The sequence below is a fragment of the Acidiphilium sp. 20-67-58 genome, from assembly GCF_002255515.1.
Classification (GTDB): Bacteria; Pseudomonadota; Alphaproteobacteria; order Acetobacterales; family Acetobacteraceae; genus Acidiphilium.
The window spans coordinates 1-56341 of sequence record NZ_NCAS01000002.1 but is presented as its reverse complement, the minus strand read 5'-3'; the positions used below and the strand labels follow the sequence as shown (position 1 = coordinate 56341).

Below are 56341 nucleotides of genomic sequence, written 5' to 3'. Positions count from 1 at the left end.
ATCCCGCGCCAAGGAACGCATCTTCTCGGTTCGTACCGCCGGCCATGGCTGGGATCCGAAGGCGCAGCGGCCGGAAATCTGGAACCTGTTCAACACCCGCCTCGCCCCCGGCCAGACCATGCGCGTCTTTCCGCTCTCGAACTGGACCGAGGCGGATATCTGGAACTACATCGCCCGCGAGAATATTCCCGTCGTGCCGCTCTATTTCGCGAAGGAGCGCCCGGTGGTCGAACGCGGCGGCCAGCTCCTGATGGTCGATGACGACCGCCTGCCGCTCCGGCCCGGCGAGGTGCCGCAGCTGCGCAAGGTCCGCTTCCGCACACTCGGCTGCTATCCGCTGACCGCCGCGATCGAATCCGATGCCGAAACCCTCGATGCGGTACTCGCCGAAATGCGCGCCTCGCGGATGTCCGAGCGCCAGGGACGGCTGATCGACCACGACGATGCCGCGGCGATGGAAAAGAAGAAGCGCGAGGGATATTTCTGATGAACGCGATGAGCATGACCGCTTCCCGCTCGCTGCTGCGCCTGCTGACCTGCGGCTCGGTGGATGACGGCAAGTCGACCCTGATCGGCCGGCTGCTGTTCGACACCGACAACATCCCCGACGACCAGCGCGCTGCCCTCGAACGCGATTCACGGAAATACGGCACCGACGGCGCCAATATCGACTACGCCCTCCTCGTCGACGGGCTGGAAGCCGAGCGCGAGCAGGGCATCACGATCGACGTCGCCTACCGCTTCATGGCGACGAAACGGCGCAAGTTCATCATCGCCGACACGCCCGGCCACGAGCAGTATACCCGCAACATGGCCACAGGCGCCTCGACCGCGCAGCTCGCCATCCTGCTCGTCGATGCCAGCCAGGGCCTGCTGACCCAGACCCGCCGGCACGCCTTCATCGCCGACCTGCTCGGCATCCGCCACATCGTCCTTGCGGTGAACAAGATCGACCTGATCGGGTTTGACCAGGCGCGCTTCGACGCCATCGCCGAGGAGTTCCGCGCCCTTGCCGCGCGGTTCCATTTCGAGACGATCACCCCGATCCCGCTCTCCGCCCGCCATGGCGACAATGTCGTCCATCGCAGCGCGCGCATGACCTGGCATGACGGCCCGACCCTGCTCGAGCATCTGGAAACCATCGAGCCAGGCGGCACCGGCGCCGGGCCGTTCCGCTTCCCCGTGCAATGGGTCAACCGGCCAGACGCCGATTTCCGCGGCTATGCCGGCACGCTCGCCGGTGGCGAGATCAGGCCGGGCGACGAGGTGTTGGTTGCAGCCTCAGGCCAGCTCACCCGCATCGCCCGCATCGTCACCGCCGATGGCGACCGCCCCGCCGCCCGCGCCGGCGAGGCCGTCACCCTCACCCTCGCCGACGAGGTCGATCTCTCGCGTGGCGATATGCTCGCCAGCCCCGGCGCCCGGCCGGATGTTGCCGACCAGTTCGCCGCCGACCTTGTCTGGATGGGCGAGGCGCCGCTCTTCGCCGGCCGGCCCTACATCGTGAAGCTCGGCACCGCGACCGTCTCCGGCGTCGTCTCGCGCATCAAGCACAAGGTCAACGTCAACAATTTCGACGAACTCGCCGCCGAGTCCCTCATGCTTAACGAGGTCGGCTCGGTCAATGTCGCCCTCGCCACGCCGGTCGCCTTCGACCCCTACACGCTGAACCCGCGCACCGGCGCCTTCATCCTGATCGACCGGATGACCAACGCCACCGTCGCCGCCGGCATGATCCGCCATCCGCTGCGCCGCGCGAGCAACATCCACCGCCAGGCACTGACCATCGACCGCACCGCCCGCGAGGCGCTGAACGGCCACCGCCCGGCGATTCTCTGGTTCACCGGCCTGTCCGGCTCGGGCAAGTCGACCATCGCCAACGCGCTGGAAACAAAGCTGCACCTGCTCGGCGTGCATACTTACCTGCTCGATGGCGACAATGTGCGCCACGGGCTCAACCGCGATCTCGGCTTCACCGATACCGACCGGGTGGAGAACATCCGCCGCGTCGCCGAGGTGGCGAAGCTGTTCGCCGATGCCGGCATGATCGTGCTGGTCAGCTTCATCTCGCCCTTCCGCGCCGAGCGAAACATGGCGCGCGAACTCGTCGAGCCGGGGCTGTTCCACGAGGTTTTTGTCGACACGCCGATCGAGGTCTGCCGCGAGCGCGATCCGAAGGGGCTCTACCGCAAGGCGGATGCCGGCGAGATCCGCAACTTCACCGGCATCGACAGCCCCTACGAGCCGCCGGAAGCGCCGGAGTTCCACCTCCGCACCACAACGGCAGACCCCGACGCGCTGGCCGACTCGCTCCTCGCCGCCTTGCGTCCGCAACTCGGCCTCGGGCTTTGACCGACCCTTCGCCGGCCGCACCGGGCGGCCGGCGGAGACTGCAGCACGTTCCGATCCATCCGGATCGGATGCCCTGCCCTATCTGATTGGTTATCAAAGCATCCGTATCCGATCAGAGGCTTCCATCCGATCGGATACGGATGCTCTAGCGAAACACCGCCGCCAGCGCCTATAAACCGGCATGTCGTACAACAGTTTCGGCCATCTCTTCCGCGTCACCACCTGGGGCGAAAGCCACGGCCCAGCGATCGGCTGCGTCGTCGACGGCGTGCCGCCGCGCATCCAGCTCTCGGAAGCGGACATCCAGCCCTTTCTCGATCGCCGGCGGCCCGGCCAGTCCCGCTTCACCACCCAGCGCCGCGAGCCGGACATCGTCCGCATACTCTCGGGCGTACATGGCGGCATGACCACTGGCACACCAATCGCCCTGCAGATCGAGAACACCGACCAGCGCTCGCAGGACTACGCCAACATCGCCGATCGTTTCCGCCCCGGCCATGCCGACATCGCCTATCACTGGAAATACGGGATCCGTGATCCGCGCGGCGGCGGCCGCTCATCGGCCAGGGAAACCGCATCCCGCGTTGCCGCCGGCGCCATCGCGCGCAAGATCCTGGGCGCACGCGTGCAAATCAGGGGCGCGCTCGTGCAGATGGGCAAGCATGTGATCGACCGCGCCCGTTTCGACTGGGACGAGGTCGACCGCAACGCCTTCTTCTGCCCCGACCCGGTTGCCGCAAAGGAATGGGCCGACGAGCTCGATGCCGTGCGTAAGGCCGGCTCCTCGCTCGGTGCCGTGGTCGAGGTCGTTGCCGAGGGCGTGTCCCCCGGCCTCGGAGCGCCGGTCTATGCCAAGCTCGATGCCGATCTCGCGGCGGCGATGATGAGCATCAACGCGGTCAAGGGCGTGGAAATCGGCGACGGTTTCGCCGCCGCCGCCCTGCGTGGCGAGCAGAACGCGGACGAGATGCGCATGAACGAGGACGGCACGGTCCGCTTCCTCGCCAATCACGCCGGCGGCGTGCTCGGCGGCATCTCGACTGGCCAGCCCGTCATCGTCCGTTTCGCGGTGAAGCCGACCAGTTCGATTCTCACCCCGGTACACAGCGTCGATTCCGACGGCGACGAGGTCGACATCCAGACCAAGGGGCGGCACGATCCCTGCGTCGGCATCCGTGCTGTGCCGGTGGGCGAGGCGATGATGGCTTGCGTGCTGGCCGACCAGCTCCTGCTGCACCGCGCGCAGTGCGGCGATACCGGCTCAGGTCACCTGCCGCTAGAGCACTTTCCGATCCTTTCGGATCGGAAGTAGTGCTCTATCCTATTGATAAACAGAGCATCTTTATCCGATCAGATAACGCCATCTGATCGGATGATGCTCTGGAGCACTTTCCGATCCATCAGGATCGGATGGCGAGCGCTATCATATTGATGCTCTGGCAAAAAAGTGATGGCGGCCCGCCGGCGCGTGAGGTAGACACTTTGCTTATGAACAATTCACGCGCACCGGCCGCAACCCGAAAGCAGATTGTCGCCCTGATCGATCGCGCCGGGCGAAAATCCTGGTCTGCCAGGATCGGTCGTCTGCGTGACGAGGCTGCGGCAAGCCCGCGCTATGGGCGCCTTGTTGTGCTGCGCCATGCGGCCGAATTCGCCGCCGAGAAGGTTGTCCGGGATCTCCCGCTCTCGCCGGCCGATCAGGTGCTCGCCGGCCGCGTGGCGGCTCTTCAATTCCTCGCGGCAGGGCTCGGCAAATCCGGACAGGAGAGGTTTGACGCCGCCCTTGCCGCCGCCCTTGCGACGGATGGAACGCTGATCCCGTTGCTGCATCTCCATGACACCGCAGAGCGGCATCGCGCGATGGGGTTTGAGGTCGAATTCGCGGGGCTGGAGGACGCCACCACGTATGACCTCCTCGCAACGCGCGAAGATACAGCGGTTGAAATTGTTTGCGACACGCTCTCCGCAGAGGCCGGCCGCCTCGTCCATCGCGCCGCGTGGATGCAGTTGATGGATCGGATCGATCCGGATCTGCAGACATGGCTATCCGCCCATCCTGGTCGCTATCTTCTGAAAATGACACTGCCGCGCGGCCTGCGCGTCGTCGAGCCGGATGGTACCACCACCCTCGCCGAACTGCATCGCCGCATCAATGAAATGCTCACCGGCGCGAAGCGGTCGGATCAGGACGAAGCGGCGGTCCTGCGTCTCGATCCGCTCATGCTGGCCGCAGCGCAGGCCAACGAGAACGGGCTGATGAACCGGTTGCGGCACGAATTCGGCCCTGAGGCGAACCTTGCCGTGACCGGCGACGGCCAGGGCGTTTTTGTGCTCGCTGCCCGCGCCGGCAGCGAGAATGAGGTGGCGGTGGCGATGCGTCATCGTCTTGCCGCGCTTGCCCCCGCGCGGCTGACCGGCGCCCGTCCAGGCATTCTCGCAATGTTCATCGAGGATACCGATCGTCTGGAATGGCGCCTGCTGCGCGAACAACTCACCCTCGAAGGCGAGGCACGGCAGTTTCTCACCTTTCCGGAAGCAAGGCCGGTGGTCGCCGTCACCTGTACATCACGGATCGAACTCTGTGCCGAGGATAGGGCCCTTTCCGATCCGATTGGATCGGATGTAGTGCTCTATCATATTGATAAGTCGAGCATCTTTATCCGATCAGATGATTCCATCTGATCGGATGATGCTCTAAGCTAGGCTAGGCTACGCCAGCCGCTTGCCCCGGCAGGCATGAAGGGTTGCAAAGGGCTCATGTTTCGGCACAGTCTTCCCTGACCGGCGTCCAAGCCGGTCACCTGACAGGGGAGAGAAACATGAATTCTGGAACAGGGCGCCGGTTACGGCGCAAATCCGTGGGTATGCTCGCTGTCGCCGCACTGACAGGGCTCCCGTTGCTGGCCCAAGCCAACCCGAAGCCGATCGTGGTCGGGATCACCGCCTGGCTCGGCTCGATTCCCGGCCGCTCGATCGCCGACGGCGCGACCCTCGCCGCTGCGGAAATCAATGCCAAGGGCGGTGTGAACGGCCGGTCGATCAAGCTCGTCATCGAGGACAATCACAACTCCACGACCGACGCCATCCGCTCGTTCCAGCGCATGGTACGGCAGGATCATGCGGTGGCCGTCGTCGGCGATTTCACTAGTGAGGTCGGCCTGGCACTCGAGCCCTGGGCGGCGCGCATGCACGAGCCCTTCCTCATCACCGGTGCGGCCTCGAACAAGCTCACCGAATTCGTACATGCGAACTACGCTCAGCATAAATACATCTTCGAGCCGAACGAGAACTCCGCCGAACTGGCGCAGAACATCTGCGACGCCGCGAAATCCGTCCTCGTCGGCAAGCTGCACATGAAGACCGCCGTGGTGATGAGCGAGGACGCCGCCTGGACCCTGCCGCTCGATGCCGGCTTCAACAAGTGCCTGCCCAAGGTCGGTCTCAAGGTACTGAAGGATCTCCGCTTCGCGCCGGATACCACGGATTTCACCCCGATCTATCAGAAGATCGAGGCGATGCACCCGGACGTGATCATCACCGGATGGGCGCATGCCGGCGCCAAGCCGACAACGCAATGGGCCGAGCAGAACGTGCCGATCCCGCTGATGGGCATCAGCTCCCAAGCGACGTCGACGACGTTCTGGAAGGCGACAAGCGGGGCAACGCAGGGTGTCATCACGATCGCGCCAGCCGCCGCCGGCATCGCGATCACGCCGAAGACGCAACCTTTCATGAACGCGTATCAGGCGAAATTCCACACCTCGCCGGCCTATACCGGTTTCACCACCTATGACGCGATGTATGCCCTCGCCGATGCGATCGAGCGGGCGAAATCGACCAAGGCGGGACCGCTGGTTGCCGCCCTCGCCAAGACCGACCGGATCGGCACCGAGGGGCGGATGCAGTTCAACGGGCCGAAGGCGCGCTTTGCCAACGGGACGGTCTATGGCAAGGGTCACATGCGCTGGGTCGACCTGCAATGGCAGGATGGCGAGCAGAAGGTGATCTGGCCCGCCAAGCTGGCCAATGCGCAGCCGAAATTCCCGAGCTTCGTGAAGGTGCCGAATTCGAAATAAGCCCGACAAGAAGCCAGACTGACAGACCCGCGGCCGGAGAAGCCCCTCCGGCCGCGGTTTTTGTATCACCCGGTCTGGACTTCGCGGCCGGTCACCGCGAAAACCCCGGCGTAAACTCGTCCAACGGAGAAATCGCATGCCCCGTCTCACGCTTGAAGCCGCCAACCGCATCATCGAGGCCGCCCGCGCCAAAGGCCGCGACCTCGGCCTCGCCCCCCTGACCGTGGTCGTGCTTGATGCCGGGGGCCATATGGTCGCGCTCGCCCGCGAGGATGGCTCTGGCATCGCCCGCGTCGAGATCGCCACCGGCAAGGCCTGGGGCGGCCTCGGCGTCGGTGCTGGCTCGCGCATGCTGTTCGATCGCTGGAACGCTGGCGGCGCCGGCTTCATCACCGGCCTCGCTGCGGCAACCGGCGGGCGCATGGTGCCGGTGCCCGGTGGCGTTCTGGTTACCGCCGATGGCGCGGTGCTCGGCGCGGTCGGGATTTCGGGGGATACCTCGGACAATGACGAGGCCTGTGCCGTCGCCGGCATCGAGGCCGCGGGGTTCGCTCCCCGCGCGAACTAAGGGCCTCATCCGGCCAGACGTATGAATCGTCTGGCCGGACCGCGCTTTCAGCCGTGCGCCGTACCCACCGGCACAACGATCCAGCTCGCACCCTGCGGCCCATCGACCAGCAAGGGCACGGCATCGCCGCTGGCCTTCACGCCCTGCTGCAACGCCGCACTGGTCGTCACGAAATGCGGACCGACCGCCTCGATCAGCGTATCCGGCGCGAGCCCGGCCCGCGCCGCGGGGCCATCCTTTGCAACCGTCACAACGATCACCCCCGCCCCGCCGGGATGGGTCGCAACACCAATGCCGAGTGCTGGAATGTCGGTCGGCTTGAGCATCGGCATCGCGGTCTGAAAATGCGCCTTTCCGGCCTTGCCGCGATGCTGGGGGGGTGCCGCAATGGTGATCGCCGCATCTTCGGTCTTGCCACCGCGTACAAAGGTCATCCTCGCCTCATGCCCGACCGGGATCTCCGCCAGCGAGACCCTGAAATCATGTACGGTGGTGACTTTCCGGCCATTGACCGCCGTGACGACGTCACCCGGGCCGAGCTTGCCGGCGGCAGGCCCGCCAGCCACGACACCGCCGATCACCACGCCATCGGTCGAGGGCAGGCGCCACGCCGTTTTCATCTCCTCCGACACATGCTCGATCCGCAGCCCGGCCCAGCCGCGCTTCATCGCGCCCTTGGCAATGATCGCTGCTGCCACCGGCCTGACCATGCTGGACGGGATCGCGAACCCGATCCCGACCGAACCGCCAGAGGGCGAGTAAATCGCCGAATCGACACCCACCACGCGCCCTTTCGCATCCAGCAGCGGTCCGCCCGAATTACCCCGGTTGATGGCCGCGTCGGTCTGGATGAAATCGTCATACGGCCCCGAACCGATATCGCGGTGCAGCGCGCTCACCACCCCTGCCGACACGCTGAAGCCGAGGCCGAACGGATTGCCGATCGCCACCACCCAGTCACCGAGATCGAGGCGCGAGCTGTTGCCGAAATGCAGGAAGGGCACAGGACGATGCGCGTCGATCTTCAATACCGCGAGATCGGCCTTCTTGTCCGAACCGATCAGCTTCGCGGTGAAGATCGAGCCATCGTGCATCGTCACCTTGATTTCGCTCGCCCCTGCGATGACGTGGTGATTGGTCACGATGTAGCCATCCGGGCTGATGAAGAACCCCGTCCCAAGCGCCTGTTCCGCCTTTGGCGGAACGATGAGGGTGTTCGTATCCGCTTGCTGTGGCTCTGAATGCGCCGCGGCCCCCTGGTCGGGCGTCGGGATTGCCTCGGGCTTTTCACCCTTGGCCTTCGAGGGATCGATGCTTTCGACATCGACGACCGCGGGAAGCGCCGCACGGGCCACCTGCGCGATCGCGGGCGGCGTCGGCACGGCATGAGCCGGTGGCGTGGAAAGCAGCAGGCCAAGCGCGAGGGCCGTGCCGGCGGTCGGGACCAGAATCAGAAGACGCTTCATGATGTCTAGAGTGAGGCGAGATCACCGATCCGGCAAGAGACCATCTCGCGGATTTGCGCAGGCGTGGCGCCACTTTCCCTGAGATTGCGCAATGTCGTCGCCCGGTCGCGCTTGGCCAGCCGCCGCCCCGCCGCGTCGCGAATCAGCGGGTGATGGGCATAGGCCGGATGCGGCCAACCCAGCAGCGCCTGCAGCAGCACATGAATATCCGTCGCAGCCCGCAGATCCTCGCCCCGCGTCACATGCGTCACACCCTGCAACGCATCGTCATGACAGACGCAGAGATGATAGCTCGCCGGCACGTCCTTGCGCGCCAGCACCACATCGCCATGCGGCAGCGGATCGGCCTCCACCCAGCCTTCCGCCGCCTCGTGATAGCGCAGCCGCCCTGCGATCGTCGCGGCCCGGTCAACCCGCAGTCGCAGCGCATAGGGCTCGCCTTGCGCCGCCCGCGCGTCTGCCTCTGCCGGGTCGAGCCCGCGGCAAGTGCCGGGATAGGCCGCCTCCACGCCGTGCGGCGCGCCGAGGGCGGCGGCAATCGCCGCCCGCGTGCAGAAACACCGATATAGCAGCCCCATCGCCTCCAGCCGCGCCAGCACCGCCCGATACGCGTCGAAATGCGCCGATTGCACCCGTACCTCGCCATCCCAGCCCAGGCCGAGCCAGGTCAGATCCTCCAGGATCGCCTCGGCGAATCCGGGCCGGCAACGCCCGGCATCGATATCCTCGAGCCGCAGCAGGAACCGCCCGCCTGCCCCACGCGCCAGGTCGTATCCGGCAAAGGCCGAGGCCGCGTGGCCGAGATGCAGGTAGCCGGTCGGGCTCGGCGCGAAACGGGTGACGATGGACATCGGCCTCCACGATGATACGCTCCCCCGCAAATGCAAGGAGCAGGACTTCATGGCTGAACTGGACGGACCGCGCTGGGGCCCGGCAAACGGCGGCAAGGCGCGGCAATTGGTGGTGCTGTGCCATGGCGTCGGCGCCGATGGCAACGACCTGATCGACCTCGCGCCCTATTGGGCCCGCGCGATCCCCGATGCCGCCTTTGTCGCCCCGCACGCGCCCGACCCGTTCGACCTTGCCCCCTTCGGCCGCCAATGGTTCCCGATCGGCACGCTCGACCCGCACGCGCTCGGCGGCGGTGTGCGCCGGGCCCGTGCGGCGCTCGATCCGTTCATCGATGCCGAACTCGCCCGTCTTGGCCTTCCGGCGGATGCCTATGCGCTGATGGGATTCAGCCAGGGTGCGATGACCGTGCTGTTCACCGGCCTGCGCCGGGCGGTGCCGCCGAGAGCTATTCTCGCCTATTCCGGCGCGCTGCTCGCCCCCGAATCGCTGCCGGCCGAGATCGCCGGCCGCCCGCCGGTCCTGCTCGTGCATGGCGAGATCGACGAGATCGTGCCCCCCTCCCGCTCGCGCGACGCCGAGACCGCCTTGCGCGCCGCCGGCGTGCCGGTCGAGAGCCTCTTCGTTCCGAAACTCGCCCACGGAATCGACGATTCCGGCCTCTCGCTCGGCGCCCTCACGCTCCAGCGCGCCTTCGCCGCCCCGGCCTCGCCCGCGTGACAAGCTGTTGACATTGCGAAACCCGCGCTTGCAGCGCCGCAGACTTGGCGGCATATTCCTTCACATGGATTCGACGCAGTTCATTGCAGGGCGTTTCCAGTCCAAGGCCGGCCGGTTGATCTGGTCGCCCTTCTGGGAGCGGTTCAGTAATGCCTGACGGCGGGCAGAATTTTCCCGCACTCGTCCTGAATGCGGATTTCCGTCCGCTCTCCTATTTTCCGTTGTCGCTCTGGTCCTGGCAGGATGCTGTAAAGGCCGTGTTCCTCGATCGTGTCTCCGTCCTGTCGGAATACGAGCACGAGGTGCACTCCGTCTCCGCGGCGATGCGCCTGCCATCGGTCATCGCGCTGAAGGATTTCGTCCCCGGCCTGCGGCAGCCGGCCTTCACCCGCTTCAACGTGTTTCTGCGCGACGGCTTTACCTGCCAGTATTGCCACAACCGCCTGCCAGCGCCGGAGCTGACCTTCGACCATGTCATCCCGCGCGCCCGCGGCGGCCGCACCACCTGGGAGAACGTCGTCACCGCCTGCGGTGCGTGCAACCTGCGCAAGGGCTCGAAACTCCCCCGCGAATGCCACATGTTCCCCTATGAAACGCCGCGCCGGCCGAACAGCTGGGAGCTGCAGGATCGCGGCCGCGCCTTCCCGCCCAACTACCTGCACGAAAGCTGGCGCGACTTTCTCTACTGGGATACCGAATTGGAGACCTGATCCGGTTTCATCTGCCTGACATATCGGCTATCCGTGCAGGACGGAGAGCCAGCATGAACAAGCCGATACCCAATTCCCTGCGCACCCTGCCCGACGATCGCGGCCGCTTCGGCGAGTTCGGCGGCAGATTTGTCGCCGAAACCCTGATGCCGCTGATCCTCGAGCTGGAAGCGGCCTATGAGGCGGCGAAGGATGATCCCGATTTCATGCGGGAATTCCAGTATTACCTGCAGCATTACGTCGGCCGGCCCAGCCCGCTCTGGTTCGCCGAACGGCTGACCAGGGAACTCGGCGGCGCGAAAATCTATTTCAAGCGCGACGAGCTCAACCATACGGGCGCGCACAAGATCAACAATTGCATCGGCCAGATCCTGCTCGCCAAGCGCATGGGCAAGACCCGCATCATCGCCGAGACCGGCGCCGGCCAGCACGGCGTCGCCACCGCGACCGTCGCCGCCCTCTTCGGCCTGCCCTGTATCGTTTACATGGGCGCCACGGATGTCGAGCGGCAGCAGCCCAACGTCTTCCGCATGAAACTGCTCGGCGCTGAGATCCGTCCCGTCACCTCCGGCGCGGCGACGCTGAAGGACGCGATGAACGAAGCGCTGCGCGACTGGGTCGCGAATGTGCGCGACACGTTCTACATCATCGGGACCGCCGCCGGTCCGCACCCCTATCCCGCCATGGTGCGGGACTTCCAGTCGGTCATCGGCGTCGAGGCCCACGCCCAGATGATGGAGGCCGAAGGCCGCCTGCCGGATGTCGCGATCGCGGCGATCGGTGGCGGATCGAACGCGATCGGCCTGTTCCATGCGTTCCTCGACGAACAGGTGAAGCTGATCGGCGTCGAGGCCGCAGGGCGCGGTCTCGATTCGGGCGAGCACGCCGCCTCGCTCTCGCGCGGCCGCCCCGGCGTGCTGCACGGCAACCGCACCTACCTGCTCCAGGACGATGACGGCCAGATTCTCGAGGCCCACTCGATCTCCGCCGGGCTAGACTATCCGGGAATCGGCCCCGAACATTCCTACCTGCATGACATCGGCCGCGTCGAATACGTCTCCGTGACCGACGACGAAGCCCTCGCCGCCTTCCAGCTCTGCTGCCGCACCGAGGGCATCATCCCCGCCCTCGAACCCTCGCACGCCCTCGCCCATGTCGCGAAGATCGCCCCCGGCATGGACAAGGAGAGCATCATCCTGATGAATCTCTGCGGTCGCGGCGACAAGGACATTTTCACCGTCGCCCGCCATCTCGGAGAACAGATTTGAGCCGCATCGCCGACACCTTCGCCCGCCTCCGCGATGAGGGCCGGGCGGGCCTGATCCCCTTTGTCGAGGCGTTCGACCCCGATCGCGAAACCTCCGCCACCCTTCTCGCCGGCATGGCTGCCCGCGGTGCCGACCTGATCGAGATCGGCATGCCCTTCACCGACCCGATGGCCGATGGCCCGACCATCCAACAGGCTGGCCGACGGGCACTGCGCGCCGGCGCCACCCTCGCCGGGACGCTCGGCCTGGTGCGCGACTTCCGCGCAGCCAACGACACCGTGCCGCTGATCCTGATGGGCTATCTCAACCCCATCCTCTCCTACGGCGTCGAGCGCTTCACCGCCGATGCCGCCGCCGCCGGCGTCGATGGCATGATCGTCGTCGACCTGCCGACCGAGGAGGCGGATCTGCTGCTGCCGCATCTGCGCCAGCACCGCATCGACCTGATTCGCCTCGTCGCCCCCACCACGACAGACGAGCGCCTGCCCGTCGTGCTCAACGACTCCTCAGGCTTCGTCTATTACGTCTCGATCACCGGCATCACCGGAACCCGCACCGCCTCGGCCGAGGACCTCGCCCGCGACATCCCGCGCGTCCGCAAGGCGACGGACCTGCCGATCGCCGTCGGCTTCGGCGTCCGCACCCCCGCCCAGGCCGCAACGGTCGCACGGTTCGCCGATGCGGCCGTGGTCGCCTCGGCCCTGATCGACAAGCTCGCTGCCGGCCTCGATGCGGAGGGCAAGGCGCCGCCCGCCATCGTCGAGGCAGTGCTAGACGATGTCGCCGCCCTCGCCGCGGCGGTGCGCAGCGAACGCCGCGCCGCCTGAGTGGTCAGAGCACTTCCGATCATGATGGATCGGATGATGCTCTACCAGATTGATAAGCCGAGCATCTTTATCCGATCAGATGACGCCATCTGATCGGATGATGCTCTACCACATCGACAAGCAGAGCATCTTTATCCGATCAGATGACGCCATCTGATCGGATGATGCTCTATACCGCCTTGGCGCCGATATCCCGGCGGCAGAATCCGCCGGGAAAGCCGATCCGCCGCACCGCGACATAGGCGCGGTCGATCGCCTCACGCAGGTCATCGCCCGTCGCCGTCACCGCCAGCACCCGCCCGCCGGCACTTACCAGCGATCCGTCGCGCCGCGCCGTGCCCGCCTGAAACACCGTCGTCTCCGGCAAACCGGCCGCGCCGGTCAGGTCGATCTTGTGGCCCTTCTCATAGGCGCCGGGATAGCCTTTCGCCGCCATCACCACGGTTGCCGCGGCGCCGTCCCGCCAGTCGAGCCGGGTTTCAGCATCGAGACGCCCCCGCGCCGCATCGGCCAGCACCGGCAGCAGGTCGGTCTTCAGCAGCGGCAGCAGCGTCTCGCATTCCGGATCACCGAACCGCACGTTGAACTCGATCAGCCTGGGGCCGGAGGCGGTCAGCATCAATCCCGCGAACAGGAACCCGCGGAACGGCGCCCCGCGCCGCGCCATCGTCCGCAGCGCCGGGCGGACGATCCGCTCCATCGCCGCGCCGATCACCGCCTCCGAGGCCGCCGGCGGCGGCGCGATCGCGCCCATTCCGCCAGTATTGGGCCCGGTATCGCCATCGCCTACCCGCTTGTGGTCGGAAGCGGTGCCGCAGAACAGCGCGGTCTCGCCATCGCAGATCGCGAACAGAGAGATCTCGGTGCCGATCAGGCATTCCTCGATCACGATCTCAGCACCCGAGGCGCCGTGCAGCCCGCCTTCGAGCATCGCCGCGACGGCCTCGCGCGCCTCGGCGTCGGTCGCGGCGACCACCACGCCCTTGCCCGCCGCAAGCCCATCCGCCTTGATCACGATCGGCGCCGGATGCTCGTCGAGATAGGCGCGCGCCGCGTCGGCATCGGTAAAGCTCGCCCAGGCGGCCGTCGGAATCCCCGCCTCATCGCAGATTTCCTTGGTGAACCGCTTCGAGGATTCGAGCCGCGCCGCCACCTCCGTCGGGCCGAAACAGGGGATTCCCGCTGCCGCCAGACGATCCGCGAGGCCGAGCGCCAGCGGCGCCTCCGGCCCCGGCAGCACGAGGTCGATCCGCTCCGCCCGCGCGAACTCGACGAGCGCGTCGATCTCCTCTGCACCGATCCCCACGCATTCGGCCAACGATTCCATGCCCGGATTCCCCGGCGCAACGAAGAGTTTCTCCAGCACCGGGCTCTGCGCGAGCTTCCACGCCAGCGCATGCTCGCGCCCGCCGCCGCCGACAACCAGAACCCGCATGATCAACCCCCATGAGCTTGTGCAACCGGCGCGCGCTTAGCATAGTCCGCCGCCATGAGCGAAACTGCTGACGCCGCCACCGGCAACCTTCCCGAACTCACCGTTTCCGAACTCGCCGGCGCGGTCAAACGCACGGTCGAGACCGCTTTCGGCCGCGTGCGCGTGCGCGGCGAGATCACCGAGATGAAGACCTACGCCTCCGGCCACACCTACATGGCCCTGAAGGACGAGGGGGCGAAGATCCGGGCGATCATCTGGCGCGGCAATGCCGCGCGACTCGGGCTGAAGCCGGAGAACGGCGTCGAGGTCATCGCCACCGGCCGCATCACCACCTATCCCGAGCGCTCGGAATACCAGCTCATCATCGAGCGACTGGACTATGCCGGCGAGGGCGCGCTGCTCGCCCGCATCGAGAAGCTGCGCCTGCGCCTGACCGAGGAAGGCCTGTTCGACGCCACCCGCAAGCGCGCCCTGCCTCTGCTGCCGCGCATCGTCGGCGTCGTCAGCTCGCCCCAGGGTGCCGTGATCCAGGACATCCGCACCACCATCGCCCGCCGCTTTCCCAGCCGCATCATCCTCTGGCCTGTCGCCGTCCAGGGCGAGACCGCCGGCGCCCAGATCGCCGCCGCCATCCGTGGCTTCGGCGCGCTGCCGGAAGGCGGTGAGGTGCCGCGGCCAGATGTTCTGATCGTCGCCCGCGGCGGCGGCTCGCTCGAGGACCTGATGGCCTTCAACGACGAGGAGGTGGTCCGCGCCGCCGCGTCCTGCCCGATCCCGCTGATCTCCGCCGTCGGCCACGAGACCGACACGACGCTGATCGACTTCGCCTCCGACCGCCGTGCGCCGACCCCCACCGCCGCCGCCGAACTCGCCGTGCCCGACCGCATGGCGCTGGCCGCCGATCTCGCGCAGAGCGGCGCGCGGCTGACCGGCGCGCTCACCCGTGTCACCCAGTCGGTCCGCCTGCGGCTCGATCGCGCTGCCGCTGCCCTCCCCGACCTGCCCTCGATGATCGGCACCGCCCGCCAGCGACTGGATGATCGCGGCGAGCGCCTCGCCCTCGCCTTGCCCCACCTTGTTGCCGCAAAGCGAGCCAAGGCGCGGGAAGTCGCCGCCCGCCTCGTGCATCCGCGCGAGATCATCGCCGCTCGCCGCCACAGCCTCGCCCTGCTTGGCCAGCGCCTCGCCGCCCCGGCCCCCGGCCTGCTGCGCGAAAACCGGCTCCGCCTCGGCGCGCTCGCCGCGCGTCTCGAAGCCCTGTCCTATCACGCGACACTCGCGCGCGGCTTCGTGATGGTGGCGACCCCGTCCGGCGATCCCGTCACCACGCGACGCGACGCCGGATCGAAGCGCAGCCTCGTGCTGCATTTCAGCGACGGCACGCTCGGCGTCCGCCCCGAAGCCGAGCGGGCGCCGCCGGAGCAAATCAGCCTCGATCTCTGATCCGGCCGGATATCAGGACGTTGTCGGCGCCACCGGAAGCAGCGGCCCGGCGAAGACGATCGGCATGGTCGGCTTGCCGGTGGGCGAACCGCCAGGCGGCTCGACCGTCACCGCGATCAGCGTATGCGCCCGGCGCAGCCGCGCGGGAACGTCGTTCGCCGGTAGCCTTGTCGCCCCCGCCTGCACGAAGCCGATCGGCACCGGCGCCTCGCCCTTGCCCACCGCCCAGAGCTGCCAGACCTTGCCAGCCGGCGGCGCAGCACGCCCCACCGGCGCGATGTTCAGCGCTCCGTTCGTCTTCATCGCCACGGTGAACACCGGGCCCGACTTCGCCGACAGCACCGCGACCATTGCCGGCCCCGTCGCCCCGCGCGGCAACATGAGCACCAACGCCGCCGCCACCGCGCCAGCGAGGGCGATACCCCGCCAGACGAACAGATTGTCCCAGATCTCGCGCAGGCGGTTCCGCCGGACGGGTATGGCCGCGCGCGGGCTCGTCGCGCGCTCGATGGCCGCCCATACCGCCGGCCCCGGATCTACTGGCGGCACCGCGAGCGCCAATGGCAGCAGCCGTTCCTCCCAGGCCGCCACCTCGGCCGCCAGCGCCGGATCGCGCGCGCACGCGACCTCGAAATCCCGCCGCTCTTCGCCGCGCAGAAGGCCAAGAACATAAAGTCCCGCCCGATCTGCTCCGAAATCCGGTGCGTCGCTCATTGTTCGAGACACCTCTTCAGCGCGTCGAGCGATCTCACGATCCAGCTTTTGACTGTTCCCAGCGGCGTGTCGGTGCGCGCTGCGATCTCGCTGTGGGAATAGCCCTCGACATAGGACAGCAGAACCATCTGCCGCCAGTGCTCGGGCAGCGTGGCCAGACAGCCGGCGAGCGCCCGGCCATCCTCGACGGCGATACCCTCTTCGGCGGCAATATCAGGAATTTCATCACCGGTGACCGGCAACCGCCGCTCGCTATCGAGCCGGTCAAGCGCCCGGTAGCGCACGATCCCGATCATCCAGGCCCGCGCCGAACCCCGCGCGCGATCGAAACGCGATGCATTGCGCCAGATCTGCAGGAACGCCTCCTGCAACACGTCTTCGGCCAGCAGGCGATCTCGCAGCAGCCGCAGCGCCACGCCAAGCATGACAGGCGACATGCGCCGGTAGAGTTCCCGCAGCGCGGCCGCATCCTGCCTCTGGCACGCCTCGATCAGCAGGCCGAGACCATCATCCATCGTGTTCGCCCCACGCGGCGACGCCATCAAGATACTGTTTCCCGGACCATCGAACATTGCTTATGGCATTACCGTCGCCGAGACAATCTGGATGCAGCCCGCCGCACCCGATGCCGGATCGCGCGTGAACAATTGAAGAAAATACAATTTAAAAGTGTTTTTTATCTCTATATAACTCTGGATTGCAATCCAGGGAGGCAGGCCATTCCGCATCATCCGCGCCGCTACTGGCTTGAAGTCGTCACGGGTCTCGTCACGCTGCTGGCCGCGAAAGAAACCGAGACCTTCAGGCCGAAAGCCTCGCGGGTCGCGTCCGGTTATCGGCCGCACCCCTTCGGAAAAGGCGCCAGCTGCGGCAACTGCGCCAACTACCGCGACATCACGCAAAGCTGTGCGCGGGTACGAGGGGCTGTTGCGAGCAACGGGTTCTGCAATTTCTACACCCCGCGCAGACCCCGTCTCTAGGCACCTGAACCTGGCGGACGGAATGGGGTGGACCGCGCCGCCGAGATGGTTCACAACGCAGCGGATGGAGACCCGCATCGAACGTCTGTGCGTGGCAAACGGGCTCAGGATGACGGGCCCGCGACGTATTATTGCTCGCGTATTGTCCGAAGCGAATGGCCACCCCGATGTCGACGAACTGCACCGGCTGGCCCATGGCATTGACCCTAGAATATCACTCGCCACCGTCTACCGCACCGTTCGCCTGTTCGAGCAGCACGGGATCCTTGAACGGCGGAATCTCGGCAGTCGCCGTGCGCGGTATGAAATGTCTGGCGAGCATGATCATTTTCATCTTGTTGATCAGGAAAGCGGCCAGGTGATCGAATTTGACGAGCCGGAAACCGAGATGCTGATGCGCAAAGTTGCCGCACGCCATGGTTTTGAACTGGTTTCCCTGAAGATCGAGTTGTTCGGCCGCCGGCTTGGTGCGATGACGCGGACGACCGAAACCATCGACGGAGCGCCAGGCCGATGACGATCCAGCACCCGGCCGACAATATTGTCGCTTTCCCGGAAATCCGCGTCGGCAATCTGGGCGTGCGGCTCGCCACCACCGCCGCCGAGCTCGATGCGGCGCTCGCGCTGCGGTTCCGGATTTTTTACGAGGAACTCGGCGCCCATCCAGATGAGGCAACACTTGCCTCCGGCCGCGACAGGGATGCGTTCGATGCGATCGCCGATCACCTGCTGGTGATCGATCATGACATTGCGGACGATGCGCGGGGCGTGGTCGGCACCTACCGGCTGATTCGCCAGGATGCGCTCGCCCCCGGCCAGCGATTCTATTCGGCCGATGAATACGACCTCGCCCCGCTCCAGCATTCCTCCGGCCGCCTGCTGGAGCTTGGCCGTTCCTGTGTCGACCAGGCGCATCGTTCGCGCGCCGTGATGCAGCTGCTCTGGCGCGGAATCGCCGCCTATGTGTTCCAGCATGGAATCGAGCTGATGTTCGGTTGCGCCAGCCTGCACGGCACCGACCTCGACGAGCTGGCGCCGTGCCTGACCTACCTGCACGCCCATCACCTCGCCCCGCAGAACATCCGGCCGCGGGCGCTTGACGCGCGCTATGTCGAGATGCGCCGGTTGGGTGACGACGAATACGACGCCCGGCAGGCTCTCGCCGAGTTGCCGCCGCTGATCAAGGGCTACCTCCGGCTCGGCGGTTTCGTCGGCGATGGCGCGGTGATCGACTGGCAGTTCAACACGACGGACATAGCCGTGGTGGTGCAGACGGATCTTGTGACCGAAAAATATTACCGTCATTACGAACGACAGTCCCGCTGACCAGCCCGGCGCCTTTGCCGGCGCCGCACGCATCCCGACTGCAAGGTGAATTCGACGACATGGCCGAAGACGACGATACGCCGATCCCCGAAAGCCTCCTGCCCTACGATGAATGGACCGAGGACGCGCTTCGCCTCGTCGTGCTGCGCGCGCTCGACCATGCATCGCGCGAGGGCCTGCCGGGCGAGCATCATTTCTACATCACCTTTGCGACAGGCCATCCGGGCGTCATCATGCCGGACCGTCTGCGCGCCCAATATCCGGACGAGATGACTATCGTCCTGCAGCACCAGTTCCGCGAGCTGTCGGTGGATGCCGAGGCGCGCCGCTTCGTGGTCCGCCTCTCCTTCGGCGGCGTGCCAGCGACGCTCGACATCCCGCTCGACGCCATCACCGCCTTCGCCGACCCGGCGGTGCGCTTCGGCCTGCAATTCACCGTCCGCGAAGCCGATGCGCCGGAGGAAGCGCCGGCCCCCGAAACCGAACCCGCGCCGCCGCCAGCGGAACAGGGCCCCGCCGAGGTCGTCAGCCTCGATGCCTTCCGCCGCCGCCCGCCAGCCAAAGACTGAGCCTGGAGAACCGCCATGAACGCGATCACCAAGAAAACGCCCGATTTCGCCTTCAGCACCATGTTCCCCCTGGGCCATGACGAAACGCCCTGGCGCAAGCTCGATCTCGGCGGCGTCTCCACCATCGAGGCGGCCGGCAGGACCATCCTGCAGATCGCCCCGGAAACCCTCTCCGCCCTCGCCTTCCAGGCGTTCCACGACGTCTCGCACCTGCTGCGCCCCGGCCATCTGCGCCAGCTCCGCGCGATCCTCGACGATCCCGAGGCCTCCGGGAACGACCGCTACGTGGCGATGGAATTCCTCAAGAACGCCAACATCGCCGCCGGCGGCATCCTGCCGATGTGCCAGGATACCGGCACCGCCATCGTCTTCGGCAAGAAGGGCCAGCGCGTCTGGGTAGAGGGCGACGAGGAGGAAGCCTTTTCCCACGGCGTCTACCGCACCTATACCGAGACCAACCTGCGCTACTCGCAGATGGCGCCGCTTTCGATGTATGACGAGCGGAACACCGGCACCAACCTGCCGGTCCAGTGCGACATCATGGCCGCCCCCGGCGAGGCCCATGCCGAGGAATTCGAGCTTATGTTCGTCGCCAAGGGCGGCGGCTCGGCCAACAAGAGCTTCCTGTATCAGGAAACGCGGGCGATCCTGAATCCGAAAAAACTTCTCGAATTCATTGAAACTAAAGTAAAAACACTCGGAACCGCAGCCTGCCCGCCTTACCACCTCGCCATCGTCATCGGCGGCACCTCGGCCGAGACCACGATGAAGACGGTCAAGCTCGCCTCCACCCGCTGGCTCGATTCCCTGCCGACCCAGGGCTCGCCCACCGGACACGCCTTCCGCGACCTCGAGCTTGAGCAGCAGATCCTGGAGATGACCCGCCAGCTCGGCATCGGCGCTCAGTTCGGCGGCAAATATTTCTGCCACGACGTCCGGGTGGTTCGCCTGCCCCGCCACGGCGCCTCGCTGCCCGTCGGCATCGGCGTCTCCTGCTCGGCGGACCGGCAGATCCGCGCGAAGATCACCAAGGAGGGTGTCTTCCTCGAACAGCTCGAAACCGACCCGGCGAAATACCTCCCCGAGGTGACCGACACCCATCTGGGCGGCGAGGTGGTGCAGATCGACCTCAACCGCCCGATGGCCGACATTCTTGCCGAACTCTCGAAACACCCGGTCAAGACCCGCGTCGCCCTCACCGGCCCGATCGTCGTCGCGCGCGACATCGCCCACGCCAAGCTGAAGGAACGGCTCGACCACGGCGAAGGCCTGCCCGACTATATCAAGAACCACCCGGTCTATTACGCGGGCCCGGCGAAAACCCCGGAGGGCATGGCAACCGGCAGCTTCGGCCCCACCACCGCCGGGCGGATGGACAGCTATGTCGAACAGTTCCAGGCCGCCGGCGGCTCGCTGGTGATGCTGGCCAAGGGCAACCGCTCGCGCGCCGTGCGCGACGCCTGCAAGGCGCATGGCGGCTTCTATCTCGGCTCGATCGGCGGCCCCGCCGCCGTGCTCGCGCGCGACAACATTCGCAAGGTCGAGGTGCTGGAATACCCCGAACTCGGCATGGAAGCGATCTGGCGCATCGAGGTCGAGAACTTCCCCGCCTTCATCGTGGTCGATGACAAGGGCAACGACTTCTTCGCCGATCTCGCGTGAGCCCGCCATGAAGTTCACCGTCGACCGGATCGACCATGTCGTGCTGACCTGCTCGGATATCGACGCCACCGCCGACTGGTACGAGCGCGTCCTCGGCATGGAGCGCGAGGAATTCGGCGCAGAGCGGCGGATCGCCCTGCGCTTTGGCGCGCAGAAGCTGAACCTGCACCAGGCCGGGCGCGATGTCGGCCCGCAGGCGGCGAAACCCGCCCCCAGCGCGCTCGACATCTGCTTCGTCACCGCCCTCGGCACCGATTTCGTGGTGAACCACCTCAAGGCCCAGAAAGTCGACATCGTCGAGGGTCCGGCGCCGAAAATCGGCGCGCTCGGCGCCATGCGCTCGGTCTACTGCCGCGATCCGGACGGCAACCTGGTCGAGATTTCCAGCTACCTCGAAGAATGAATCTCACCGATTTCGACTATCACCTGCCGCCCGAGTGCATCGCGGCCGAACCGGCGCGACCGCGCCATGCCGCGCGGCTGCTGCATGTCCACGGCGACGGGCTCGATGACCGCACCATCCTCGACCTGCCCGCCCTGCTTGCCCCTGGCGACCTGCTGGTGGCGAACGACACCCGCGTCATCCCCGCCCAGCTCACCGGGCGGCGCGGCGATGCGCGGATCGGCATCACCCTCGACCGCCCGCTGGCCGACGGCGCATGGCGCGTCCTGCTGCGCAACGCCCGCCGCGCCCGCCCTGGCGAGACCATCACGATCGACGGCGCTGACGGCATCACCGCCGAGGTGATCGCCCGCGCGCCCGATGGCTCGGCGACCCTGCGCTTCGACTGCGACGCAGAAACCTTCCGCACCATGCTCGACCGCGCGGCGAGCCTCGCTTTGCCGCCCTACATCCCCCGCCCCACTGGCATCTCCGAGCAGGACCGGCAGGACTACCAGACCATGTTCGCTGCCGAAGAGGGCGCCGTCGCCGCCCCCACCGCCGGGCTGCATTTCACCGAAACCGTCCTCGCCGCCCTCGCCGCGCGCGGCATCGGCCTCGCCACGGTTACGTTGCATGTCGGCGCCGGCACCTTCCTGCCGGTGCGCGAGGACCAGCTCGAGCGCCACAAGCTCCACGCCGAACGCGGCCTGATCGGCCCGGAGGCCGCCGCCCTGGTCAACGCCACCCGCGCACGCGGCGGGCGCATCGTCGCCGTCGGCACCACCAGCCTGCGCGTGCTGGAAACCGCCGCCGCCGATGACGGCACGCTGGCCCCCTGGCACGGCGAGACCGAGCTCTTCATCACCCCCGGTTACCGCTTCAAGCTGGTCGACCGGCTGATGACCAATTTCCACCTGCCGAAATCGACCCTGCTGATGCTGGTCGCCGCCTTCGCCGGGCTGGAGCGCATGCGCGCCGCCTATGCCCACGCCATAGCACGGGGCTACCGGTTCTATTCCTATGGCGATGCCTCGCTGCTGGAGCGCGCATGACCGGCTTCGCCTTCCACAATCTCGGGCAGGACGGCGCCGCCCGCCGCGGCCGCCTGATCACCGCCCACGGCACCGCCGAAACTCCTGCCTTCATGGCGGTCGGCACCGCCGGCACGGTCAAGGCGATGACGGCGGACGCCGTTCGCGCCACCGGCACCGAGATCGTCCTCGGCAACACCTATCACCTGATGCTCCGTCCCGGCGCCGAGCGAGTCCGCGCCCTTGGCGGGCTGCACCGGATGATGGACTGGCCCGGCATCATCCTCACCGATTCCGGCGGCTTCCAGGTCATGTCGCTGGCCAAGCTGCGCAAGATCGACGAGGTCGGCGTCACCTTCCGCTCGCATCTCGACGGCTCGGCCCACCACCTTACCCCCGAATCCTCGACCGCGATCCAGAACGCGCTCGACGCGACCATCACCATGGCCTTCGACGAGTGTACGCCCTTTCCCGCCACGCATGAGGAGGCCGCCGCCTCGATGCGCCTGTCGATGCGCTGGGCCGAACGTTCGCGCGCGGCCTTCGAACCGCGCCCCGGCTATGGCCAGTTCGGCATCGTCCAGGGCAGCGTCTTCGCCGATCTCCGCGCCGAATCCGCCGCCGCCCTCACCGGCCTCGGCTTCGAGGGCTACGCGATCGGCGGCCTCGCGGTTGGCGAGGGCCAGCAGGCGATGTTGGACACGCTGGATGTCACCACCCCCCTGCTGCCCACCGACCGCCCGCGCTACCTGATGGGCGTCGGCACGCCGGACGACCTGCTCGGCAGCATCGCCCGCGGTGTCGACATGTTCGACTGCGTGATGCCCACCCGCGCCGGCCGCACCGGCCGCGCCTTTACCTCGCGCGGCATCCTCAACCTGCGTAATGCCCGTTTCGCCGCGGAAGACCGCCCGCTCGACCCGGCCTGCCACTGCCTCGCCTGCGCGCGCCACAGCCGCGCCTATCTGCACCATCTCTTCCGTTGCGACGAAATGCTCGGCCCGATGCTGCTGACCACCCACAATCTGAGCTATTACCAGACGGTGATGCGCGGCGCGCGCGAGGCGATCGAGGCCGGACGCTTCGCCGCCTACGCCGCCGCCACCCGCGACGCATGGAGCCAGGGCGATGACCGACACACGCTATGACGCGCTGCAACAACTCGGCCGCGAGAGCCGCATGCCGGCTTCGCCCGAGGCCGCCGTGCTCGAACGCGTCGCCGCCCCGTCGCAGGGGAAGAACTACGTGGTGCGCTTCACCTGCCCCGAATTCACCTCGCTCTGCCCGATCACCGGCCAGCCCGATTTCGCCCATATCGTGATCGACTATATCCCCGAAGCGTGGATCGTGGAGAGCAAGTCGCTCAAGCTCTATCTCGGCAGCTTTCGCAATCACGGCGCCTTTCACGAGGCCTGCACGCTGATGATCGCCGAGCGCCTGGTCGACCTGCTCGCCCCGCGCTGGCTGCGCATCGGCGCCTACTGGTATCCGCGTGGCGGCATCCCGATCGACGTGTTCTGGCAGACCGGCGCCCCGCCCGAGGGCGCCTTCCTGCCCGACCAGGGCGTGCCGCCCTATCGCGGCCGTGGCTGAGACGGATCTCCGCACCGCCATCGCCGCACGCGCCGCCGCTCTCGGCTTCGATGCGATCGGCATCGCCCGCGCCCGCCTGCCCGAGAGCGTCCGCGACAATCTCCGCGCCCATCTCGCCGCCGGCCATAACGGCACAATGGGCTGGATGGAAGATCGCGCGACCCAGCGCGGCGACCCGGCGTCACTCTGGCCGGAGGCGGTCAGCGTCATCTCCCTCGGCCTGTCCTATGCGCCTGACGGCGACCCGCTGGCGACACTCTCCCGCCCCGATCGCGGCAACATCTCGGTCTATGCCCGCAACCGCGACTATCACGACATCATCAAGGGCAGGCTGAAGCACCTCGCCCAGTTCATCGCCGCACGCGGCGCGGGGGTGAAGGTGTTTGTCGACACCGCGCCGGTGATGGAAAAGCCGCTCGCCGCCGCCGCCGGGCTTGGCTGGCAGGGCAAGCACACCAACCTCGTCTCCCGCCGCCACGGCTCGTGGCTCCTGCTTGGCGAGATCATGACGACACTCGCCCTCCCCCCCGATCCGCCGCACGCCGACCGCTGCGGCACCTGCACCGCCTGCCAGACCGCCTGCCCGACCGATGCCTTCCCCGCCCCTTACCGGCTCGACGCCAGGCGCTGCATTTCCTACCTCACGATCGAGCACAAGGGCCCGATCCCGGAAGAGTTTCGCGCCGCCATCGGCAACCGCATCTATGGCTGCGACGACTGCCTCGCCGCCTGCCCCTGGAACAAGTTCGCGGCCGCCGGACGTGAGCAGAAACTCGCTGCGCGCGACGATCTCCGCGCGCCCCGCCTCGCCGATCTCGCCGCCCTCGACGATGCTGCTTTCCGCGCCCTCTTCGCCGGCAGCCCGATCAAACGCATCGGCCGCGCCCGCCTCGCCCGCAATGTCGCCATCGCCATCGGCAATGCGGCCGATCCGGCACTTGCCCCCGCCACCGCACGCCTCGCCGCCGATGACGATCCCGTTGTCGCGGAAGCAGGACGCTGGGCGCAACGCCGCCTTGAAATCGGGCTGGCTCCCGCGCGCAAACCCGGCTAGCCTTCATTCATGCGATCGTGACCGGCTAACGGTCATGAAAAGCAACTGGCCGAAAACGGGCAGTTACATAATGGGAGCATTCGATGTCTGACTCTTTCAAGCCAAAACGGCCCGCCTGGGTCGATGAATTCAAGACCTTCCTGATGCGCGGCAATGTGGTCGATCTGGCCGTTGCCGTTGTCGTCGGCGCTGCGTTCTCCAATATCGTCAAGAGTTTCGTTGCCGATATCGTCAATCCGGTCATCGGCCTGCTCACCGGCGGGGTCGATTTCTCCAACCATTTCGTCACGCTGAAAGGCACGGTCGAACCCACCCTCGCCGCGGCAAAGAAGGCCGGCGCGGTCACGCTGAACTACGGCGCCTTCGTTAACACGCTGTTCAACTTCGTGATCATCGGCTTCGCGATCTTCTGGATGGTCCGACTGATCAGCAAGCTGCACAAGGCACCGGAACCAGCCCCGGCAGCACCGCCCGCACCGACACCGACCGAGCAGCTTCTCACCGAAATCCGCGACCTGATGAAAGATCGCAGCGCGAGCTGAGTACGGGCGCGATCCCAGTCGGTTCATCTCGGCAAGCTCGTCGCCACCGACCCGCCGCGGCGCGCCCGGTGGCGGCTTGTCCAGCAACCGTGTGGAAAACGCTCGATCGGGCCCCTGACAATGCGGGGAAAGCGGACCGGGCAAAAAATATCGCATCCGGCGCGTAACCATCCTGAAGCGGGCAACGTAAGGTATAGGCCGGCTGATTGGCCGGACGGCGTCGCGACGCCGGACTGACGCCCCGCACAGGAGAGCCACGCCGATGAGTTCGACCGGACCCAGACAGGAAGCCGCCGAGGATGGCGTCGCGAACCGCCTGCTTGAGACACTCTCGACGGTTCGCTGGAACCGGTTTCACACGGTAGCGGTGCTGCTGTTCGGCCTTGGCTGGGCGCTGGATGCGTTCGAGGTGACGCTGATCGGCAATGTGCTGGGGGCGTTGCGGCAGCATTTCGGGCTCGGCAGCAACGCGATGTCGGTCATTCTCGCGGCGTGGTTCGTGGGGCTGATGATCGGGGCGGCAGGGTTCGGCGCGCTGTCCGACCGGTTCGGCCGGCGGCGTGTGTTTCTGGCCAGCCTCGTTCTGTATGGCGTGGCGACGCTTGCCACCGCCTTCGCACCCAATCTCGCCACCCTGCTGGTGCTGCGGCTGCTTGGCGGGATCGGCGTGGGAGCCGAATACTCGGCGATCAACGCGGCGATCGCCGAGCTGGTGCCAAGCCGCTCGCGCGGGCGGGCGGCGGCGATCGTGCTGAATTTCTGGCCGCTGGGCAGTTTCATCGCCGCCTTGCTGGCCTGGCTGGTGCTGTCGTCCCTGCCGCCGGATCTGGGCTGGCGGGTGGTGTTTGGCCTCGGCGGCGTGGTCGCCCTGTCGGCGGCGTGGTTCCGCCGGCATCTGCCCGAAAGCCCGCGCTGGCTGATCGATGCCAACAGGGCGGAGGATGCGCGCGCCATCGTCGCCGGGATCGAGGCGGGGCTGACGACGCTGCCGCCAGCGTCCGCGGTGCCGGTGGCGCACCGGATCCGCCGCGAGGCGGGGCAGTTCGGGCGGCTCGTGCGGCAATATCCGGGACGCCTCCTGCTCGGCGCCGCGCTCGATTTCGCCGAGGCCGCGGGATATTACGGGCTGTTCGCCTTCCTGCCGATCGTGGTGCTGCCGGCGCTGCATCTGCCGGCGGACCGGCTGCCGCTGTTCTACCTCGCCGGCAGCGTCGGCGCCGCCGTGGGCGGGCTCGCCGCGGCGTCGCTGCTCGACCGGATCGGGCGGAGCTGGACGGTGGGCGGATTCTACCTTGCCACCGCACTCGGCCTCATGCTGTTCGCCCTGGTGACCGGGCTCGGTGCCGGGCCGATCATGCTCGGCTTCGCGCTGGTGAACCTGCTGGCGACGGGAAGCTGGATCGCCGCCTATCCGACCTTCTCGGAACTGTTCCCGACCGCGCTGCGGGCGACGGGGATCGGCGCCTCGGTTGCGGTGGGACGGGTGGGGGCGGCGCTCTCGCCCTTCCTGGTCGGCTATGTCGGCTCGCGCTCGATGCCGGCGGCACTCATCATGCTCGCCGGGTTCTGGGCGCTGGGGGCGGTGGCCATCCTGATCTGGCGGCTGCGCGGGGGGATCGAGGCGCGAGGGCTCGCCCTTGAGCAGCTCAGCGCCGCACCCGCGCGCGGCGTATAGGGCGCGGCCGATGCTTGACATGGCGGGAAGCACGAAGGTGGTTGTGCCAGAGGTTGTAGCAGAGAGCATACCGGTGATCAGGGCGGATGGGCCGGTGCTGGTGTTTGGCGGCTGTTACAGCAACCTGCAGGCGACGCGGGCGCTGCTGGAGGCAGCAAAGGCGCACGAGATTCCGCCGGAGCGGATGATCTGCACCGGTGACGTCGTGGCCTATGGCGCCGATCCGCAAGCCTGCGCCGCGCTGATCCGCGACCATGGGATCGCGACGGTGATGGGCAATTGCGAGGAGCAGCTCGGCGCGGGGGCTGCCGATTGCGGCTGCGGCTTTACCGAGGGCTCGTCCTGCGACCGGCTCGCCGCCGCCTGGTTCGCCTATGCCGATGCGCGGATCGACGACGCGACGCGGCGCTGGATGGCCGCCCTGCCCCGGCGGATCGACCTCATGATCGGCGGGCGGCGTCTGGCGGTGGTGCATGGCGCGCCGAGCCGGATCAACCGCTTCCTCTTCGCCTCCGACCTCGATCCCGTGCTGGAAGGGGAAATCGGCATCACCGGCTGCGACGGGGTGATCGCCGGGCATTGCGGCATCGGCTTCACCCGCCAGATCGGCGATCTGGTCTGGCATAATGCCGGGGCGATCGGCATGCCGGCGAATGACGGCACGCCGCGCTGCTGGTATTCGATCGTCACCCCCGCCGACGCCGGGCTGGAGATCGTGCTGCATCCGCTCGACTACGATCATCGCGCGGCGGCGGCGGCGATGCGCTGTGCCGGGCTGCCGGAGGAGTACGCCAGTACGCTGGAGAGCGGGATCTGGCCCAATCTCGACATCCTGCCGCATGCCGAGCGGGCGGCGACGGCGACGCGGCTGGAATGCGCGCCGGCCGCGGATGCCACGGTCGCGCTGGACGCGCTGGAGACGCTCTGGTTCAACACCGGCACGCTCTGCAACCTCGCCTGCGAGGGTTGCTATATCGAAAGCTCGCCGCGCAACGACCGCCTCGCCTGGCTGCGGCTCGACGGGTTCCGCCGGGTGCTGGACGAGGCGGCAGACCGCCATCCGGAGCTGCGCGAGATCGGCTTGACCGGCGGCGAGCCGTTCATGAACCCGGATATCGAGGCGCTGATCGGCATGGCACTCGACCGGGGCTATCGGGTGCTGGTGCTGACCAACGCGATGACGCCGATGCGCCACCACATGGCGACAATCGCGGGGTGGCGGGGGCGGGATTTGCACATGCGCGTCTCGCTCGACCATCATACCGAGGCCGGCCACGCGGCGCTGCGCGGCGAACGCGCCTGGGGGCCGGCGCTGGAGGGGATCGGCGCGCTGTTCGCGTCCGGCTTCCAGCCCTCGATCGCGGCACGGTTCGACCCGACGGTAGAGGACGAGGCGGCGACGCGGGCGGGGTTCGCCCGGCTGTTTGCGGCGCGCGGCTGGGAGATCGACGCGTTCGACCCCGACCATCTCGTGCTGTTTCCGGAGATGGACGTGCCGGCGGCGGCGGCGGGCGTGAGCGCTTCCGCCTGGGCGGCGCTGCGGCCGCGCGGGGTGGATGCGATGTGCCGCACCTCGCGCATGGTGGTGCAGCGCAAGGGGGCGGAGACGCTCTCCATCGTCGCCTGCACGCTGCTGCCCTATGAGGAACGTTTCGATCTCGGCGCCACGCTGGAGGACGCATCCCGGGCGGTCACGCTCGATCATCCGCATTGCGCGAGGTTCTGCGTGTTCGGCGCATCCTCCTGCATGAGTGCGAGGTAAGACAGACATGAGCACGACGACGATCGGCCGCGCGGGGCGGCGGGGCACTGCGCGGGCGCTCGGCTTCGCGGCACTGGCGCTGGCGCTGGTCGCCCTGGTGGTAGCGTTGCAGCGCCAGGGACTTGGCATCGCGCGGCTGGAGGGCGATCTCGCGGGGCTGCGCGCTTCGGTGGCGGCGCATCCGCTCGCCGGGTTCCTCTCCTATTTCGGACTTTATGTCGCGGCAACTTCGCTCTCGGTGCCGGGGGCGGCGGTGCTGACACTCGGCGCCGGCGCGCTGTTCGGCGTGGTCGAGGGCGCGGTGCTGGTCTCCTTCGCCTCGTCGATCGGCGCGAGCCTCGCCTTTCTCGCCGCCCGCTTCCTGCTGCGGGATTTCGCCCTCGCCCGCTTCCCCGCTCTGTTCGAGCGGATCGAGCGCGGCATCGCCCGCGACGGGACGTTCTATCTCGTCTCGCTCAGGCTGGCGCCGGTGGTGCCGTTCTTCGCGGTCAACCTGCTGGCAGGGCTGACCAGAATGCGGCTGCGCAGCTTCTACCTCGCGAGCCAGATCGGCATGCTGCCGGCGACGCTGATCTATGTGAATGCCGGCGCCTCGCTCGCCACGCTCGGCGGGCATGGCCCGATCCTGACGCCACGCCTTGTCATCGGCCTGCTGCTGCTCGCCGCCCTGCCGCCCGTGGCACCGCGCCTGCGCGACGCGCTCGCCGCCCGCAGGCTCTATGCGCGGTTTTCCCGGCCGAAGCGGTTCGACCGCAACCTCGTCGTCATCGGCGCGGGGGCCGGCGGACTCGTTGCCGCCTATGTCGCCAGCGCGGTGAAGGCGAAGGTAACGCTGGTCGAGGCCGGCGAGATGGGCGGGGACTGCCTCAATTCGGGCTGCGTGCCGTCCAAGGCGTTGCTCCACGCCGCGCGCGAGGGCAAGGATTTTCGCGCCGCCATCGCCGATGTCCGCGCCGCGATCGCGGGGATCGCACCGCATGATTCGGTCGCCCGCTACGAGAGCCTCGGCGTCGAGGTCAGGCGGGGACGGGCGGTGATCGAAACGCCCTGGCGCGTCGCGGTCGACGGAGTGCCGATCACCACGCGGGCCATCGTGATTGCGGCCGGAGCAGAACCCTTCGTGCCGCCCATTCCCGGCCTTGCCGAGGCGCCCTATGCCACCTCGGAAACCCTGTGGGACATCGAGGCCCTGCCGCGGCGGCTCGTCATTCTCGGCGGCGGGCCGATCGGCTGCGAGATGGCGCAGGCCTTTGCCCGCCTCGGCAGCGCGGTGACGCTGGTCGAGATGGCGGACCGGCTGCTGGTGCGCGAGGATGACGAAGTGTCGGCGGCGATGGTGGCGGCGCTGGCGCGCGATGGCGTCGCGATCCGCACCAGCCACAAGGCCGAGGCGGTGACGCGCACGGAGGCGGGCTTCGCGCTCGTCGCGACCAGCGGGGCGCAGACCGCCGAATTGCCGTTCGACCGGTTGCTGGTTGCCATCGGCCGCCGCCCGCGGGTGAGCGGCTACGGGCTGGAGGCGCTCGGCATTCCACTCACCCCGACGAAGACGATCGAGACCGATGACGGGCTGCGCACGCTCTATCCCAACATCTTCGCCTGCGGCGACGTCGCCGGGCCCTACCAGTTCACCCATATGGCCGGGTATCAGGGCGGTTATGCCGCGCTGGGCGCGCTGTTCGCCCCGTTCTGGCGGTTTCGTCCGCGCTACAAGGCGGTACCGGCGGTGACCTATACCAGCCCGGAGATCGCCCGCGTCGGGCTGAACGCGCGCGAGGCGGCGGCGCGCGGCATCGAAGCCGAGATCACCCGCTACGATTTCGCCGAGCTCGACCGCGCCATCGCCGAGGGCGATACCGAAGGCTTCGTCACCGTGCTGACAAGGAAAGGCAGCGACCGCATCCTCGGCGCCACCATCGTCGGCACCCAGGCCGGCGAACTGCTGACGAGCTTCACCCTCGCGATGCAGCACGGGCTCGGGCTGAAGCAACTGATGGGCACGATCTTCCCCTATCCGACCCGCTCGGAGGCGGTCCGCGCCGTCGCCGGGCAGTGGCGGCAGGCACATGCCTCGGCGCGCGGGCTTGCGATACTCGAGCGGTTCCACCAATGGCGGCGCGGCTGACCGTCGTCATCCCGGCGCTCGACGAGGCGGACAATCTTGCCCGCCTGCTGCCGCAACTGCTGGGCGCACCGCGCCTCGTGGAGCAGGTGATCGTCAGCGACGGGGGCAGTCGCGACGGCTCGGCGGCGCTGGCGCGACGGCTCGGCGCGCTTGTGATCGAGGGGGCGGCGGGGCGCGGGGCGCAGCTTGGCCGTGGTGTGGCCGCCGCCGGGCCGGGCTGGCTCTGGCTGCTCCACGCCGACACCGCGCTGCAACCTGACTGGGCGGCGGCGCTGTCCTCATGCCTTGCCACCGCCGATCCGGCGAAGGCCCATTATGGCAGGCTGCGCTTCGCTTCGCCGCGGTGGCAGGCGCGGTGCGCCGAGGCGTTGGTCCGCCTCCGCTGCGCGCTGTTCGCCCTGCCCTATGGCGACCAGTCGCTGCTGGTGCTGGGCGCGTTGCTGGCGGCGGCGGGCGGTGTGCCGGAGCTGCGGCTGATGGAGGATGTCGCACTCGCGCGGCGGCTGGGCCGGCGGCGGCTCGCGGCGATGAAACTCGTCGTCATCACCGATGCCGCCGCCTATGAGCGTGATGGCTGGTTGCGGCGCAGCGCGGGCAATCTCTGGCGCCTCGCCCGCTTCCTCGCCGGCGGCGATGCCGGACGACTGGCGGGGGGCTACCAGCGGTAGGGCGCGCGGGGCGGATCAGTCCTTGCCGGATTCGTCCTTCTTGTGGGCCATCAGCGCCATCAGCCTGCGGTCGCGCCAGGCCGAGCGCGCGCCGAGTTCGGACTCCGGCAGGATAGCGCGGCGCTGGCGCTCGACCTCGCTAATCAGCCCGTCGGTCCAGCCCAGCGTCACACCGCGGGCGCTGGCGATGGTGTCGTACATGCCGCGGAAGCGGCGGGCGTAATCGGCCACGCCGCCGGGGGCGTTGAGGTCGATCGTCTCGAACGGGCCCATGAAGCTCCAGCGCAGGCCGAGGCCGGCGGAGACCGTACGGTCGAGATCGGCGACGGAAATGATGCCCTCGTCCACCAGGCGGAAGGCCTCGGCGAGCAGCAGGCCCTGCAGGCGGTTGAGGGCGAAGCCCTCGATCTCGCGGGTCAGCTCCACCGGCTCCTGGCCGACCTGTTCCATCAGCGCGCGAACCCGCTTCACGACATCCGGCCCGGTCCAGGGCGCCGGCACCAGCTCGACCACGGGGATGAGATAAGGCGGGTTGACCGGATGGGCGATCAGGCAGCGCGCGCGGCAGGCGACATGATCGGTGAAGGCGGAGGCGGGAATGCCGGAGGAGGAGCTGCCGACCAGCGTATCCGGGCCCAGCACCGCATCGAGCGCCGAGAAGATCAGCCGCTTCTGCTCGACCGTCTCGAACACGCTTTCCTGCACATAGACGGCGCCGGCAACCGCCTCCTCCAGCGTGGCGGCGAGGCTGACGCGGGGGAGGATGGCGGCGGCACTCTCGACCAGGCCTGCTTCCTCGAGATCGCGCAGGCGCGCCTCGATCAGGCTGGCGGCGCGGGCGGTGCCGCCCTCCGCCGCATCGAATACCGCGACATCGTGCCCGGCGCGGGCGAACACGATGGCCCAGGCCGAGCCGACAAGCCCGGCGCCGACGACAGCAATCTTCATGCAACTCTCCATCATGCCTTAGAGCGTCATCCGATCGGATGGAGTCATCTGATCGGCTAAAGATGCTCGGTTTATCAATATGCTAGGGTTTGTACCGGGAATGGCGGGCGGCGCGGCTCAGAAGCCGACGCGGTCCGCCCCCTTGAGCGACAGGATCTCCCGCGCCTCATCCGGTGTGGCGATGCCAAGGCCGAGGCCCTCGATGATCTGGCGGACCTTGCGGACCTGCTGGGCGTTGGACTCGGCAAGGCGGCCAGCGCCGATCCAGAGCGAATCCTCAAGCCCGACGCGGACATTGCCCCCCATCGCCGCGGCCTGGGCGGCGATCGGCAGTTGGTTGCGGCCGGCGCCGAGGACGGACCAGCGATACTGGTCGCCGAACAGCCGGTCGGCGGTGCGCTTCATGTGCATCACGTCTTCCGGATGCGGGCCGATGCCGCCGAGAATGCCGAAGACGGTCTGGATGAAGAGCGGCGGCTTCACCAGGCCGCGGCCGAGGAAATGGGCGAGATTGTAGAGATGGCTGGTGTCGTAGCACTCGAACTCGAAGCGTGTGCCGGACTCGCCCAGCGTGCGCAGGACGTATTCAATGTCGCGGAAGGTGTTGCGAAAAACGAGGTCACGCGAGTTTTCCAGCATCTCGGCTTCCCACGGATGGCGGAACTCCTTGAAGCGGTCGAGCATCGGGAACAGGCCGAAATTCATCGAGCCCATGTTCAGCGAGGCGACCTCGGGGCGGAAGCTGGCTGCGGGGCGAACCCGTTCCTCGACCGTCATGTAGGGCGCGCCGCCGGTGGTCAGGTTGATGACGGCGCCGGTGCGCTGCTTCACCCGCGGCAGGAAGCGGGCGAAAGCCTCGGGCGACTGGTCCGGCCTTCCATCCTGCGGATCGCGGGCGTGGAGGTGGAGGATGGCGGCACCAGCCTCGGCGGCGGCGACGGCGGAATCGGCGATCTCCTCCGGGGTGACCGGCAGATGCGGCGACATGCTCGGCGTGTGGATCGCGCCGGTAACGGCACAGGTGATGATGACCTTGCGTGGTGATCCGCGCGACTCGCTCATGATGTTTCCCCCGGTTTCGGCGCCCCCCGTTCCGGGGCCGTTTCATGGCGGCAAACAGGACATGTGCGCGGCTTTTTGGCAAGCGCGGCGGCGGCAGGGCTGCCACGGCGAGGCCGAAGCAGAGACCTCGGACATAATATCAATATTTTGTTAATTTATAATCATCAATCGATACAAGAACTTGCTTCAGCATTCAATTGAAATGGGCTAGTTATATTTCGTTGATCGGACGTTCGTATTGACGTTTCGGCAAGGAAGAGACGGCTATGAAATTAAAGACTACGGTTTTGACTTCCGCTTTATTGATATCGATCTGTTCTCCCGCGGCGCAAGCGACGCTCGAGACCTATAACCTGCAATCTCCCGCGTTCGGCGGCACCAATGCCTATTCTGCCGGGCTGGCGCAGCAGACCTATTCGAGCAAGGAATCCAAGATCCAGGCGCAGATCTCGGCGTTGAAGGCGGCACAATCGGCGGCGGCGCAGGCAGCCGCCAGCAGCCCCTCCGCCCAATTCACCAACTCCATCCTGTCGCAGTTGAACGGGCTGGTGGCCTACAACATCGCCTCGAAGATCGCGAACGCCACGCCCGGCAGCACCGGAGCGTTCCAGTCGGGCAACAATACAGTGTCGTATGTGAATTCGGGCGGGGTGACGACAGTCACGATCACCTCGCCGAATGGCACGACCACCCTCGCACTTCCCTCGAATTGAAAGTTTCCGCCATGCCGGGACCTGCCATCCGTAAGGCGGCCGTTGCCGCGGCCTCGCTGGTGTTTCTCGCGGGATGCGCGGTGCCGCCGCCGCCCTCGGCCAAGGTCAATCTGAACCTCACCCGCCCGATCGCGATCGCGTCCGGCAAGGCGCCCGCCGCACCGGTCTATGTCGGCGTGTATAGTTGCACTGACACGACCGGACAGCACGCGCCGACCGGGGCGATCGAGGAACTCAGCACCGCGGTGCCGCAGGATTGCACGCCCTATCTGATCAGCGCGCTGGAGGCGATGCCGCACGGTTATTACGACGTGCTGGAACGCGAGCATCTGAGCAACCTGCTGACGGAGCGTCAGCTTGCGGGGCTGATGCTGACCGACCGTGCGGCGCAGCTCAAGGCGGCACACAAGAAGGCGGCGCTGCCGCAGGTGCCGCCGCTCTCGATCGCCGAGATCGAGATGGTTGGTCAGGTCGTCGCGTATGACCGGCAGGTGACGCAGGCCTCGGTGGGGCTCGCCATTGGCGGGATCGGCGGGCAGGCGAAATATGTGACCGACCTGATTACTTTCAGCCTGCGCGCCGTCTCGGTCACGACCGGGCGTGTGCTCAAGCAGGTGACTGTTACCAAATCTGTGACATCGCTGGAGGCCGACGGAACGTTGGACGCGGCCTACTCGACCACTCTTCTGAACGCCGAAGCCGGCGGCTCGACCAACGAGCCGGTGGGACTGGCGCTTGCACTGGCGGCCCGCAAGGCCGTGGCGGTGCTGAGCCGGGACGGCGTTCAGCAGGGCTGGTGGCACTTCAAGGGAAAGCCGAAACCGGTTTCCTGACGCGCCCCCAGTATTTTTAATGACTAACGAACTCCGGAGCAAAAAATGTCTCGCATGAAACTCTCGCTGATGGCCGGCGTGGCGATGCTGATCGCCGCCCCCGCCGCGTTCGCTACATCGCCGAACATCCTGAACCTGAACTCGGCCACCGGCAGCGTGGGCGGCACCGTAACGGCGGGCACGATCGCCAGCCTGACGACGACGCAGGATGCAACGGCCGGCGGCAACCAGATCGGCTCCACAAACACGCCGTTCTATGTCGAGGGCGCGTGGAACACGCTCAACATTTCGCAGAGCGGCGCTGGCAACACGCTGAACGGCGCTATCAACACCAACACCGCCACTGGCTCGACCGCGAGCGTTACCGCCACCTATTCGGGCGGTAGCAACGTGCAGACCCTGAATATCGGCCAGAACTCGGCGCCGAACTCGGTTGCCTCGACCATCAGCGTCACCAATAACGGCGCCGGCACCAACACGCTGACCAGCAACCTCGACACCACGGGCGCGCTGACCTTCAACCCGACCGTCACCGGCACCTCGAACACCCTCACCGACACGGTGGCGGGCGGCACGGCCGCGGCGAGCCTGACGAGCAACGTGACCGGCGACAGCAACAACCTCACCAACAAGGTTGGCACCGTTGCCGGCTTCACTGGGAGCAATACGCTGGCGACCACCGTTTATGGCGGGTCGAACACGATCTCCAACACGATCGACGGCAACACCTCGGCGTCGACCTACACGACCAATGTCGGAACCGCGGCGACGGCAGCCTCCGGTAACACCCTGACCCTCGCCTCGACCACGCCGGGTGCTGCCACCTACAACATGACGGTCGACACCACGGGCAACACTGTGGGCACGACGATGAACCCGGCTTCGGGCAACTCGTCCGTGACCGCGACCGTTGGCACCGGCAGCCTGGTGAATGCGACCATCGCGACCGCGGCGCCGGGTGGCTCGATCAACATGTCTCTGACTAATGTGACAGGTGCAACGGCCACTCCGGTTAATGTGACACAGACCTCCGCGGCCACGGGTGCAACCCTGAACCTGACGGTTAACGCCGTTGCCGGGACCACAACCGGCACGGCTGGCATCAGCGTCACACAGGCGCAGGCCGGTTCGAGCGTGAACATTAACTCCGCCCCGTCCACCAACGGCTACACGATCAGCGTCAGCCAGTAATCCGGCGGGGCTAGTTTCCCCGGGTCCGTCAGCGCGCCGGCAGAACTCGGTGTGGCGCTGGCGGGCTGGTCATGCAGGTGGCGCAGCCGCGCCACCTGTTTTTTTATGCGTGGGCAGAGCGGGTGTGCGGCGCGTCAGCCGGTTCGGGCGATGGCGGGACCGCGGAGCTGGCGCAACAACTCGGCCTCCGGCACCGGGCGGGAGAAGAAATAGCCCTGCGCCCAGTCACACCCGAGGCTCGTCACGTAATCGAGCTGGACGGCGGTTTCGACACCCTCGGCGGTGACCGGCAGGTTGAGCGCCGCGGTCATGCCCATGATTGCCTCGAATATGGGTTGGCGGTCGCCCGGGGCGCGGATGCGGGAGAGGAAGGATTTATCGATCTTGACGACGTCGACCTTGAACGTGTCGAGATAGGACAGCGAGGAATAGCCGGTGCCGAAATCGTCGAGCACCAGCATCACGCCGCGTTCGCGCAGATTTTGCAGCAGGCGGGCGCTGGCGGCGTTCTGCGAGAGCAGCACCGATTCGGTAATTTCGAGCTTGAGACGGTTGGCGGGCAAGCCGGTCGCTTCAAGGGCCTCGGTGACGGTGGTGCGGATGTCGCCGATCTCGAACTGGCGGGGCGAGACATTGACGGAGATCTTGACGTCGCCCGGCCAGGCGCTGGCGGCGGCGCAGGCGCGGTGCAGCACCCAGGCGCCGAGGGCTGCGATCTGTCCGCTTTCCTCGGCAAGCGGGATGAATTCGGCGGGCTGGATGAGGCCGCGGACCGGATGGTGCCAGCGGACCAGCGCCTCGACGCCGACGATGCGGCGGGTCGCGAGATGGACGATGGGCTGGAAATCGAGCCTGAACTCGCCGCGGCCGAGCGCGCCGGCCAGCTCGGCGCGCAGGCGGCGGCTGGCCTCGTCGGCCTGCAGCATGTCGGGGTGGAAGAGGCGGTAGGTGCCGCGGGCGCGGGACTTGGCGACATAGAGCGCACGATCGGCCTGACGGTAGAGGGCATCGGCGTCGGTCTGCCCGGGAAGAGCGACGGCGACGCCGATCGAGGCGCCGGCGGGCAGGGAGATGCCATCGACCTCGAAAGGCTGGCGAAGCGCAGCGAGAATACGGTCGGCCAGCGCCAGCGCGTCGGGCGGTGCGGATACGCCGGTCTGCATGATGACGAATTCATCGCCGCCGCAGCGGGCCAGCAGATCGTGCGAGCGCAGGCAGAGGCGCAGCCGGGTAACAAGCTGGCGCAGCACGGCATCGCCGGTCGGATGGCCGTGCTGGTCGTTGATTTCCTTGAAATAGTCGAGATCGAGGCAGAGCAGTGCGGTGAGGTTGCCGGGCGCCTGGTGCTGGAGCTGATCGGCAAGGCGCGCGAACAGGGTGGCACGGTTGGCGGCACCGGTCATGTAGTCGAAACTGGCGGCGTAGCGGAGTTGCTGCTGGACGAGGCGCTTTTCCGAGACGTCGCGCAGGAAGAGCGAGATGTCGCTGCCCTCGGCGGCAATGGTGGCTTCCAACCACCGGTCGGTCGGCGGCCAGAACAGCTCGAAATGAGCGCCTGCGCCGGTTTCCATCGCCCGATTCAGCGCGGCGCAAAGCTCGCGGCAATGGGCGGCGGCGAAGAGACCATCGGTGGCGATGCCCTTCGGCGGCGCATCGAGCCCGAGCAGGGGGGCAAGCCGCGCATTGGAGAAGGTGACGGCGCCTGCGGCATCGAAGACGATCACGGCATCGCCGCTGGCTTCCAGCACCCGCAGGGCCAGCGCCTCTGAGGCGTTGCGCGCGGCCTCCGCGGCCCGCCGGTCGGTAATGTCCTCGAGTGTACCATACCAGCGCAGGATCTGCCCGGCCTCGTCGCGGCGGGCGGCGGCGCGGGCGCGCACCCAGGCATAGGCGCCACCAGCGGCACGGATGCGGAACTCGACATCGACCGGATCGCCGCTGGCGAGGCTGTCCCCCCAGGCGGCAAGGGTCGGCGCGAGATCGTCCGGGTGAACGGCGGAGGTCCAGCCGAAGGGCATGGTCTCCTGGCGGGTCATGCCGGTGATGGCGAGCCATTGCGGGCCGACTTCGAGAATCCCGCCATCCGGACCAGCGGTCCAGGGGATTTGCGGGTGCAGCTCAACCATATGGCGGTAATGGTCCTCGCTTTCGCGCAGCGCCGCCTCGACCCGGCGGAAGGGGGTGACGTCCTGCGTGGTGCCGCGCAGCTGCGCGATTCGGCCATCCGCCCCGATCACCGGCTCGGCGTGGGTGAGGACGGCGTGAACGGCGCCATCGGGCAGGATTGTCCGGTATTCAAGGGTAACCGGCGTTGCAGTGTCGACCGCCTCGCGGAAGCAGGCCATCGCGTACTGGTAGTCATCGGGATGGATCATGCGGCGGAGCTGGTCGTAATCCATCTCGGCGGCTGCACCCTCGATGCCGAGCAGCCACATGGTTTCGGCCGACAGCCAGACGATGTGGCGGGTGAGATCCCACCGCCAGGCGCCGACGCGGGCGAGGCGGTGGGCGCTGACAAGTTCCTCGGTGCGGCGGGCGAGCTCGGCGGCGAGGGTCGCGAGACGGTCGGTCTCGGCGCTGCCGGCGGCACCGGCGGCAAGACCGGGCAGCGCGCCAAGATCGACGGTGATGCCGGCGAGGCGGAGCGCGCGGCCGGCCTCGTCGCGCCCGACGGGATGGAAGCGGGCGAGGCACCACCCCTTGCCCGGCTTGGCCCCGGCGCGGCGGAAGATGAGATCGAGGCCAGGACTGCCGGGGGCTGTGGCGGCGGCAAGGGCGGCGTCGGCCCGGGCGCGGTCGTCCGCATCGATCAGGGCGAGAAAATCCGCGACCGGCGCGGCCGGGGGCGGCGGCTTCGCCGGGCCGGCGCCACTGCCGGGCAGCTGGCGGATGAGCCCGGCGAGCGGATCAATCTCCCAGGCGGCGACGCCGCGCACGCCGGCGAGACCCTGGCCGGTTACCGTCGGCGGCCCGGTATGCCGGCCGCTCATGAGATCTCTCCAGCCGCGAGAGGCGGCGGTTCGGCCGGCAGATCGCGTAACAGAACCGGCATGTCGGGCGGCGCCAACGGCCGATGCAGGCCGGCATGGTAGCGGCTGAAGCCACCCCGCCCGGCATGCTTGACCGCGTAAAGCGCCCGGTCGGCGCGTTCGAGGAGAATGTCGGGATCATCGCCGTCGAACGGGCAGAGCGCGAGGCCGACAGAAGCGGTGACAGCGAGCGGTTCGGGCTGGGCGGCAAGCGGCTGGCCGATCGCAGCGACGATGCGCCCGGCAAGGTTGAGGGCGTGATCCTCCTGCGAGATGCCGCGCTGGATGACGCAGAACTCATCGCCGCCGAGGCGGGCGACGGTATCGCCGGCGCGGATCACCCCGCCGAGCCGGCGCCCGATGATGCGCAACACGCTATCGCCAACGATGTGGCCGAACCGGTCGTTGATCGGCTTGAACCCGTCGAGATCGACGAGCAGGACGGCGACAAGTTCGCCGCTGCGCTGGGCGGCGGCGAGCGCTTCGGCGAGGCGCTGGGTGAACTGGCCGCGATTGGGCAGCCCGGTCAGGCCGTCATGCGCGGCGAGGTGGCGGGCGCGGGCCTCGGCCTCGCGGAAGCGCGTCACGTCCGACAGGACGGCGATGATGAATTTGGTGGGGCCGGCTACAGTGTCGAGCTGGATCAGGCGCTTGCGGGTGATGACGATGCGCCGCTGGCCACCGGCACCAGTGACGATTTCCTCGGTCTCGTCGCTCTCGCCGGTGGCGAAGACCCGGTCGTCGATCCGCCAGTAACCCTCGAGCAGCGCAGGCGGCACCCTTCCCTCGCTACTGCGGCCGAGGATTGCTTCCCGCTCATAGCCAACGAAATCGGCCATCGCCTGGTTGATCAGCACGAGCCGGTGATCGCGGTCGATCAGGAAGACCGGATTCGGTAGCGAGTCCAACAGGGTTTGCAGGACCTCTACAGTAAGGATGATCGACGACGGATCGAACAAGGACAATCTCTGGGGCACAATTTCAGGTGGATCACGCGACTCACCATCGCGTGATATAATGAACTTTTAGTTAACTTCATATATGCGACGGCACAAACCGGACACTCAAACCTGCTTGCCGCGGGCGGCGCGCAGCAGGTTCCGGTAGGTACCGTCGAAAATCGTGCCGGTGGCGGAGGTCCAGCGCGAGGACTGGCCAAGCGTGTCGCGGCTGGCATGGATGCGGCGGGAGCGCAGCTCGCGCGCCGCGGCTTCCTCGGGCGGCATCGACGCCAGCTCGAGCGCGGGGTCTGCTGGCACCACGGTAAGCTGGACGATGGGCTCGCCCTGGCGGAATACATGGGTGGCGCCCGCTTGCGGCGCCTTGAAGACAACAAACGAGATCATCGGCCACCAGGCGGTTCGCAGCAATGCCGGAACGGCGAGTGGCACGTCGCCGGTCTCGTCGGTGAAATAGCGAGGGTGGGGCTCGACTCGGACGGCCATGTCCTCGTCCACAGCGATGTCGAGCAGAAGCTGGCAGGTGTAGTAGCCGGGGCCGAAGGGGCGGAAGGGCGGCCAGTTGACGCCGGTGCCCGGATCGGGGCCCCAGTCGCTCTCCAGCGTCACGTGCCCGTCAGTCCGGGTGACGCGCAGCTCATTGCGGTAGGGGTAGAAGACCTCGATCCCGTATTGCGCGCCCTCGACGAAGGGTGCGCAATGCCAGGGCTGCTCGTGCGCGCCGTCGCCCCGCTTCTCGGGCGAGCCGCCCCAGCCCGGCACGTCGAGCCGGGTGCGCCGTGGTGCGAGCCCCGGCTCGAAATAGCGCAGCCTTACCTTCGTCGTCATCGCCCTCCCCTCTCCCGGCGGCGCCGGCCCGGCGCCAAGTTCAACGCCAGTTTCAACGCCAGACTCAACGCCAGTCTGGCTGCGGATACGTGCCGTAATAGCCGTAATACCCGTAATAGCCGTGATGGTGGTGATGATGATGGTGGTGCTGGTAGTAGCGGTAGCGGCGATAGGCATGGTGGTGGTGATGGTGGTGGTGGTCGACCAGGTCCAGCCGGGCCGGCGGCGCCTCTGCCCTGGCGCGGGCGAGCAGCGCGTCATGCGCGCGGAGAATGGCGGCGGGCGCCTCCACCGGGGCAAGCAGCTCGGCATAGTTCGCGGCCTGGGGTAGCGGCGCGGGCTCGGCCAGGGAGGTTGCGGGTGCGGCGGCGGCGAGACCGCCCAGCGCGCCGAGAAGCCCGATCGTGGTTCGTTCCATCTGCGCTCTCCTTTCGGTTGCAGCGTCATAGAAGCGGTGGGGCGTGTCATTTCTGTGACTGAACTGCGGCGGAATCCATAAATCCATGTCATTCGGTCGCCGCAGGGGATAGGCCGACGAAGCGCGAGGGCGGCATTTGACGCGGTCGCGGACTTGGCGCAGAATTTTGGAATTCCGAATGCGAATGGAACACGGATGGAGCGGATCGAGACCGCCGAGACGCTGATCGACCAGGTCTATGAACGGGTGGTGGAGGCGATCGCCGATGGGGCGCTGCCGGCGGGCACGCGCATCCGCCAGGGCGAACTCGCAGCACGGCTCGGCGTCTCCCGCCAGCCGGTCAGCCACGCGCTGCATCTGCTGCACCGCCAGGGGCTGCTGCGCGAGAGCGGCCGCAAGGGGTTCGAAATCGCCCCGGATGACCCCGCGCGGATCGCCCAGATCTATGACGTGCGCGCGGCTCTCGACGGGCTGGCCGCAAGCCGCGCCGCCGCCCGGCGGGATGAGGCCGCACTTGCCGAGCTTGACGCCATCATCGCCGCGACGAGGAACGCCCAGGGTATTCCGGCGCTGCTGCGGCTCGACCTTGCCTTTCACCGCGCGCTCTACCGTGCCTCGGGCAATCCGGTGTTCGAGGCGATGACGGACCCGCATTTCCCCGCCCTCGCCCGTGCCATGGCGGCGGTGCTGGAAGCCGAAGACTACCGCGCCCGCGCCGCGCGCGAACACGAGACGATCCTCGCCAGGGTGCGCGAGGGCGATGCGGCGGGGGCCGAGGCGGCGGCGCGCGACCATGCGCGCAATGCCGGCGAGATCACCGCCCGCCGCCTCGCCGATCGTGCGCAGGCGGGCTGACGTTCAACATAATACGGACCAGGAGGAGACAACATGAAACTGACCCAGCAGCAGATCGAGGATTTCCACCGCGAGGGCTGGCTGTTCCTACCCGAGCTGTTCAGCCCCGAGGAGGTGGCGCTGCTCAAGTGTGAATCCGAGGCGATCTATCGTGAGCATCGCCCGGAAGTGTGGCGCGAGAAGAACGGCGCGCCGCGCACCGCCTTCGCCGCGCATACGTATAACGAGGCCTTCGGCACGCTCGGCGCGCATCCGCGGCTAATCGGGCCGGTCGAGCAGATCTTCGGCGAGCAGGTGTACATGCACCAGTACAAGATCAACGCGAAGGCGGCCTTTACCGGCGAGGTCTGGCAGTGGCACCAGGATTACGGCACCTGGAAGCGCGATGACGGGATGCTGGAGCCGCGGGCGATAAACATTTCGGTGTTCCTCGACGAGGTGATGCCGATCAACGGCCCGCTGCTGCTGGTGCCGCGCAGCCATAATGCCGGCGACCTGGAAGCGCGCCACGATGTCGAGACCACCTCCTACCCGCTCTGGACGCTGGACGAGGCAACGGTGAGCCGGCTCGTCGCCGAAGGCGGGATCGTCGCCCCTACCGGCAAGCCGGGCGGCGTGCTGATGTTCCACGGCAATCTCGTGCATGGCTCGGCCGGGAACATCACGCCCTATCCGCGCCGCATCGTCTATCTCACGCTCAACGCGGTCTCCAACCACATCCGCACGCCGACGCGGCCGGAGTTCATCGCGCATCAGGATTTCGCGCCGATCGTGCCGGTGGCCGACGACGCGCTGGCGCGGCTGGCGGCGGCATCCCAGCCCCGCGCCGCGGCCGAATAAGGCGATGAACCTCTCCCACCTCCTCGCCGCCCGGGCCGACGCCGGGCGGCCGGTTCGCGTGCTGCTGATCGGCGCCGGGAAATTCGGCTCGATGTTCCTCTCGCAGGTGCCGCATACCAGGGGCATCGAGGTCGCCGCCATCGCCGATCTGCGGCCGGACGCCGCGCGCGCCGCGTGCCGCGCCGTCGGCTGGGACGAGGCGCTGATCGCCGCCACAATCTTCACCGACGATGCAACCGCCGAACTGCGGCGCGAGGATATCGACGTGGTGATCGAGGCGACCGGCAACCCGCCGGCCGGCATCGCCCACGCCCGCGCCGCCTTCGCTGCCGGCAAGCCGGTGGTGATGGTCAATGTCGAGGCCGATGCGCTGGCCGGCCCGCTGCTTGCCGCCGAGGCGGATGCGGCGGGGGTGACCTATTCGCTCGCCTATGGCGACCAGCCCGCCCTCGTCGCCGAGATGGTGGACTGGGCGCGGGCCTGCGGGTTTTCCGTGGTTGCCGCCGGCAAGGGCACGAAATACCTGCCGCTCTATCATGGCGTCACCCCGGATACGGTGTGGCAGCATTACGGGCTGACGGCGGAGCAGGCGCGCGAGGGCGGGATGAACCCGCAAATGTTCAACTCCTTTCTCGACGGCACCAAATCCGCGATCGAGATGGCGGCGATCGCCAATGCGACCGGCCTGGCCGTGCCCTCGTCCGGCCTGCATTTCCCGGCCTGCGGGGTGGATGATCTGCCGCATCTGCTGCGCCCGCGCGCAGCGGGCGGGATGCTGGAGCGGTCCGGCATGGTCGAGGTGGTCTCCTCGCTGGAGCGCGACGGGCGGCCGGTGTTTCGCGACTTGCGCTGGGGTGTCTATGCCGTGTTCGAGGCGCCGAACGACTATGCGGCCGCCTGCTTTGCGCAGTACGGGCTGCGGACCGATGCCTCGGGCCGCTATGCAGCGATGTACAAGCCCTATCACCTGATCGGGCTGGAGCTGAACGTCTCGGTACTGTCGGTCGCGTTGCGCGGCGAGCCGACCGGGCGGCCGCGCGGGTTTGCCGGCGATGTCGTCGCCATCGCCAAGCGGGATCTGGCGGCGGGTGAGGTGCTCGATGGCGAGGGCGGCTATACGGTGTGGGGCAAGCTGCTGCCGGCGCAGGCGAGCCTTGCCGCCGGCGCCCTGCCGATTGGTCTCGCGCATCACGCGCGGCTGCGGCGCGGCATCGCCGAGGGCGAGGTGGTGGGGTGGGACGATGTCGATTTCGCCGCCGCCGGATCGGCGCTGCAGACTGCGATCGCGGCACGGCGGGAGATGGAACGGCGCTTCGCCGCCCCCCGCGCCGCGGCGGGCGCCGCCTGAGCGCAAGCCGCAGCGTCCTTGATCTCGATCAAGGACGCTGCGGCCCCGGCGGCTCAGAGAAGATGCATGGAACAGGCCCTTCTCGCGCGCTATGACCGCCCCCTGCCCCGCTACACCAGCTATCCGACCGCGCCGCATTTCTCCGCCGCGACCGGGGCGAAGGACTATGCCCTCTGGCTTGCCGCGATTGAGCCCGATGCCCGCGCCTCGCTCTACCTGCATGTGCCGTTTTGTCGCAGCATGTGCTGGTTCTGCGGCTGCACCACCAGCGCGGTGCACAGCGTCAGCGCGCTGGAGCGCTACGCGACGGCGCTGGAAACCGAGATCGGCCGCGTCGCCGCCGCGATCGGCCATCGCCTGCGAGCCGGGCAGATCCATTGGGGCGGCGGCACGCCGACCGCCCTGCCCGCACCGCTGCTGCGCCGGGTGCATGCGGCGCTCGCCCGCCATTTCACGCTTGATGACACGACCGAAATCGCCATCGAGATCGACCCGCGCACCCTGCCGGACGACGCCACGGCGCTGCTGCGCGATCTCGCCGTCACCCGCGTCAGCCTCGGGGTTCAGGATTTCGCCCCCGCGGTGCAGGCGGCAATCGGGCGGCACCAGAGCGTCGCCCAGACCAAAGCCGCCGCCGATGCGGCGCGGGCGGCGGGCATCGCCTCGGTGAATTTCGACCTCGTCTATGGCCTGCCGTTCCAGACCATCGAGTCGCTGGAGGCGACGATCGGCGAGGTTCTCGCCCTCGGGCCGGACCGCGTCGCGCTCTACGGCTATGCCCATGTGCCGTGGACGCGCAAGCGCCAGCAGGTGATCGCTGAGCGCGCCCTGCCGGACACCGCGGCGCGCTTCGCCCAGCAACAGCGCGCCGCCGAACTGCTGGTCGCCGCCGGCTACCGCCAGATCGGGCTCGACCATTTCGCAAGGCCCGAGGATATGATGGCGCGCGCCGCCGGCACCGGCGCGCTGCGGCGCAATTTCCAGGGGTATACGGTCGACCCCTCCGACCTGCTGATCGGCCTCGGCGCCTCGGCGATCTCGCGTCTGCCGCAGGGCTATGCGCAGAACGCGGTTGGCACCCAGCCCTACCTCGCCGCGATCGAGGCCGGCGGGCTCGCCATCGCCAAGGGGCTGGCGCTGGATAACGAGGACCGGCTGCGCGGGGCGATCATCGAGCGGTTGATGTGCGACCTCGAAGTCGATCTCGCGACGTTCGACGCCGATCCTGAGCGTTTTGGCGCCGAAGGCGCGGCGCTGGCGCCGATGGAGGCGGATGGGTTGCTACGCCGCGAGGGCAGCCGCGTGATCGTCACCGAGGCCGGGCGGCCGTTCCTGCGCCATGCCGCCGCCGCCTTCGATGCCTGGCTCGGCCAGGCGGGGCGGCACGCCGCGGCGATCTGAGCGGGGTCAAAATTCCGACTCGCGGATCGCCTCCCAGACCCGCAGCGGGGTGCAGGGCAAAGGCGGCAGCGTCGCACCGATCGACCGCAGCGCGTCCGCCACCGCATTGGCCACCGCCGGCAGTGCGCCGGTCGTGCCCGCCTCGCCCAGCCCCTTGGCGCCAAGCGGATTGTTGGGCGATGGGGTCGGCAGGTCGAGCGTGACGAAACCGGGAACGTCGGCCGCGCGGGGCATCGTGTAGTCCATGAAACTGCCGGTCAGCGGCTGGCCGGCGGAATCATAGCGCATCCCCTCGCCCAGCACGCCGCCCACGCCCTGGACGATGCCGCCATGGATCTGCCCTTCGGCGACACGGGGATTGACCAACACGCCTGAATCATCGGCCGCGACGTAGCGCACCAGCCGGACCAGCCCGGTTTCGCGGTCGATCTCCACCTCGGCGACGTGGCAGCCGGAGGGGAAGGTCGCGGCGACGGGTTTTACCCCGGTAACGGCGATCTCGCCGCCGGCGGCCGCAACCGCCGCGGCGAGGGTCATCACCGGGGAGCCGTCGCGCCGGAGGATGGCGCCGCTGGCAATGGCGAGGTCCTCCGGTGCTTCGTTGGCGCGCAGCCCGGCGAGGCCGAGCAACCGCGCGCGCAGGGCGGCACCGGCATCGGCCACCGCGCTGCCGGCGCTCACCGTCGAGCGCGAGCCGATCGAACCGGCGCCGGCCAGCGTGCTGCCGGGCGGGCTTGCCACGAGTTCGATATCAGCCGGGTCGAGCCCGGTTTCGCGAGCGAGGATGAAGGCATAGGTCTCCGCCTGGCTCTGCCCACTACCGCCGGTCACCGTCTCGATCCGGGCTACGGCGCGACCGTCGGCGAGGGACAGCGTCACCCTCGCCTCGTCCTGCGCGGCTGCACCGCCGCCGGCGATTTCGGTGAACAGCGCGGCGCCGCGCCCGAGAAGCGCGCCGCGCGCGGCAGCTTCGGCGCGGCGGGCGGCGATATCGTCCCAGCCGGATCCCACCCGGGCGGCGGCGATCAGCGCGGTATAGTCGGCGCTGTCATAGGTTGCACCGAGCGCGGTGCGCCAGGGAAAGGCAGCGGCGGGGATCGCGTTGCGCGCCCGCAGGTCGAGCGGGTCGGCGCCGGTTGCGGCGGCGGCCTCATCCACGAGGCGCTCGACCAGCAGCGCGATGTCCGGCCGCCCGGCGCCGCGATAGGGGCCGAGCGGCCCGGCATTGGTGAAATATTGCGCGAACCGCGCATGCGCCGCCGGGATCGCGTAGGTGCCGGTGCCCGATTGCAGCGCGTTATGGACGTTCACGAAGGCGCCGACGGTGGTGACATAGGCGCCGAGATCGGCGTGATACTCGATCTCGATCGCGGTGAAGCGGAGATCGGCATCGAGCGCGAGGCGGCCGGAGAGCCTGGTCCCGCGGCCATGATTGTCGTTGAGGAAGGCTTCGCCGCGGGTCGGCACGTAGCGCACCGTCCGGCCGGTGGCGCGGGCGGCGAGCAGGAGAGCGGCGTGCTCGGGATAGGCCGGGCTGCGCAGGCCGAACCCACCGCCGACATCGGGCAGCTCGATCATGATGCGCGAGGCCGGGACGCCGAGCACGGCCTCGAGATCGAGCCGGATCTCGTTGATACCCTGGTGCGGGGTGGCGAGGTGATAGACGGCCGAAGCCGCGTCATACCGCGCGACGATGCCGCCCGGCTCCATCGTGGAGGGGGCGAGGCGCGGCAGGTCGAACCGCACTGCGGCCACATGCACCGCCGCGGCGAAGGCGGCGGCGACCGATGCGGCATCGCCCGCGGCATGCAGGAAGGCGAGATTGCCCGGCGCCTCTTGATGGATCGGCGGGGTGTGAGGTGCTGCGTCGAGCCCGACCACCGGGGGCAGCATGTCGTATTCCACCGCGATCGCCTCCGCCGCATCCATCGCCGCGGCAAGGGTTTCAGCGACCACGCAGGCGACCGGCTCGCCGGCATAGCGCACCCGCCCCTGCGCCAGCACCGGACGGAACGGGGCGATGAGCGGGCGCTCGCCCTCGGCGCCGTAGCGCATCAGGGCGCGGAAATTGCCGAAGCCGGCGGTGGCGCAATCCTCGCCGGTCAGCACCGCGACGACGCCCGGTATCGCCCGCGCCGCCGCCGCATCGAGCGAGACGATCGCGGCATGGGCGTGAGGCGACCGCAGGAAGGCGGCCGCCAGCGCGCCCGCCGGCTGGATATCCGCGACATAGCGCCCTGCCCCGCTGACCCAGCGGGTCCGGTCGCGCGCCGATTGCGTGGGGCGGCCCGAACCGACCGATCCGTCCGTCTCTCGCACCTGCGACGCGGCGTGTGGGGAGGTCATCTCAACAACTCATCTCGATGGTTCACTCAATGATTCACCAGGGCAGTTCGGCGCCGGTATAGTCGAAGAAGGCGAGGCCGGGCGTGCCGCGCCGGGCGATCAGCTGGTCGACCACGCGGGGGATGCTCTCGCCGATGGAGAGCGTTGCCTGCGGGCCGCCCATCTCGGTCCGCACCCAGCCGGGGGCGACGAGGGCTAGGCTGCGGGACGAGCCCTTGTGACGGACGGCGTAGCTGCGCATCAGCGTGTTCAGCGCCGCCTTGCTGGCGCGATAGGCCTCGAACATGCCGGTCGTGTTGTTGGCCACACTACCGAGGCCGGAGGACATCAGCCCGATCCCGCCATCCGGTGCCACGAGGTCGCCCAGCGCCTCGACCGCGCGCATCGGGCTGAGCGCGTTGGTCACCATCAGCTCGACGAAGGTTTCGGTGCTGACCGCGCCGATCGGCGCCGCCGGGTCGTTGGCGATTCCGGCATTGACGAAGAGCTGGTCGAATACCTGCCCCTCCAGCCGGGCGCGCAGGGCAGCGAGCTGGCCGGGATCGTTGATGTCGAGCGATTCGATAACGAGCCGCCCGCCGTCCCGCCCGGCGAGGTCGTGCAGGCCGGTGCGGGCGGCGCCGCGCACCGTCGCAGTGACGTGCCAGCCGCGGCCGAGATACTCCTCCGCCATCGCGAGGCCAAGGCCGCGCGAGGCGCCGATGATGAGACAGGATGGGTGCGTTGCCATGCGATTCTCCACTCCGATGCGCCAAATTTACGGCGAGGCTACGACGATTCCCGCGCATCCGGCCAGACGCGGCCGGGGCAGGCGTGGCGAAGCGGAACATTTCGCTGCCGCCGCAATCGCCGCCGCTTTACAGGACCGCGGGGTTCATTTAGGTGCCGCGTAACGAATATGAGAACAACGCCCGGTTGCGGGCCTACTGAACATGGGGAACATTCATGACAAACCGACACAGGGCCGTGCTCGCCCTGGCAGCCGCCGCGATGCTGGCGCTGCCCGGGATTGCTTCGGCAGGCTGCGCGAGCGGCGATTTCACCACCGCACAGGCGACGACCGGCAAGACCCTCTACGATACGAACTGCGCTGCCTGCCACATGACGAATCTGGAGGGCGGCTCGGGCCCGGCGATCGGCGGGGCGAAGTTCAAGTCCTATCTCGACTTCACCAAGATCACCGGTACGCAATTGCTTGCCTTCATCAAGTCGCAGATGCCGTATCAGGCGCCCGGCAGCCTCAAGCCGGCCGAATATGACGCGATCTTCGCGTATATCCTGCAGCAGAACGGCTATCCGTCCGGCGCCACAGCGCTCGACGCCAAGACCGCCTCCTGCGTCAAGATGCTGCCTTATCCGGGCAAGTCCTGACGTTGGACGGACTGCCGGCTGCCCGCGTGCGGCCGGATCTGGCTGAAACCACAGGGGAAACTCACAAAATGACAACAACGGACAATCAATCCCGCCTCATGCGCCGGGTTCGGCTTGCCGCGCTGCCGGCGGCAGCACTGCTCGGCCTCGCCCTCGCGCAGTCGGCGCAGGCCGGCGCGGTGAAGGCCGAGGGGTCGGAGACCGGCGGGCAGACCGCGAAGGTCGGCAAGACCATCACCTCGGACGTCAATGTCTCCACCACCATGCTGGAAGCGGCGCCGAAGGCTGATGCGAACTGGCTGGTCAACGGCCGCGATTTCGACAATTCGCGCTTCTCGCCGCTCAAGCAGATCGATTCGGCCAATGTGAAGGATCTCGCGCCGGTTGCCATCGCGCAGACCGGCTACAGCGCGAGCTTCGAGACCACGCCGCTGGTGGTCAATGGCGTGATGTATCTGACCACGCCGATGGTGAACTCCAAGCAGGCGCTGATCGCGATGAACGCGACCAACGGCCAGACGCTGTGGACCTATACCTACACGGACGGCCAGAACCAGATCTGCTGCGGCCCGGTGAACCGCGGCGCGGCGGCGTCGAACGGCAAGGTCTACATGCTGACGCTGGACGATCATCTCGTCGCGGTGAACGCGAAGACTGGCGAGCAGGAATGGTCGACCACGGTTGCCGATCCGCGCTATGGCTATTCGGAGACGATGGCGCCGACCGTCTACAAGAACATGGTCATCATCGGCAGCGCCGGCGGCGAGTGGCCGATCCGCGGCTTCGTTGCGGCCTATGACGCGACGACCGGCAAGCAGATCTGGCGCTTCCATACCACCGACAGCAAGGCCGGCTGGGAAGGCGATTCGTGGAAGACCGGCGGCGGCACCGTGTGGACGACGCCGACGGTCGATCCGAAGCGGGGCCTGCTGATCTTCGCGACCGGCAACCCGAACCCCGACCTCAACGGCTCGGCGCGCAAGGGCGACAACCGCTATACCGACTCGATCGTCGCGCTGAACATCAATACCGGCAAGCTCGTCTGGTATTACCAGGAAGTGAAGCACGACGTGTGGGACTATGACGCCGTCAGCAACGCGATGCTGTTCGACGTGCGGGATCACGGCAAGATGGTTCCGGCCGTCGGCGAGGCGGGCAAGACGGCGTGGTACTACATCGTCAACCGCGAGACCGGCAAGCTGATCCGCAAGTCCGAACCGTTCGACATGCAGAAGAACATGTTCGCGCAGCCGACGACGAAGGGCGTGCAGATGCTGCCGGGTGCGAATGGTGGCGCCGAGTGGTCGCCGCCGGCGTTCTCGCCGATGACCCGCGACGTGTACGTGATGGGCATGAACCAGCTCATGACCTTCACCAACGAGAAGAGCAGCCCGGCCATCCCCGGCCAGATCCGCCTCGGCAGCACGTTCAAGAATGTCGATCACGGCATCCAGAACGGCACGCTGACGGCGATCAACGTCGATACCGGCAAGATCCGCTGGAACGACACGCTGCCGGAGCCGATGATGGGCGGCGTCCTGGCGACGGCGGGCAACCTGGTGTTCACCGGGGAGGGCAATGGCTGGTTTGACGCGATGGACGCGAAGACCGGCAAGCGCCTGTGGCGGTTCAACCTCGGCGCCGGCGTGAACGCCCCGCCGGTTGCCTATTCGGTGAATGGCCGCGAATACATCGCGGTGGCCGCCGGTGGCAATTTCCAGCTCAGCTATCCGTATGGCGACGCGGTGGCGATCTTCGCGCTGCCGAAGAAGTAAGCTGGCCGCATGGCTTGAAGACGGGCCGGGGCGCGACGCGCTCCGGCCTTTTTCATGTCCCCGATCCGGGGAGACCTGATGCTTCAGCTGCCGCCAGGAAAGCCGCCAAGCGGGCTGGGGTTGAAGTTGATCTGCTCGTCCATCATCGCCTTCGCCATCTCCATCTCGGCGCGGGCCATGTGCATCATCGCCTCGTGCTCGCGCCGCGGCGCGATGGCAAAATCGGTATGATAGGTTCGGTTGATCTTGGTGATCAGCGTTTCGACATGAGTGATATCAGCCTTCATGGCGGCGGTCTGTTGCGGCGAGCGGGCTGTCGCGGCATCGCCCTGCTGGGCGAGGGCCGTGCCGGTGCCGGCGAGCGCGAGGGCGCCGAGCAGAAAGATTGTTTTCATCGTATCCTCCTTGCGTGATCCGTCGTGCGGATCGTCGCCGCCTCCCGCCTCCGCCCTTCCGGCATCGCTTCGTGCGGCTTCGTAAAGATGCCGGCTCAGGCTCGGGGATTCCAATGCCGTTTGATTATCGTTTCGATGCCGTGAGAGGCTGGGCGGGCGGCTCCTCGCATGAACCCAATGGCCGCCGGGTACTGAGCGGCATCCTGCATCGCTTTCGCGAGGGCTTGCGGTGGCGAGCGCTTCCTGGGGCCTACGGACCACGAACCAGTGTGATCAAGCGGTTCAACCGCTGGAGCCAACGAGGCCTCTGGCAGGAGGTCTTTGCGGCTCTTGTCGCCTGCGCGGACCCGCCGCGCATCGCCACACGCTAGAGCACGTTCCGATCCATCCGAATCGGATGCCGTGCTCTAACTTATTCATAAACAGAGCATCATCCGATCAGATGACTCCATCTGATCGGATGATGCTCCAAGACAAAACCGCACGAAATGTGCTCGCAGGTATCTGCCTCGTCCTCGCCGTCACATCATTGATCAGTCGAGTCCAGAACCTGGATCGACTTTGGAACGGCCGCTTTTCCGACGTGCCAACCGGGAAGCGGACCGACCGGTGTCGGCCCCGGCCTGGTTCACCCGTGCAGACCGGGTGCCTCCTGGCCCGTGCGGGCCACGTATTCGGTATATCCGCCGTCATAGTCATGGATACCTTCCCGGGTGAGCTCCAATACCCGGTTAGAAAGCGCGGCGAGGAAGTGGCGATCATGCGAGACGAACAACATGGTGCCCTCGTAGTTCGAGAGTGCGGTGATGAGCATCTCCTTCGTCGCGAGGTCGAGATGGTTGGTGGGCTCGTCAAGGACCAGGAAATTTGGCGGGTCGTAGAGCATCAACGCCATGACGAGCCGCGCCTTCTCCCCACCCGAGAGCTGGCGGCAGCGCTTTTCCACCTCGTCACCTGAGAAACCGAATGCCCCGGCCAGCGTACGCAGGCTACCCTGGCCCGCATGCGGGAAGGCAGCATCGAGTGTTGCGAAGATTGTGGCGTCGCCGTCCAGCTGGTCCATGGCGTGCTGGGCGAAGTAACCCATCTTCACGCTGCCCCCCAGGGTCACCGTGCCGGTATCGGGCGAAGTGCTGCCGGTTACCAGCTTCAGCAGCGTGGATTTGCCCGCGCCATTCACGCCGAGCACGCAGCAGCGCTCCTTGCGGCGGATCAGCAATTCGAGGCCGTCATAGATCACCTTGCTGCCATAGCGCTTGGAGACGCCGCGCAGCTTGGCTACGTCATCACCCGAACGCGGGGCGGGGCGGAACTCGAAGGCGATGGCCTGGCGTCGCTTGGGTGGCTCCACCCGGTCGATCTTGTCCAGTTTCTTCACCCGGCTCTGCACTTGCGCGGCGTGCGAGGCACGGGCCTTGAAGCGCTCGATGAACGCGATCTCCTTGGCGAGCGTCGCCTGCTGGCGCTCGAACTGCGCCTGCTGGTGCCTCTCATTCAGGGCGCTCTGGCGGGCGTAGAACTCATAGTCGCCGGAGAAGCTGGTGAGATTGCCGCCGTCGATCTCGATGACCTTGTTGATGATGCGGTTCATGAATTCGCGGTCGTGCGAGGTCATCATCAGCGCGCCGTCGTAACCGGCGAGGAACTGCTCCAGCCATATGAGGCTCTCCAGGTCGAGATGGTTGCTTGGCTCGTCCAGCAACATCACGTCCGGGCGCATGAGCAGAATGCGCGCAAGTGCCACGCGCATCTTCCAGCCGCCGGAGAGCAGGCCCACGTCGCCGTCCATCATCTCCTGGCTGAAGCCGAGGCCGTCGAGCACCTCGCGCGCCTTGCCCTCCAGTGCGTAGCCGCCCAGTTCCTCGAAGCGCGCCTGGACCTCGCCATAGCGTTCCAGGATGGTATCCAGTTGGTCGGCCTTTTCGGGATCGGCCAGAGCGGCTTCGAGCTTTGCCAGTTCCTCACCCACCTCGCTCACCGGTCCGGCACCGGCGATCACCTCGGCTACGGCGCTGCGGCCCGCCATCTCGCCGACATCCTGGCTGAACAAGCCAATGCTGATGCCGCGATCGATGAGGATGTTGCCCTCGTCGGGAGGCTCCTGACCGGTGATCAGGCGAAACAGTGTGGACTTCCCAGCACCATTGGGGCCAACAAGGCCAATCTTCTCGCCCCGCTGCAAGGCAGCTGACGCCTCGACAAAGATCAGGCGGGTGCCGTTCTGCTTGCTGATATTATCCAGACGAATCATGGGTCCTCGGTGGCCGGAATTGCCGGGAGTTCTTAAAGCAACTCCCCGGGACCGTGAACCGCAGGGGCGTTGCCAAAATGAACCCGGAGTTCGGGTGCATCCGATCGCGTTCCAGCGGCTATATTCGTTGAGTTAAAAGTCATGGATCCCGTGGCGTGCCTTGCGCGGCTCAAGTCGTGATCGGGGCTCCGGCGACTCGCGTGTTGGCGGCGAATGGGCTTCCCGCACAGCCACCGCATGACCACCACCTTGGTCGCCGACCCGCGCATGACCAGCATGGTCGCGCCCATGGTGCTTGATGGGCCGATCAACGGCTACTGGTTCGCAGCCCGCATTGCATTTATCCTTGTCCCGGAACTGCGGCCGGGCGACGTCGTCATCATGGATACCCTGTCGAGCCACAGACGTGCATCGGTGCAGGTGCTCATCGAGGCCGCAGGCGCAACACTACGCTTCCTCCCGCCCTATAGCCCTGACTTCAACCCGAACGAAAACGCCTTCGCCCGCCTCGAGGCCATGCTGCAAAAAGCCGGTGAGCGAACCGTCTCTGCCATGTTGGACCTCGTCGGCAGGCTCGCCGATATCTTCAAGCCCGCCGAGTGCGCCAACGACTTCCGCTCATGCGGATAAGAACTTGATTGAGCGTAAGACGCTTGAGATGTCCTCGAATGGATCGGAACAACTGAAGGATTCAGCACTGCTGTGGAGCGGTTGCAGCGGAATTTCGGGTTCTCTGTCCCGGAGCAGATCCCTCGTGAGAATATGGCGTCCAATCAGCTGGACACCCGCAATAACCCTGTGAAGGTTGTTGAATTCGTGATTCACTGAGCGGGTCGTGAATTGGAGGCGGGTGGATGGAGGCGTGGTCGCTATTCGGGCTCTCGGAGCATCTTGAGCGTCTGAGCAAGACGGGGGACCCGCTGGAGGTTCTGGAAGCGACGGTCGATTTCGAGCATTTCCGTGGCTGGCTGGTTGAAGGACTGGGCTACGGGGACGGAGCCAGGGGTGGCCGCCCGCCCTTCGACCCTGTTTCGATGTTCAAGGCGCTGATCCTTCAGGCCCAGCAGAATCTGAGCGATGCCAGGATGGAGTTCATGATCCGGGACCGCCTGTCCTGGATGCGCTTCCTGCGCTTTGATCTTGGCGGGCCGACGCCGGATGAACCGCCCCGGGTTTGCCGGAGGCCATTTGAGTTAAGCTAAGCGGCGATCTTCATCTGGTCGAGTGTGGCGAAATATCGTTGTTCGGCTTCGGCGGGCGGGATGTTGCCGATCGGCTCGAGAAGGCGCCTGTGGTTAAACCAGTCGACCCATTCGAGCGTTGCGAACTCGACGGCCTCCAACGATTTCCACGGCCCGCGACGACGGATGACCTCGGTCTTGTAAAGGCCGTTGATGCTCTCGGCGAGAGCGTTGTCGTAGCTATCGCCGACACTGCCGACGGACGGTTCGATGCCGGCCTCCATCAGGCGCTCGGTGTATTTGATCGAGACATACTGGCTGCCCCGGTCGCTATGATGGACGAGCCCGCCGCTACGCACCGGGCGTCTGTCGTGAAGAGCCTGTTCCAGGGCATCGAGGACGAAGCCGGCATGCGCCGTGCGGCTTACCCGCCAGCCAACGATACGCCGGGCGAATGTATCGATGACAAACGCCACATACACAAAGCCCTGCCAGGTCGCGACATAAGTGAAGTCGGAGACCCAGAGCATATTCGGCGCCGGCGCCTGGAACTGGCGGTTGACGCGGTCCTGTGGGCAGGGTGTCGCCCTGTCGCTGATCGTCGTCCTGACCGGCTTGCCGCGGATCACGCCCTGCAGGCCGATGATCCGCATCAACCGCTCCACCGTGCAGAGGGCAACAGCGCATCCTTCCCGCTGCAACTGCCGCCAGACCTTGCGCGCACCGTAGACCTCGAAATTCTCCGCGAACACGCGCCGGATATCCGCCTCGAGCGCCTCATCCCGCCGGGCGCGTTC

55 protein-coding genes (1 of these 55 cut by a window edge) are annotated in these 56341 nt (G+C 67.4%); 37 read left to right on the top strand and 18 right to left on the bottom strand.

Annotated features, from left to right (window positions below):
- From cysD to aroC, 3 genes are all read left to right on the top strand, one after another.
- Positions 1 to 487, top strand: the 3' portion of a protein-coding gene (cysD, locus tag B7Z76_RS01225; protein WP_174502418.1) for a sulfate adenylyltransferase subunit CysD. Its footprint begins 440 nt before the window's first position; only the last 487 of its 927 coding nucleotides appear in the window; its start codon lies off the left edge, out of view; its stop codon occupies positions 485 to 487.
- Positions 487 to 2352, top strand: a complete 1866-nt coding sequence (gene cysN / locus B7Z76_RS01220; RefSeq protein ID WP_291341737.1) for a sulfate adenylyltransferase subunit CysN — start codon at positions 487 to 489, stop codon at positions 2350 to 2352. Before cysD ends, cysN begins: the two co-directional genes overlap by 1 nt.
- 181 nt (positions 2353 to 2533) lie before the next feature.
- Complete coding sequence (gene aroC / locus B7Z76_RS01215; protein WP_174502421.1) at positions 2534 to 3664, top strand: chorismate synthase; 1131 nt, start codon at positions 2534 to 2536, stop codon at positions 3662 to 3664.
- A 185-nt stretch (positions 3665 to 3849) separates the two neighbouring features.
- Here aroC and B7Z76_RS01210 read toward each other — a convergent pair whose 3' ends face one another.
- Positions 3850 to 4341, bottom strand: coding sequence for a hypothetical protein (locus B7Z76_RS01210; RefSeq protein WP_291341736.1), 492 nt, complete (start codon positions 4339 to 4341; stop codon positions 3850 to 3852).
- 87 nt (positions 4342 to 4428) lie between these two features.
- Here B7Z76_RS01210 and B7Z76_RS01205 point away from each other — a divergent pair, with 87 nt between their 5' ends.
- From B7Z76_RS01205 to B7Z76_RS01195, 3 genes are all read left to right on the top strand, one after another.
- Positions 4429 to 5034, top strand: a complete 606-nt coding sequence (locus B7Z76_RS01205; protein WP_291341735.1) for a hypothetical protein — start codon at positions 4429 to 4431, stop codon at positions 5032 to 5034.
- Between the two features lie 182 nt (positions 5035 to 5216).
- A complete protein-coding gene (locus B7Z76_RS01200) occupies positions 5217 to 6428 on the top strand; it encodes an ABC transporter substrate-binding protein (RefSeq protein ID WP_236656499.1) in 1212 nt (403 codons plus the stop codon).
- 136 nt (positions 6429 to 6564) lie between these two features.
- The gene (locus tag B7Z76_RS01195) at positions 6565 to 6996 is read left to right on the top strand and encodes a heme-binding protein (protein WP_174502424.1); all 432 of its coding nucleotides are present in this window, start codon (positions 6565 to 6567) and stop codon (positions 6994 to 6996) included.
- 47 nt (positions 6997 to 7043) lie between these two features.
- Here the strand turns inward: B7Z76_RS01195 and B7Z76_RS01190 are convergent, their stop codons facing one another.
- Both B7Z76_RS01190 and gluQRS read right to left on the bottom strand, forming a co-directional pair.
- Complete coding sequence (locus B7Z76_RS01190; RefSeq protein WP_291341734.1) at positions 7044 to 8462, bottom strand: trypsin-like peptidase domain-containing protein; 1419 nt, start codon at positions 8460 to 8462, stop codon at positions 7044 to 7046.
- 5 nt (positions 8463 to 8467) lie between these two features.
- The gene (gene gluQRS, locus B7Z76_RS01185; protein WP_291341733.1) at positions 8468 to 9313 is read right to left on the bottom strand and encodes a tRNA glutamyl-Q(34) synthetase GluQRS; all 846 of its coding nucleotides are present in this window, start codon (positions 9311 to 9313) and stop codon (positions 8468 to 8470) included.
- Between the two features lie 49 nt (positions 9314 to 9362).
- On the opposite strand from gluQRS, the gene B7Z76_RS01180 reads away from it, so the two are divergent.
- The 4 genes from B7Z76_RS01180 to trpA all read left to right on the top strand — a co-directional run bounded on the left by B7Z76_RS01180 (position 9363) and on the right by trpA (position 12836).
- Positions 9363 to 10031 (top strand): alpha/beta hydrolase, encoded by a 669-nt coding sequence (locus B7Z76_RS01180; RefSeq protein ID WP_174502427.1) that lies wholly within the window; start codon positions 9363 to 9365, stop codon positions 10029 to 10031.
- A gap of 149 nt (positions 10032 to 10180) precedes the next feature.
- The gene (locus tag B7Z76_RS01175; protein ID WP_174502428.1) at positions 10181 to 10741 is read left to right on the top strand and encodes an HNH endonuclease; all 561 of its coding nucleotides are present in this window, start codon (positions 10181 to 10183) and stop codon (positions 10739 to 10741) included.
- A 53-nt stretch (positions 10742 to 10794) separates the two neighbouring features.
- On the top strand, positions 10795 to 12009 hold the full coding sequence (trpB, locus tag B7Z76_RS01170; protein ID WP_174502429.1) for a tryptophan synthase subunit beta: 1215 nt from the start codon (positions 10795 to 10797) through the stop codon (positions 12007 to 12009).
- A complete protein-coding gene (trpA, locus tag B7Z76_RS01165) occupies positions 12006 to 12836 on the top strand; it encodes a tryptophan synthase subunit alpha (protein WP_174502430.1) in 831 nt (276 codons plus the stop codon). The genes trpB and trpA overlap by 4 nt, the downstream gene beginning before the upstream one ends.
- 169 nt (positions 12837 to 13005) lie before the next feature.
- On the opposite strand, the gene purD is transcribed toward trpA, so the two are convergent.
- Positions 13006 to 14271 carry a phosphoribosylamine--glycine ligase gene (gene purD / locus B7Z76_RS01160; protein WP_174502431.1) on the bottom strand — a complete coding sequence of 422 codons (1266 nt, stop codon included), beginning with the start codon at positions 14269 to 14271 and terminating at the stop codon, positions 13006 to 13008.
- 54 nt (positions 14272 to 14325) lie between these two features.
- On the opposite strand from purD, the gene xseA reads away from it, so the two are divergent.
- The gene (gene xseA / locus B7Z76_RS01155) at positions 14326 to 15714 is read left to right on the top strand and encodes an exodeoxyribonuclease VII large subunit (RefSeq protein WP_174502432.1); all 1389 of its coding nucleotides are present in this window, start codon (positions 14326 to 14328) and stop codon (positions 15712 to 15714) included.
- Between the two features lie 12 nt (positions 15715 to 15726).
- Here the strand turns inward: xseA and B7Z76_RS01150 are convergent, their stop codons facing one another.
- The 3 genes from B7Z76_RS01150 to B7Z76_RS01140 are packed head-to-tail and all read right to left on the bottom strand — an operon-like array spanning position 15727 to position 17330.
- The gene (locus B7Z76_RS01150; protein WP_291341732.1) at positions 15727 to 16428 is read right to left on the bottom strand and encodes an anti-sigma factor domain-containing protein; all 702 of its coding nucleotides are present in this window, start codon (positions 16426 to 16428) and stop codon (positions 15727 to 15729) included.
- Complete coding sequence (locus B7Z76_RS01145; protein WP_291341731.1) at positions 16425 to 16943, bottom strand: sigma-70 family RNA polymerase sigma factor; 519 nt, start codon at positions 16941 to 16943, stop codon at positions 16425 to 16427. Before B7Z76_RS01145 ends, B7Z76_RS01150 begins: the two co-directional genes overlap by 4 nt.
- Positions 16944 to 17003: 60 nt before the next feature.
- Positions 17004 to 17330: a hypothetical protein gene (locus B7Z76_RS01140; RefSeq protein WP_291341730.1), complete on the bottom strand. Its 327-nt coding sequence runs from the start codon at positions 17328 to 17330 to the stop codon at positions 17004 to 17006.
- 142 nt (positions 17331 to 17472) lie between these two features.
- Between B7Z76_RS01140 and B7Z76_RS01135 the strand changes: the two genes are divergently transcribed.
- The 14 genes from B7Z76_RS01135 (at position 17473) to B7Z76_RS01070 (ending at position 31800) form a co-directional block, all read left to right on the top strand.
- Positions 17473 to 17925, top strand: coding sequence for a Fur family transcriptional regulator (locus B7Z76_RS01135; RefSeq protein ID WP_174502436.1), 453 nt, complete (start codon positions 17473 to 17475; stop codon positions 17923 to 17925).
- Positions 17922 to 18734, top strand: a complete 813-nt coding sequence (locus B7Z76_RS01130; protein ID WP_291341729.1) for a GNAT family N-acetyltransferase — start codon at positions 17922 to 17924, stop codon at positions 18732 to 18734. The genes B7Z76_RS01135 and B7Z76_RS01130 overlap by 4 nt, the downstream gene beginning before the upstream one ends.
- A 59-nt stretch (positions 18735 to 18793) precedes the next feature.
- Positions 18794 to 19303, top strand: a complete 510-nt coding sequence (locus B7Z76_RS01125; RefSeq protein ID WP_174502438.1) for an SspB family protein — start codon at positions 18794 to 18796, stop codon at positions 19301 to 19303.
- Between the two features lie 15 nt (positions 19304 to 19318).
- On the top strand, positions 19319 to 20965 hold the full coding sequence (locus tag B7Z76_RS01120; RefSeq protein WP_291341728.1) for a fumarate hydratase: 1647 nt from the start codon (positions 19319 to 19321) through the stop codon (positions 20963 to 20965).
- A 7-nt stretch (positions 20966 to 20972) separates the two neighbouring features.
- Complete coding sequence (locus tag B7Z76_RS01115; RefSeq protein WP_174502440.1) at positions 20973 to 21368, top strand: VOC family protein; 396 nt, start codon at positions 20973 to 20975, stop codon at positions 21366 to 21368.
- Positions 21365 to 22402, top strand: a complete 1038-nt coding sequence (queA, locus tag B7Z76_RS01110; protein ID WP_291341727.1) for a tRNA preQ1(34) S-adenosylmethionine ribosyltransferase-isomerase QueA — start codon at positions 21365 to 21367, stop codon at positions 22400 to 22402. The genes B7Z76_RS01115 and queA overlap by 4 nt, the downstream gene beginning before the upstream one ends.
- Entirely contained in the window at positions 22399 to 23529 is a 1131-nt protein-coding gene (gene tgt / locus B7Z76_RS01105) for a tRNA guanosine(34) transglycosylase Tgt (protein WP_291341726.1), read from the top strand. The genes queA and tgt overlap by 4 nt, the downstream gene beginning before the upstream one ends.
- Entirely contained in the window at positions 23510 to 23974 is a 465-nt protein-coding gene (gene queF / locus B7Z76_RS01100; RefSeq protein WP_174502443.1) for a preQ(1) synthase, read from the top strand. Before tgt ends, queF begins: the two co-directional genes overlap by 20 nt.
- Positions 23967 to 25028: a tRNA epoxyqueuosine(34) reductase QueG gene (gene queG / locus B7Z76_RS01095; protein ID WP_174502444.1), complete on the top strand. Its 1062-nt coding sequence runs from the start codon at positions 23967 to 23969 to the stop codon at positions 25026 to 25028. The genes queF and queG overlap by 8 nt, the downstream gene beginning before the upstream one ends.
- An 83-nt stretch (positions 25029 to 25111) precedes the next feature.
- The gene (gene mscL, locus B7Z76_RS01090; RefSeq protein WP_174502445.1) at positions 25112 to 25570 is read left to right on the top strand and encodes a large-conductance mechanosensitive channel protein MscL; all 459 of its coding nucleotides are present in this window, start codon (positions 25112 to 25114) and stop codon (positions 25568 to 25570) included.
- Between the two features lie 262 nt (positions 25571 to 25832).
- Entirely contained in the window at positions 25833 to 27245 is a 1413-nt protein-coding gene (locus tag B7Z76_RS01085; protein ID WP_174502446.1) for an MFS transporter, read from the top strand.
- Between the two features lie 73 nt (positions 27246 to 27318).
- Positions 27319 to 29007, top strand: coding sequence for a radical SAM protein (locus tag B7Z76_RS01080; RefSeq protein ID WP_236656213.1), 1689 nt, complete (start codon positions 27319 to 27321; stop codon positions 29005 to 29007).
- Between the two features lie 7 nt (positions 29008 to 29014).
- Positions 29015 to 31132, top strand: a complete 2118-nt coding sequence (locus B7Z76_RS01075; RefSeq protein WP_291341725.1) for an FAD-dependent oxidoreductase — start codon at positions 29015 to 29017, stop codon at positions 31130 to 31132.
- On the top strand, positions 31117 to 31800 hold the full coding sequence (locus B7Z76_RS01070; RefSeq protein WP_291341724.1) for a glycosyltransferase: 684 nt from the start codon (positions 31117 to 31119) through the stop codon (positions 31798 to 31800). The genes B7Z76_RS01075 and B7Z76_RS01070 overlap by 16 nt, the downstream gene beginning before the upstream one ends.
- Positions 31801 to 31815: 15 nt before the next feature.
- Here the strand turns inward: B7Z76_RS01070 and B7Z76_RS01065 are convergent, their stop codons facing one another.
- Both B7Z76_RS01065 and B7Z76_RS01060 read right to left on the bottom strand, forming a co-directional pair.
- Positions 31816 to 32748, bottom strand: coding sequence for a 3-hydroxyacyl-CoA dehydrogenase (locus B7Z76_RS01065; RefSeq protein ID WP_174502450.1), 933 nt, complete (start codon positions 32746 to 32748; stop codon positions 31816 to 31818).
- Positions 32749 to 32865: 117 nt separating this feature from the next.
- Positions 32866 to 33810, bottom strand: a complete 945-nt coding sequence (locus B7Z76_RS01060; protein ID WP_174502451.1) for a 3-keto-5-aminohexanoate cleavage protein — start codon at positions 33808 to 33810, stop codon at positions 32866 to 32868.
- Between the two features lie 266 nt (positions 33811 to 34076).
- Here B7Z76_RS01060 and B7Z76_RS01055 point away from each other — a divergent pair, with 266 nt between their 5' ends.
- Genes B7Z76_RS01055 through B7Z76_RS01045 form a run of 3 tightly spaced genes read left to right on the top strand, consistent with a single transcriptional unit; the run spans position 34077 to position 36547 of the window.
- Positions 34077 to 34523: a curli assembly protein CsgF gene (locus B7Z76_RS01055; RefSeq protein ID WP_291341723.1), complete on the top strand. Its 447-nt coding sequence runs from the start codon at positions 34077 to 34079 to the stop codon at positions 34521 to 34523.
- Between the two features lie 11 nt (positions 34524 to 34534).
- Positions 34535 to 35356 carry a CsgG/HfaB family protein gene (locus B7Z76_RS01050; protein WP_291341722.1) on the top strand — a complete coding sequence of 274 codons (822 nt, stop codon included), beginning with the start codon at positions 34535 to 34537 and terminating at the stop codon, positions 35354 to 35356.
- Positions 35357 to 35401: 45 nt separating this feature from the next.
- On the top strand, positions 35402 to 36547 hold the full coding sequence (locus B7Z76_RS01045) for a hypothetical protein (protein WP_291341721.1): 1146 nt from the start codon (positions 35402 to 35404) through the stop codon (positions 36545 to 36547).
- A gap of 134 nt (positions 36548 to 36681) precedes the next feature.
- On the opposite strand, the gene B7Z76_RS01040 is transcribed toward B7Z76_RS01045, so the two are convergent.
- From B7Z76_RS01040 to B7Z76_RS01025, 4 genes are all read right to left on the bottom strand, one after another.
- Positions 36682 to 39537, bottom strand: a complete 2856-nt coding sequence (locus B7Z76_RS01040) for a bifunctional diguanylate cyclase/phosphodiesterase (RefSeq protein ID WP_291341720.1) — start codon at positions 39535 to 39537, stop codon at positions 36682 to 36684.
- Complete coding sequence (locus B7Z76_RS01035; protein WP_255540012.1) at positions 39534 to 40553, bottom strand: GGDEF domain-containing protein; 1020 nt, start codon at positions 40551 to 40553, stop codon at positions 39534 to 39536. Before B7Z76_RS01035 ends, B7Z76_RS01040 begins: the two co-directional genes overlap by 4 nt.
- Before the next feature lie 87 nt (positions 40554 to 40640).
- Positions 40641 to 41363 (bottom strand): hypothetical protein, encoded by a 723-nt coding sequence (locus B7Z76_RS01030; protein WP_291341719.1) that lies wholly within the window; start codon positions 41361 to 41363, stop codon positions 40641 to 40643.
- Positions 41364 to 41427: 64 nt separating this feature from the next.
- Complete coding sequence (locus B7Z76_RS01025) at positions 41428 to 41781, bottom strand: hypothetical protein (RefSeq protein WP_174502458.1); 354 nt, start codon at positions 41779 to 41781, stop codon at positions 41428 to 41430.
- A gap of 195 nt (positions 41782 to 41976) precedes the next feature.
- Here B7Z76_RS01025 and B7Z76_RS01020 point away from each other — a divergent pair, with 195 nt between their 5' ends.
- The 4 genes from B7Z76_RS01020 to hemN all read left to right on the top strand — a co-directional run bounded on the left by B7Z76_RS01020 (position 41977) and on the right by hemN (position 46225).
- Positions 41977 to 42636 carry a GntR family transcriptional regulator gene (locus B7Z76_RS01020; protein WP_291341718.1) on the top strand — a complete coding sequence of 220 codons (660 nt, stop codon included), beginning with the start codon at positions 41977 to 41979 and terminating at the stop codon, positions 42634 to 42636.
- A gap of 33 nt (positions 42637 to 42669) precedes the next feature.
- Positions 42670 to 43476 carry a phytanoyl-CoA dioxygenase family protein gene (locus tag B7Z76_RS01015; protein ID WP_291341717.1) on the top strand — a complete coding sequence of 269 codons (807 nt, stop codon included), beginning with the start codon at positions 42670 to 42672 and terminating at the stop codon, positions 43474 to 43476.
- Between the two features lie 4 nt (positions 43477 to 43480).
- Positions 43481 to 44824, top strand: coding sequence for an NAD(P)H-dependent oxidoreductase (locus B7Z76_RS01010; protein ID WP_291341716.1), 1344 nt, complete (start codon positions 43481 to 43483; stop codon positions 44822 to 44824).
- Between the two features lie 66 nt (positions 44825 to 44890).
- Positions 44891 to 46225, top strand: a complete 1335-nt coding sequence (gene hemN / locus B7Z76_RS01005; protein WP_291341715.1) for an oxygen-independent coproporphyrinogen III oxidase — start codon at positions 44891 to 44893, stop codon at positions 46223 to 46225.
- A gap of 6 nt (positions 46226 to 46231) precedes the next feature.
- Here the strand turns inward: hemN and B7Z76_RS01000 are convergent, their stop codons facing one another.
- Positions 46232 to 48571: a xanthine dehydrogenase family protein molybdopterin-binding subunit gene (locus B7Z76_RS01000; RefSeq protein ID WP_291341714.1), complete on the bottom strand. Its 2340-nt coding sequence runs from the start codon at positions 48569 to 48571 to the stop codon at positions 46232 to 46234.
- A 34-nt stretch (positions 48572 to 48605) separates the two neighbouring features.
- The gene (locus B7Z76_RS00995; protein WP_174502464.1) at positions 48606 to 49301 is read right to left on the bottom strand and encodes an SDR family NAD(P)-dependent oxidoreductase; all 696 of its coding nucleotides are present in this window, start codon (positions 49299 to 49301) and stop codon (positions 48606 to 48608) included.
- A 215-nt stretch (positions 49302 to 49516) separates the two neighbouring features.
- Here B7Z76_RS00995 and B7Z76_RS00990 point away from each other — a divergent pair, with 215 nt between their 5' ends.
- Together B7Z76_RS00990 and B7Z76_RS00985 are read left to right on the top strand one after the other, a co-directional pair.
- Positions 49517 to 49942: a c-type cytochrome gene (locus tag B7Z76_RS00990; RefSeq protein ID WP_174502465.1), complete on the top strand. Its 426-nt coding sequence runs from the start codon at positions 49517 to 49519 to the stop codon at positions 49940 to 49942.
- Positions 49943 to 50010: 68 nt separating this feature from the next.
- Positions 50011 to 51717, top strand: coding sequence for a PQQ-binding-like beta-propeller repeat protein (locus B7Z76_RS00985; protein ID WP_174502466.1), 1707 nt, complete (start codon positions 50011 to 50013; stop codon positions 51715 to 51717).
- Positions 51718 to 51800: 83 nt separating this feature from the next.
- Here the strand turns inward: B7Z76_RS00985 and B7Z76_RS00980 are convergent, their stop codons facing one another.
- Complete coding sequence (locus B7Z76_RS00980) at positions 51801 to 52112, bottom strand: hypothetical protein (protein WP_174502467.1); 312 nt, start codon at positions 52110 to 52112, stop codon at positions 51801 to 51803.
- Positions 52113 to 52225: 113 nt separating this feature from the next.
- On the opposite strand from B7Z76_RS00980, the gene B7Z76_RS16315 reads away from it, so the two are divergent.
- A complete protein-coding gene (locus tag B7Z76_RS16315; protein ID WP_366925305.1) occupies positions 52226 to 52483 on the top strand; it encodes a transposase in 258 nt (85 codons plus the stop codon).
- Positions 52484 to 52740: 257 nt separating this feature from the next.
- Here the strand turns inward: B7Z76_RS16315 and B7Z76_RS00975 are convergent, their stop codons facing one another.
- Entirely contained in the window at positions 52741 to 54363 is a 1623-nt protein-coding gene (locus B7Z76_RS00975) for an ABC-F family ATP-binding cassette domain-containing protein (protein ID WP_291341713.1), read from the bottom strand.
- A gap of 237 nt (positions 54364 to 54600) precedes the next feature.
- On the opposite strand from B7Z76_RS00975, the gene B7Z76_RS00970 reads away from it, so the two are divergent.
- Positions 54601 to 54993, top strand: a complete 393-nt coding sequence (locus B7Z76_RS00970; protein ID WP_291341712.1) for a transposase — start codon at positions 54601 to 54603, stop codon at positions 54991 to 54993.
- A 224-nt stretch (positions 54994 to 55217) separates the two neighbouring features.
- The gene (locus tag B7Z76_RS00965; RefSeq protein WP_291341711.1) at positions 55218 to 55565 is read left to right on the top strand and encodes a transposase; all 348 of its coding nucleotides are present in this window, start codon (positions 55218 to 55220) and stop codon (positions 55563 to 55565) included.
- Here B7Z76_RS00965 and B7Z76_RS00960 read toward each other — a convergent pair.
- A partial coding sequence (locus B7Z76_RS00960; protein WP_291341710.1) for an IS3 family transposase occupies positions 55562 to 56341 on the bottom strand: 780 nt, incomplete at its 5' end. The genes B7Z76_RS00965 and B7Z76_RS00960 overlap by 4 nt on opposite strands.

Coding starts and splice junctions, on each gene's coding strand:
- cysN (WP_291341737.1), top strand. CDS start 487: ATGAACGCGATGAGCATGACCGCTTCCCGCTCGCTGCTGCGCCTGCTG.
- aroC (WP_174502421.1), top strand. CDS start 2,534: ATGTCGTACAACAGTTTCGGCCATCTCTTCCGCGTCACCACCTGGGGC.
- B7Z76_RS01210 (WP_291341736.1), bottom strand. CDS start 4,341: ATGGACGAGGCGGCCGGCCTCTGCGGAGAGCGTGTCGCAAACAATTTC.
- B7Z76_RS01205 (WP_291341735.1), top strand. CDS start 4,429: ATGACACTGCCGCGCGGCCTGCGCGTCGTCGAGCCGGATGGTACCACC.
- B7Z76_RS01200 (WP_236656499.1), top strand. CDS start 5,217: ATGCTCGCTGTCGCCGCACTGACAGGGCTCCCGTTGCTGGCCCAAGCC.
- B7Z76_RS01195 (WP_174502424.1), top strand. CDS start 6,565: ATGCCCCGTCTCACGCTTGAAGCCGCCAACCGCATCATCGAGGCCGCC.
- B7Z76_RS01190 (WP_291341734.1), bottom strand. CDS start 8,462: ATGAAGCGTCTTCTGATTCTGGTCCCGACCGCCGGCACGGCCCTCGCG.
- gluQRS (WP_291341733.1), bottom strand. CDS start 9,313: ATGTCCATCGTCACCCGTTTCGCGCCGAGCCCGACCGGCTACCTGCAT.
- B7Z76_RS01180 (WP_174502427.1), top strand. CDS start 9,363: ATGGCTGAACTGGACGGACCGCGCTGGGGCCCGGCAAACGGCGGCAAG.
- B7Z76_RS01175 (WP_174502428.1), top strand. CDS start 10,181: ATGCCTGACGGCGGGCAGAATTTTCCCGCACTCGTCCTGAATGCGGAT.
- trpB (WP_174502429.1), top strand. CDS start 10,795: ATGAACAAGCCGATACCCAATTCCCTGCGCACCCTGCCCGACGATCGC.
- purD (WP_174502431.1), bottom strand. CDS start 14,271: ATGCGGGTTCTGGTTGTCGGCGGCGGCGGGCGCGAGCATGCGCTGGCG.
- xseA (WP_174502432.1), top strand. CDS start 14,326: ATGAGCGAAACTGCTGACGCCGCCACCGGCAACCTTCCCGAACTCACC.
- B7Z76_RS01150 (WP_291341732.1), bottom strand. CDS start 16,428: ATGAGCGACGCACCGGATTTCGGAGCAGATCGGGCGGGACTTTATGTT.
- B7Z76_RS01145 (WP_291341731.1), bottom strand. CDS start 16,943: ATGGATGATGGTCTCGGCCTGCTGATCGAGGCGTGCCAGAGGCAGGAT.
- B7Z76_RS01135 (WP_174502436.1), top strand. CDS start 17,473: ATGGAGACCCGCATCGAACGTCTGTGCGTGGCAAACGGGCTCAGGATG.
- B7Z76_RS01130 (WP_291341729.1), top strand. CDS start 17,922: ATGACGATCCAGCACCCGGCCGACAATATTGTCGCTTTCCCGGAAATC.
- B7Z76_RS01125 (WP_174502438.1), top strand. CDS start 18,794: ATGGCCGAAGACGACGATACGCCGATCCCCGAAAGCCTCCTGCCCTAC.
- B7Z76_RS01120 (WP_291341728.1), top strand. CDS start 19,319: ATGAACGCGATCACCAAGAAAACGCCCGATTTCGCCTTCAGCACCATG.
- B7Z76_RS01115 (WP_174502440.1), top strand. CDS start 20,973: ATGAAGTTCACCGTCGACCGGATCGACCATGTCGTGCTGACCTGCTCG.
- queA (WP_291341727.1), top strand. CDS start 21,365: ATGAATCTCACCGATTTCGACTATCACCTGCCGCCCGAGTGCATCGCG.
- tgt (WP_291341726.1), top strand. CDS start 22,399: ATGACCGGCTTCGCCTTCCACAATCTCGGGCAGGACGGCGCCGCCCGC.
- queF (WP_174502443.1), top strand. CDS start 23,510: ATGACCGACACACGCTATGACGCGCTGCAACAACTCGGCCGCGAGAGC.
- mscL (WP_174502445.1), top strand. CDS start 25,112: ATGTCTGACTCTTTCAAGCCAAAACGGCCCGCCTGGGTCGATGAATTC.
- B7Z76_RS01085 (WP_174502446.1), top strand. CDS start 25,833: ATGAGTTCGACCGGACCCAGACAGGAAGCCGCCGAGGATGGCGTCGCG.
- B7Z76_RS01075 (WP_291341725.1), top strand. CDS start 29,015: ATGAGCACGACGACGATCGGCCGCGCGGGGCGGCGGGGCACTGCGCGG.
- B7Z76_RS01070 (WP_291341724.1), top strand. CDS start 31,117: ATGGCGGCGCGGCTGACCGTCGTCATCCCGGCGCTCGACGAGGCGGAC.
- B7Z76_RS01065 (WP_174502450.1), bottom strand. CDS start 32,748: ATGAAGATTGCTGTCGTCGGCGCCGGGCTTGTCGGCTCGGCCTGGGCC.
- B7Z76_RS01060 (WP_174502451.1), bottom strand. CDS start 33,810: ATGAGCGAGTCGCGCGGATCACCACGCAAGGTCATCATCACCTGTGCC.
- B7Z76_RS01055 (WP_291341723.1), top strand. CDS start 34,077: ATGAAATTAAAGACTACGGTTTTGACTTCCGCTTTATTGATATCGATC.
- B7Z76_RS01050 (WP_291341722.1), top strand. CDS start 34,535: ATGCCGGGACCTGCCATCCGTAAGGCGGCCGTTGCCGCGGCCTCGCTG.
- B7Z76_RS01045 (WP_291341721.1), top strand. CDS start 35,402: ATGTCTCGCATGAAACTCTCGCTGATGGCCGGCGTGGCGATGCTGATC.
- B7Z76_RS01040 (WP_291341720.1), bottom strand. CDS start 39,537: ATGAGCGGCCGGCATACCGGGCCGCCGACGGTAACCGGCCAGGGTCTC.
- B7Z76_RS01030 (WP_291341719.1), bottom strand. CDS start 41,363: ATGACGACGAAGGTAAGGCTGCGCTATTTCGAGCCGGGGCTCGCACCA.
- B7Z76_RS01025 (WP_174502458.1), bottom strand. CDS start 41,781: ATGGAACGAACCACGATCGGGCTTCTCGGCGCGCTGGGCGGTCTCGCC.
- B7Z76_RS01020 (WP_291341718.1), top strand. CDS start 41,977: ATGGAGCGGATCGAGACCGCCGAGACGCTGATCGACCAGGTCTATGAA.
- B7Z76_RS01015 (WP_291341717.1), top strand. CDS start 42,670: ATGAAACTGACCCAGCAGCAGATCGAGGATTTCCACCGCGAGGGCTGG.
- B7Z76_RS01010 (WP_291341716.1), top strand. CDS start 43,481: ATGAACCTCTCCCACCTCCTCGCCGCCCGGGCCGACGCCGGGCGGCCG.
- hemN (WP_291341715.1), top strand. CDS start 44,891: ATGGAACAGGCCCTTCTCGCGCGCTATGACCGCCCCCTGCCCCGCTAC.
- B7Z76_RS01000 (WP_291341714.1), bottom strand. CDS start 48,571: ATGACCTCCCCACACGCCGCGTCGCAGGTGCGAGAGACGGACGGATCG.
- B7Z76_RS00995 (WP_174502464.1), bottom strand. CDS start 49,301: ATGGCAACGCACCCATCCTGTCTCATCATCGGCGCCTCGCGCGGCCTT.
- B7Z76_RS00990 (WP_174502465.1), top strand. CDS start 49,517: ATGACAAACCGACACAGGGCCGTGCTCGCCCTGGCAGCCGCCGCGATG.
- B7Z76_RS00985 (WP_174502466.1), top strand. CDS start 50,011: ATGACAACAACGGACAATCAATCCCGCCTCATGCGCCGGGTTCGGCTT.
- B7Z76_RS00980 (WP_174502467.1), bottom strand. CDS start 52,112: ATGAAAACAATCTTTCTGCTCGGCGCCCTCGCGCTCGCCGGCACCGGC.
- B7Z76_RS16315 (WP_366925305.1), top strand. CDS start 52,226: ATGCCGTTTGATTATCGTTTCGATGCCGTGAGAGGCTGGGCGGGCGGC.
- B7Z76_RS00975 (WP_291341713.1), bottom strand. CDS start 54,363: ATGATTCGTCTGGATAATATCAGCAAGCAGAACGGCACCCGCCTGATC.
- B7Z76_RS00970 (WP_291341712.1), top strand. CDS start 54,601: ATGACCACCACCTTGGTCGCCGACCCGCGCATGACCAGCATGGTCGCG.
- B7Z76_RS00965 (WP_291341711.1), top strand. CDS start 55,218: ATGGAGGCGTGGTCGCTATTCGGGCTCTCGGAGCATCTTGAGCGTCTG.